This window comes from Panacibacter microcysteis (genome assembly GCF_015831355.1).
In the GTDB taxonomy this organism is placed as follows: Bacteria; Bacteroidota; Bacteroidia; order Chitinophagales; family Chitinophagaceae; genus Panacibacter; species Panacibacter microcysteis.
The window spans coordinates 115,343-173,013 of sequence record NZ_JADWYR010000003.1 but is presented as its reverse complement, the minus strand read 5'-3'; the positions used below and the strand labels follow the sequence as shown (position 1 = coordinate 173,013).

The window sequence follows — 57,671 nt, the reverse complement described above, 5'->3', positions numbered from 1 at the left end:
AAGTACCATTATACAACAGAAACTGGGCAATGAACAAAAAGATGTAAATGCACTGCTGGGGCAGATCAGCACTAATACAGATAACATGATGGAAGCAATGAGCGACATTGTCTGGGCCGTGAATACCGGCAACGACAATATGGAAAGTGTGGTTAACCGGATGAGGGCATTCGCCATTGAAACACTGGAACCAGCAGGTATTGATATTGATTTTAGTGTTGATCCTTCCATTTACAAACAAACCATTGATATGGTGCAGCGTAAAAATGTGTACCTGCTTTTCAAAGAAACGATCAACAATGCGGTTAAATATGCAGCCTGCAAAAAAGTATGGGTGTTGCTCGATAAAAAAGATGGTGAAATACGCTTGTGTATAAAGGATGACGGTAAAGGATTTGCCTTGCAAAAAAATAGCCTGCCCGGCAATGGTGTTTCACTCGGTGGAAACGGTTTGCCAGGTATGCACAGGCGTGCGGCTGAACTGAGGGGCAAACTTCATATACAAACAGCGCCCGGTGCTGGCACCTGCATCACTTTACTTTTTCCTGTATAAAAAATCATTGGATTCAATGATTGTTTTTCATGCACCAAATACCCAACTTGCAATATGCCGGATATTAAGGTAGCCATATTTGAAGACAATAAACCAAGAAGAGAACTGTTGCAGATGCTGTTGGAAACATCTGACGGCTTTGAATGCACCGGCGCATGGGAGCATTGCGGGCAGGTAATTAAAAACATTGTAACCAACATGCCTGATGTGATACTGATGGACATAGATATGCCGGGTGTAAATGGCATAGAAGGCATGCGGCTGGTAAAGAAACAGTTTCCGGGTATTAAAGTGCTGATGCAAACCATTTTTGAAGATGAAAGTAAAATATTTGATGCTGTGCTTGCAGGCGCTGACGGTTATATACTGAAGAAAACACCACCACTTAAACTGCTGGATGCAATAAGAGAGGTACTGGATGGCGGCGCACCGATGACGCCTACGGTGGCCAGGCAGGTTTTACAACTGTTCAACAATAAACACTATAAAAACACCACGGATAATTTTGACCTTACCGAACGTGAACATGAAATTCTGAAACTGCTGGTAAAAGGCCTGAGTTATAAAATGATTGCTGCAGAATGCAATATTTCATACGCTACCGTAAACAGCCACATTACGCACATCTATGAAAAACTACATGTAAGCAACGCGGCGGAAGCAGTGGCGAAAGCGTTAGGACAACATATTATTTAAATACTTTCCCGAAGGTGGCACATGCAGTATCGTTGCTGCAAAAAGTGATACAGTAAAAGAGTGCGACGCAACAGGCGATGCTACAACGCACCATTGCCGGGTTCAACCAAAAACACACCTGCTCAAACATGCCACATGTACATGTTTTACAAAAGCTGCCTGAGCTGGAATACATTTCCTTCGGGGTCTCTCCCATCACATACCTGGAAAGGATAGCCGGGATATTGCTGTATTGCACCCACATCTGTCCCTTTTGCAAGCAGTTGTTCGTGAAATGACGACAACGCCGCACCGGTTTCAAAAACCAGCTTTACATTAGTGTCTGTTACTGTAAACGCTCCTGGCGGCGTTGGCAGGTGCTCTGGCGGAATCTTATGAAATGCCAGCTCTACCTGGCCCGCATCTAAAACGGTCCAGTTTTCATCGAACGTACCAATAATTGAAAAGCCAAAACATTCGGTGTAAAAATGAACCAGCTTCTTAACATCAGCACAAAAAAGTATGACCTGTTTACAAGTTAGGTTCATGTGGATTTGTTATTGTTGATGAGGCATGTAATGTGTGTATACTAATTCCATATTTCGTTCATGGCTGTAAGAATAAGCGGCGCACCGTCAGTAACAACGATGGTGTGTTCATGCTGTGCCATAAATCCGCCTTTGTTGCCCACCATCGTCCAGCCGTCGTTTAGCGTTTCAGCAAATGTAGAAGTGGTGGTAATGAATGTTTCGATGGCCACCACGGAGTGTTTCTTAAACCTGCGCAGGTTAGCACGATCCCTGTAGTTGGCAATTTCGCCGGGCTCTTCGTGCAGGCTTCGGCCAACGCCGTGGCCGGTAAGGTTTTTAATTACTTTATAGCCGCGTTTCTTTGCTTCGGTTTCTATCAGGTAGCCAATGTCTGCAATGCGCACACCACCTTTTATGCTGTAGATCGCTTTGTGTAATATTTCTTTTGATGCATCTACCAGGCGCTGATGCTGGTGTACATCTTTGCCCAACACAAACGAGCAACCGTTATCAGCAAAAAAACCGCTGAGCGCTGCCGAAACATCTATGTTTATGAGATCACCCTCTGCCAGCACTTTTTCATGAGAGGGAATGCCGTGGCAAAATTCATTGTTTACACTTATACACGTACAACCGGGAAAACCATACGTAACATATGGCGCTGATGCAGCACCAAACCCCGCTAATATTGCTGCACCAAAGTCATCCAGTTGTTTTGTTGTCATACCAGGTTGCGCATGGTTACGCATTGCTTTTAGTGTGTATGCAACAGCTTCACTAATATTGCGCATGCCCGCCAGTTCTGCTTCTTTTGTAATCGACATAGCTGTATTTTATAACATTTACCAAAAGCTAAAATTAGACCTATACAGCCTTATAAACAATTTCCAACGGCAAATGAAGGGAATATAATATGTGTATGCCCTGGCACTGTTGTATAGGGTGCAAAGCCTTGTAAAAATAACACTGGTATTGTTGATGCAACCCCGGCATATAACACAAACAGCCTGGAGAACCAGGCTGTACAATGTGTGTTTAAATAAAACCCTCGGTAATAAGTTAATGTTCTTTCAACGGGCGCAACAGGACAAAGATGCTTCGAATAAACCAGCCCGGCAAGGTGATTTTTCACAACAGCCGGTGTGATTTTTCACACCGGCAGAACATACCGGTGATGCTTCAACATGCGTCTTGTTGTCTCGTACGTGGGTCCACACGCAAAGAGTTATGTTGCTAACAGCCTTTTTATGATACCAGCTATAGTATTTCATGGCATCGCCTGTTGCGTCGCAATCAGTTCATCTGTATCTTTTCATGGCATCAACGATGCGGCATAAAATTGTGCACAAGTATAAATGCGCGGTTCGCATTGGTGCATGCCTGGTGTTTACAGCACACTGTCATTAAAGCGTGCTATGCAATATTTACCAAACCTGTTGTAGCTATGCCTGTGTGTTTTTCCTGTATTGCGCCGGTGATACGCCGGTCTTTTCTTTGAACAAGGCAGAGAAGTAATAGGTTGATTCGAAGTTGAGGGCAAATGCAACTTCTTTTACAGATTTCAAAGGATCTGACAAAAGCATTTTTGCTTTTTCGATTTTCAATTGCAACAGGTATTGGTTGGGGGCAATACCTGTATACATTTTAAAAGCTTTCCTGAACCATGCATAGCTAACGTTCAGTGTTGCCGCAACGTTCTCCATGGCTATAACCTGGTCAATGTTTTCGCGCAGTATTGTTCTTGCCCTGTTAATGATCACTTCGCTGATATTTTCTGCAGCAACCTGGCTTCTTCTTGTAATGGCATTGATCTCTCCCAGCAAATGAAGCACCATACCAGATACCAGTTGCTGGTAGCCCGGCTGCTCGTCTTTTGTTTGCTCAATAATGGCGGCCAGCAATTGCACCACTCTTTCCTGTACACCGATCCATACCAGTGCCTGCGGAGGCTGCAGAAATCTCTGTGCGGCAAGATTATCCATAATAGCACCTTTGCAGCCAACCCAGTATTCATCCCACCCCGTATTTGCTGCAGGTTTAAAACGATGCCATTCACCGGGAAATAATAAGATGATCGTACCCGCTGCCACGGTCTGTTGCGGGCAGCTTGCAGACTCGAAGACACCCTCTCCTTTTGATATGTAGATAACCTGGTATTCATCCAGCACCCGGCCCTTGCTCCAGTTGAAATAATGATGGGAAGGATGTTCTTCAGACGGGTATGCCTCTTCTTTATTGATGCGGTTGTAGCCTGCGCCCAATACACAAAGCCCCCACTGCTCATCTTCTTTACTAACCGGCAGGTATTTGTAGTAATTATTCATGGCATATCAAAAACTATATTCAAAATATCAGTTTCCGTATTGACTGCACTACAGCAATAAAATAATTTTGGTGTAAACTACGAAAAATTGCTCCGCAGTGCTGATTAAAGAACCAGGCGTACAAGAGTGCGACGCAACAAAAGCTCAATAGTTATGCTGCACCATGGCTACCAATAAATTTACAAGTTATTCCACGTGTACCATTGGCTTATTTGGTATTGGGCTGGACACTTACTGGCCGCAATTTGAAGGATTGAAGGAAAGACTGGAAGGTTACCTGGCAACGGTGGAGCAGCAGTTATCGGGCATTCATGCATCAATCGTAAATGCCGGGCTTGTTGATAACATCGATAAAGCGTTTGAAACAGGGAAACTTTTTAAAACACGGGATGTACAGGTTATTTTTTTACTGGTAACAACGTACGCTTTGTCATCTACGGTTTTACCGGTGGTACAAAAAGCAAAAGTGCCGGTGATCATCCTAAACCTTTCGCCGGAAGCAGCGATAGATTATGATGCATTCAATGCACTGCAGGACAGAACAAAGATGACGGGCGAATGGCTGGCACACTGCAATGCCTGTACAGTGCCGGAGATAGCCAATGTTTTCAGCAGGGCAGGTATACCTTTTCACCAGGTTACAGGTATGCTGCATGAGACATCATGCTGGAATGAGATAGCAGAATGGGTGGCCGCTGCTAACGTGAAACACACAATGGAATACAACCGGCTTGGTTGTATGGGGCATTACTACGGCGGCATGCTGGATATTTATACAGACCTTACACAGCAATGCGCAACTTTTGGCGGACATATGGAAATGATTGAAGTGGAAGAGCTGGCCATGCTGCGCCGATCGGTTTCCAGGGAAGCTGCCATACAAAGAATGCAGTATTTCTATGAAGCCTTCGACGTGCAGGAGGATTGCCCCGGGGAAGCACTGGAAGAGGCGGCAATTACGTCTGTAGCGCTGGATGCGCTGGCAGACAAATACCAACTCGGCTCTCTTGCCTACTACTACAAAGGCGCAGGCAACAGGGCCAATGAGGATGCCATTGCATCGATCATTCCAGGTACGTCACTGCTTACCGCGAGAGGTATTCCTGTGGCCGGGGAATACGAAATAAAAAACGCGCAGGCCATGAAGATCATGGACAGTTTTGGCGCCGGTGGTTCTTTTACAGAATACTATGCCATGGATTACCACGCTGATGTGGTACTGATGGGCCACGATGGGCCCGGGCACATTAAAATTGCAGAAGGAAAAACCAAAATAAAACCATTGCAGGTTTACCACGGCAAGGTTGGCAAAGGCTTATCTGTGGAAATGGCCGTAAAACATGGGCCAGTGACTTTACTTTCAGTGCTTTCCACGCGCAAAGGAACTGTTGAATTACTGGTTGCGGAAGGAGCATCTGTTGCAGGGCCCATACTGGAGATTGGCAATACAAACAGCCGTTACACATTCAGTATTGGCGCAAGGAATTTTGTAAACAACTGGAACAGCTATGGCCCTGCACATCATTGCGCGGTAGGTGTTGGCCATATAGCTGCCAAAATAAAAAAACTCGGGGCATTGCTTGGTATAGAAGTGCGGCAGGTTTGTTAACAGTGCCGGTGCAATGCGGGTGCTATAAATCATTATAAATGCGATTGATCATTTTGTTGCTGTTGCTTGTTTGTTCACTGCATGTATACCCCCAGGCTTACACCACAACCATCACCAACTTTCATACAAGGTTTGATGTTGCGGGAGAAGCTATTGATGCACATGACGGCGAAATTGCATGCTTCGATGGCACTTATTATCTCTATGGCACCAGTTATGGTTGTGGCTTTGAATGGGGCAATAAAGGCGCGCCGTTCTGCGGCTTTAAAGTGTATACCTCCACCGACCTTGTACACTGGACAGATAAGGGCGCATTGTTTGATGCAGGCACTGCCATCTGGCAATCACGTTGCGACGGCTCTACCTATGGCTGCTTCCGGCCGCACGTGATCTACAACAGGAAAACGGGTATGTATGTGTTATGGATCAATGTGTATGATAACAGTGTAGGTTTTCGTGTATTTACCAGCCACTCACCGGCCGGTCCTTTTACCGAAACGCCTGTACCGCGGCTGGCCGTAAACTCAGATGCACCTGTGGCAGGATTGAATAATGGTGACCATGACACATTTGTAGACACTGACGGTACCGGTTATATTGCTTATACCGACTGGCGGGCGAAAGGGGCTATTGTAATTGAAAAACTGACACCGGATTATCTTTCCGGCACAGGCGAACATGTGAAAGAAGTGACACCGGGACAAACAGAAGCGCCTTCATTGTTTCACCGGAATGGAATCTATTACATTACCTATTCAGACCCGAACTGTGGTTATTGTGCCGGTACAGGTACATCTTACAAAACAGCACCTGCACCACTGGGGCCATGGAGTGCAGGTAAAAAAATAAGTGACAGTTCCTGCGGCGGGCAGCCCTCGTTTGTTTCCGTTATCAGGCTGAAAGACGATGTAATGTATTTGTATGGCAGCGACCTTTGGAATAACGCGGCGAAGAATGAGGCGCTGGGTAACTACTACTGGGCACCACTGAGTTTTGGGCCTGATGGCGCCATTCTTCCCATGAAATGTATGGAACAGGCGTCTTTTACACTTGCTGCCGGTGCTGCCGGTAAACAGCAGGACAATACGACCACAGACGACAGGTACATGTCTTTGTGCGACATAGGCGGAGCGGTACAGCGCAGGCAATCATTTACCGCCACAAAAAGCGGCACACTCGAAAAACTAACTTATACAACGTTTAAAACCGGCTACCCGGATGCGGGGCTGCAGTTATCTGTAACAGATGCTGGCGGAAAAATACTGAGTACGGAACTTATTGCTGCAGATTCAATCGGCTGGTCGCCCGGGAACATTACGATTTACCCTGGTATAAAAGTAAAAGCCGGAAGCACTTACCAGTTGCTGCTACAGTCAGCTTCTACCAAAGGGTGTTACGGGCTGGAATATAGCTATAACGGTAACGGGTCTGCTTACAGCAAAGACAATGGTGCCAGTTTTACAACGGCGCAAAAGGGAAAACTCAAATACCAGCTTTTTATTAACAAAAGTGGTCACTAACATGTAATGGGATTAATAGTCAGGTATACGACAAACGGCGCAGAGCTTCTTTCTGTGCCTTTGTCATTTTTACGCGGTTCTGTAAGCTTACGCAACTTTTCTTTACCGCCAGCCGGGAAAAAACAGATCGCTTCAGCCGCCATAAAAACGGAACCCTGAACCGAGCGTGGCAACAGGCGATGCCATGTGTACCGGTGATGATAACATCAAAAAAAAAATACATTTATTGACGGGTAAGCCTACCGGCGCGGAACACTGCAGGGCAACACTGCCTGCATATAGCTTTCGGGCAGCGATTATTATGGTGTATCGATTGTCGGCGGCGCTTAACCAACATACCCTGATTGTTTTTTTGACCGGCATTGCAGTAAAGCAATTGCCTGTAGCAGCGTTTACCTCTCCCCTGTTAAGACAGCTTGCATGTTCCCTTTTTCTTTTACTATTAACCAGGCTACGTAGGGCGCGAACACCATTATTCCTACGATCATGGCCGCAATAGCGATGAAAAACGACGATGCCGAAAATTTGTTGCGCCATACTATCCAGAGGGCTGACAGAGCCAGGTAGCAACTAAAGTCGAGATTGAATTGGCCATTCCATGTGAATGACCTGATGTTGGAAAGAAAAATGGCAAAGATGTTTGCGCCATCCGTTTGAAAGGTCATTATTGTATAGAGCAATACCGCGATTGCCTGCATTATCAAAAACGTTACAAGAAGCTGTTTATAATTCATCGTTTGTATTATTTAATTTAATATGAACGCTTGCCGCTTATGGCATTACATTATAGCTTCAGTCTTCTACAATTACAAACTCCATCGTTTTTTCAATATGCCTGCCTGTAATGATTGCCGATGTATAGGTTAGATTGGAAGCAGCATGATACTTTGCCAGGTAAGCGCTGTTTATTTTTGGCGTAAGCAAATCGTTGTCCGTTGGAACAGATGCCCTGATGGAAAAAACAGTATCACCACATTTTATTTGCCCTGCCGGATCTTTTAAAAAAGTGTTGTACCAGCTTCTTTCTGCAAAGCCCCATGAGCGGGCAAAAATCCGGTCATCAACTACAACCATCCAGATATCCAGAAAGTCATGCCTGTCTGAACCTGCTTTGATACCTGCCAGGCTATTGTTGTTGATGTACGCCAACGCAGCTTCCTTTTTCATATGCCTGCATATATTTTATGCAAACCTATGGCGAAGCAAAAAGCCGAAAAGTCATATTATTTACTTTGCATGGAAAATTATGTGGTTGACAGCGGCTTTGATGTACGTTGCTTAAAGCATTCGCTTGTTGACCGCATTAATAAGGCAGTCCCTGTAACTTTTAGCAACGTTAATTTTTAAATCTTTGATGACTATCTGATTATCTTCGAAGTACTCAATGTTGGTAAGGTTAACGATGTATGAATTATGGATCCGCATAAACTCATCGGGCAAGCTTTCAATAAGCACTTTCATAGGCTTATAATAAACAAATCTTTTATGGTATGTTGTATAGATCTCTACATAGTTGCCCAGCCCTTTGATCACGGTGATGTCGTCAAAATATAGTTTAATAAATTTCTTGTCAGACTTTATAAACGCAAACTTTCTGTTTTCCATTGCCAGGCGTTTGAACCGTGGATTGTTTCAATAAAGAATACCAACAATAAATATACGAAAGTCTGTTGATGACGTTTGAGGTGTCAGCAGCGTTGCTTTTTATGAAGTTTAAATGCAGCAGTACAGAAAAAGAAAGATGATACCAGCAGCAGTATTTCATAGCAGCACCTGTTGCGTCGCAATCCGTTCATCTGTGGTTTTTTATGGCAGCAACGATGCGGGAGTAACGTTTTCGGATTTTCAAAGAAGCCGTTTATAATACAGCGATACGATCAGATCAGCGAAGAGTCATTTTCAGAAAACTCGTAAATGCTATGTTATTTGATGTTTATAAACTCTTCAAACCTCCTAAGCGCGTTTATGTATGCACTATGACTTCTTCTCCCAAATTCAGCTTCCAAACCAAAGGCATCATATTTCTGTATAAAATGAGCAATATTATCTGCAAGCTGATTAATGCTAACATTTTCTCTGTCGCAAATTGTTTGGATTCTATTGGAATAATCAAAAACTGTTGATGGCTTTCCTAAAGGTGTTCGTAGACTATATCCCTGTTCGATCAAATAATTTTGAAAACGCTCAAACATATTTTTCAGTTTAAATTGAAATTAGAATTATAAAAAAAATATTTCTAGATTCCTCTTGCTGCATCGCAAACCGTTCATCGTTAACTTTTCATGGCAGCAACGATGCGGGTGTAACGTCTTCGGGTTTTCGAAGAAGTCGTTTATAATACAGCAATACGCTCAAACACACCCGCAGAGTCCCTTGCAGGAGACTCTGCGGAGACGAACTTTTTATGGCATCAACGATGCGGGTGTAACGTGTTCGGGTTTTCGAAAAAAACAGTTATGATACAGTATTGTTCTCAAATTACCCGTAGAATTGCTTGCAGGAGTTGAAAGCCAATATTTGCTGATTGTAATACAACTGCTGATTGTTATTGTGCCGCTAGCCTTGCGGCAAACTTTTTCTTAACCGTTCGCCTTTTTTTGTCGTTCCAAAATTTGAAAGTAATAGCTGAATGGTTTATTGTACTTAATTACTTGTCTGTCTTCTTGTTCCCTAGGCGTTAATTCTGGTTCTTCAACTTCTTTCAATAGCTTGTAATAGTGTTTGCTTCTATTACGGTCTAGTTGTTTAATTTGTCTGATAGAATGTACATTTATAGTTAATTCCTTAAAACCATTTTTCCAACATAAGTCTGTCGATACTTCGGTAAAATTGTCAAGACCAACGCGTCCAACTGACATTCCTATAAGTCGATTTATTGCAGATTCGGTTGCAGTTCCTTTTGGTTTACGCATGCCCACTTTTATAGCATTCTTTATTTCCTTTACTATGGTCTTTTGTTTGCTGAGTTCCTTTTTTAATGATTTCTTTCTTACTCGAATTTCGCTTGAATAATTAATTTCATACCCTACAAACCCTATCCAAGGAAAACATTTGTTTTTAATTTCTCCCCATTTATAAGGTCCTTTGGATTTACCCTCCCAAAAAGGCTTGTAATTTAAGCCCCCGTTTATTAATGAAGTTAGTTCCATTTCATTTTTAAATGGATGTGGGAATAATTTTAATTCATTTAGCGTTTTTTCGTACAAGTCCTTCGCCCTTATACATTCATCTATGTTGTCTGAAAGAATAATCATATCATCACAGAATCGTTGGTAAAGAACATTAGCACCAAGCATTTTTATGTCCGCCTGATTTAGATATATGTTTGCTATAAGACCCGAAAGTGCACCCCCTTGAGGAACACCAATTCGTTCTAACGAAATGTCAGGGTAATGTTGAAATACTATATCATTCACCCAAGTAAACTCTCCATTAGGAATTTTATATGAAGCCCAATATTCTGTGTCAGTTGGCTTAGGCATATCTATGTTAAAAGCGAAGCAACTTAAATAGCTTTCAAAAATTCGAATAGGAGCATCAAGAGTTAATTCAGGGTGTAACGAAACTGATAATGAGATAAGCTCATGAAATAAAGACCTAGCTATATTATGATTTACCGTGTCATAAAATTTTTTCATATCGCATTCCACCGCATAAAGACCGTTCGAATTAACTTTATTCCTGTATTTTAAAATATCCTTTATACAATCGTGGTGTGATAAAATCTGATTCTCTTCATTTCTCTTTGCTCTAAAAGCATAAGAACTATCTTGAAAATGTTCGTCAAACAATTGCGTCAAGAATTTATTTGTAGTACTTAAAATAATTCTATCCCTTAAATTGAACATACAAATAGGACGGCATTCATTAATGCCGATATTTTTTTTCTTTTCCTTAAGTTTTGGGAAGATGAGCGGCTTTGTAACTTGATATGTTTTAGTTACAGAAAGAGCTTTTATTTCATTAACGAAATTTTTTAAATTCACAAGCCACTGTTCTTGAGATTTTCTTTTTTTATAAACATTAATAGTTTTTAATAAGGAATAGAAATTCTTATCATTAGATGTTAAGGAGTAATTACGTTTATTGATTTTTTCGTTGTTTTCTTCACCCTTTTTTATTGCAGCAATTGCTTTAAAGTTTAATCGAGAAACTTCTCCAAGTTTTAACCATTTTTTTCTTGGTGGCAAAATTGTTGCAAGAAATCGAGTTAATTCTAATTGGCATTTTTCAAATTCGTTAGATGGAGGGATATTAGATTGAGTGTGATAATTATACTTTTCGTTAGAAGTTAATAGATGAAGCAAATGCCTTTTTGATTTACTTTTAGCTAGTTTGACCCTCACTTTACATATTTGTCTAATAATGGCATCTTCACTAAAATGTTGATCAAATGTTTTCATAAGTCAAAAAATAGGGGTTCCTGTAAAGCGTTTTCACACCTATTGACAAAGATACTGACATATAATGTCGCTGCCTTGTTTTAAGCTCTCTAGGACTTTGTTGAGGAGAGTGATACTTACGAAAATTAATCCGTCTTCGGAACCCCATTTTTTTGATATTTAGTTTTATATCCTTTTTGATTTGCTAGATAAATTATACTACTGAAATTTACGTTTCCCTTTCTTGTTTCGTAACAATTCATTAGAAAGTTTGTAGAAGTAACGTCATTAAATTTATCGCTGTCTAAAGAACTTAATTGTAAAAAATAGTTTAACCCAATCTCATAAGTAAAAGTATTTGCTATTCCCATTGCCACTTTACACCATTCTTCGTAAGTATATGTAATCGACTTCTTTTTATTTTTTAAGTGCCTAATAATGTCAGTCATTATCTTTCTGTCGAACTTACTATTCTTACCCATTGGGTTGTAAAGAGAGTCAAGACTGCTGGAAAAATTAAATTTTATTTCTTTTTTTTTCGGTGCGTTGGAAGAAAATACAATGTCATCTTCGGCGATTCCAAAACTAATACAGGTTGATTTAAGAACTAGATTACTGTCGTGGGATAGAAAACAAAGTCTACTTATATCACTTCCACTTTTGTCTAATTCGATTCCGTACTTATTGAAAAAATATCCTGCTAATTTTTTAAAGGCACTTTTATGAAGAAATTCAATATCGGCAGTAATATTTTCAAACCGGTAATCTAATGCGACTAAGCCTTTAAAACCATTGTTTGAAGGTGAACGCCAGAATGCAAAAACATAATCATCATTAAGCAAACAGTTATAGGTTGTTTCTAACTGTACGGAATCAAGTCTGTCAATATCAAGTACAATTAAGTGATTGTAACTTTTAAGTTTGTCCTTTGTCCGCTTGGTATTAAAGGTTGCACTAAAAGTAACAGCTGGCAATTGCTTTTTATAGTTATCATAATACTCTTTCTCACCGTTGTGAAGTTTGTTTCTTAAGTTTTCTATTTTGGTTTTATGAACATCTGAATTAATTTGGCGTAAAATATTTACGATTGTCACCTCCATAGAAATATCTGACCACGTATTTTCCTGATGAGAAATTTTTGAACTCAATATGTCTGTAATTGAACGCATAGTCTTTTAAGGTAACGACTAACAATAAATATACAAAAGTATAAAATCGCTTCTATTTGATTTTCAACGGCTTTATGTTTTGCTATCAAAAATAGCGCAGTTTGTGCTACTTAAAAGAATAAAATGATTGCGGAGTCATATTTAAATAATATTAGGGGTTAAGCTTGCTACACAACTTCATTGGCGTTACAAATAAACTGATTATTGAGAAGATTAACAATGTGATTTTTCACAAAACGTATGTGAAAAATCACATTGTTGGTTTGGAGAATTAGTTGTATGTGCGAATGCCAAATTTATTACGTATAAAAGCGACGGTTACATAAGATTGCTACAGACAGAAAAATAACTTTAGGTGTGAATTATAGTTATATGTGTTGGGCTAATTTCCTTTGAATGGAAATGACTACTAAGTTATCAGAACACTATACGAAAGTCTCGCTGCAACTTGCATAATTGATTCATATACACTAAAATATTCTGGCAATGTTAATTTGAATTTACGTATTGCAAGTAAAAGTATAGAAATGCGATTCCAAAACTTAAAGCACTTAAAATGTATAGTAGATAGCTAGAATAGGAGAAAAAACGATGTGCTACTCCTTTTCGCCTGTTAGATGGATTATTGTATTTTTCAAAATAGCCATCACGATATCCAAATGATTCAGTTGTAATTTGATTGATGACTTTAAGTGAATCTAAAATTGACAATCGACTTCCTTCAGCAAAACTTTGATATAAATCCCGTGCATGTTTATGAGCCAGGTGCCAATCAGTTTCCGGCATATTATTTCTATACTCTAAAAGTGAGGGGATCTCAATCTTAAAGTCTTCACGGAAATATTCATAAACATCCTCAGAAGTATCACTTTCATCGAGCATTCTTGGATCATGCTGAAGCTCATTCATCTTTAATCTAATTGAAAATTGCGCTGATAAGAAGTAACCTATATATACACCAACAGCAAAAAATACTCTGCCAAGAACACCTGAAATCACAGATGATACTAAAAAAAATAATATTGTATTTACGGATGTCTTGCTAAAAAAGGAAAGTTTCTCAAGAGAAGAAACAATCAAAACAATTGTTCCTGTAGATAATCCGACTAACCAAACAATAACCCTATCAAATATCTCAGAAATTTTGAAGCCTTGATCTATCAGCTCTTTATTGTAATTATCAAAGATTTCAACTAAAGCGTCTTTTTTAGTTTTAATCATAAAGCTAATTTGAAATTATTGCCAATGATAAACATAAAAGTATTAATCCATAATTTATTACTGTAGAGAGTTTTAATTTCCGCTGTAATGAAGAATAAAGCTTTTGCTATTTAAAAGCTAAATTCTTGCGAAGTTATGTTTTGAAAATTGTTAGGTTTCAATCCAGTTATATGATTTAATTGCAATCCAAATGAACCAATAGTTTCAACAAATACAAGATGACTTTTCACAAGAATTTATGTGAAAAACCCTGTTGCTTTTTCCTACATTTTATTGTATTGCAGGTTTACTGTTAAATTAGATAGCCATAAACAACACAACACACAAATCTCCATTGATGTCTTCGCTATGACGATGCATACGCAAATGGCAGGTAAGTGATCGGCTGGTGGCCTGGTGAACAGATCGCTACAGTCGCCATGAAAACGGAACGTACAAGTGAGTGACACAACCGGCGATGCCACGAAGTACTGCTGCCGGTTGTACAATTATCTTTAACGGGTGATAACTTATGGCTGGCACTTATACCGGCACACCTTACCTTTGAAACAGTTGCCCGGGCAGGGCCAAAAAGCACTGCCGGTTCCTGCATGAAAAAATTATCGATCAAGGATATTGCCCGTATGGCGGGGGTTGCACCTTCTACCGTATCGCTGGTGCTGAACGGCAAAGCGAAAGACCGGCGCATTAGTGACAGCCTTGCGGAGAAAATAAAAAAGATTGCGAAAGAAAGCGGCTACAACCCTAACCAGGTGGCAGTGAGCCTGCGCACGGGTACCTCCAAACTGTTTGGACTGATCATTGAAGATATCTCCAACCTGTTCTTTGCACGGCTGGCCAAAGCCATAGAAGATGAAGTGATACAATATGGCTACCGCGTTATTTTTGGCAGCACCGAAAACGATACCAACAAAGGCAATGAACTGCTGAACGTATTGTTTCAGCGTAAACTGGATGGCTATATTATTGCACCTACGGCGGGCATGGAAAAAAGCGTGGCAGACCTGGTGGGTTATAACTACCCAACCGTTTTGATCGACCGTTATTTTCCGCAACAGCAAATACCTTACGCCATGACGGATAACTTAGGCGGCGGTGCTGAAGTGCTGGAATACCTGCTGCAAAAGGGTTATACAAACATCGGGCTGGTTACCTCTGACTTCCCGGTAATGCACCCGCAACAACGTGAGGCTGCCTACCGCTCTACACTTGCACTGCACAATATTCCTTACCGGCCTGAATATATTTATAAAGTGCCTTACCAAAGCCTGCAGGATGAAGCGGAATTTTTAATTGCCGCTTTTATTGAAAACACACCCGCCCTCGATGCGATCTTCTTTACCACCAACTACCTGGGTATTGCTGGCCTGCAGGGCATCAAACGCCTTGGCCTGCGCATACCGGACGATATTGCCGTGATCTGCTTTGATGACCACGACATCTTTAAACTGCACACGCCTGCTATAACTGTTGTAGAGCAGGATATTGAAGCCATCGCTAAAAATGCGATCGACCTGCTGATGAAACAATTTGGCCAGGAAAAAGAAGCCGTTATGCAATCGCATGTATTACTGAAGGGCCGCCTGATTGAACGCGAATCTGCCTGATTAATTCGTGGTAACCGCCAATGTAACAAAACCTTTTTCGGGAATGGCCAGTTGCAACTGGTTACCGTTGTCGATAACAGGTTGCTGCGTTATGTTACCAGCGAGATCTACCAACGTTACCGCCTTTATGGGGAAGTTAAATGTAAGTGTGTGCGGCTTGTTGTCGCCCTCGGCATTGAATAAACGAATAAGGTATGTACCATTTTGTTGTGTGATGGATGACAGCAACCACTTAGCATTGCCGCAATTGAGCAGGCTTTTGATGGCATTGCCGGCTACACCTGTAGTAGTGTACAACGGCTCATTCCAGTTTTGCGCTTCGGTGCAGAGCATGGCTTTCTTCCAGTTGCCCGCATGCGGAATAAGTGCATAGTTTATTTCGGTGGTACCATTGGCTGCATAATCGCGCCCCCAAAGCCCCACACCTGCATATTGTACGGTTAATGCCAGCGGAAAATTAGTACCGTGGCTATAGCTGGTGGTATGATCGGTGAATAACGCAAGCCCGTACTTTCCTGCGCCGTCTGTAACATCTGCCCAGTTGAGGATCACGTTGTTTTTGATACTGTCCCACGTGTTAAAAAAAGTATTGTCCTGCTGAGCGGCAGTAACATCGAATGGTGCATCCACATATAATTTTTGCTGTGCAAGGTTGAGCGGAAAAGTAAGGATGAGTTTTGCTGTATCGTTGTAAAAGGCTTTGTGCAGGTCTTTGCCATCGTACCCGCCATGCTGGGCATAGTCTTCTCCAATACGCGGATTAACGCTCCAGGTGATCTTTAGCGACAGGTCTATGCGCTCCATTCCCTGCTGCATGGTAATGTATTGGGTATAACGGTGTGAAGCGATCTGGTTGTGTATGGCCACGCGTATGAGCCAGGGGCCTTTGTCGAGTATTTCAACAGTAGCCCTTCTATCAAGGGATGATTCATAACCGCCTTCATCATAAAAATTGCCCTGCAATGCATTGAAACCTTTTGCGGTGTTATTGCCTGCAAACTCGTGGTTGCCGATCTTTTTTGCAATAAGACTGGTAACAGCGCCTCCCCGGTTTTTGTCAATCACCAGTATATACAGGTCGGTTTGCATAATGACAGTGTTGCCGTTTTCAACAACCATGGCCGCAGTATTTACAACAGCGTTTGTACTGCTGATCTTATACACCTTACTGCTCATGGGGGCAATGGTAGCGGGGAATACAATGGTGGTTTTGTTATTGGTCTTTACCAATTGTGCGGCTATTGTAGTGGCACCATCAGATACAGTGAAGTTCGTTTGTTGCAGCAAGGCATCGGGCAATCCGGCGGTAACCATTTCTTTGCGCCGTGCGAGGCTGCTGTTGTACACGGTGATGGCTGATTTGTCATTGCCCGGCGTGTAAAGCAGGCTGCGTATAATACTATCTGCAATATTGTTGGAGGTGGTTGTCCAGCCAACTACTTTGTCGGCCCATGTGTCGCCTTTATGGCCGTTGTATGGAACGATCCAGCAGTCGTGGTGCTGGGAAAGCAGCAAGGTTCTCCATGCTTTATCAAACGCATCCTGTTGTAACGGTTTGCTGTTTGCGATAGCATACATACCAGCCATTTTTTCGGACTGTAAAATGTTGTTCTCTGCCACACGTACCTGTTGTGCAATGCGCTGCAGTACCTGCGCGCCCCATACAAGGCTCACTTTAATATCCTGCTGCGAAACCCGCCAGCGCTGCGCGTTGGCAGTATCTGCAATGTGCGCAAAATAATTACGCCAGGTGGTGTAAACAGAAGGATCATTTTTGGAGAGCCACAGACCGTTTTTCCAGCCGGCATCCTGCAGGCACATACCTACAGGGTTTTTGATACCTGCCGCCAATGCGCTGCTGATATATGCTTTACTGTTTACCCATGCAGTGGTTTGCCAGGTAGAATTGTCTTCGAGTTGCTCAGACGCATAACGCGGTACCATTTTGATCGTGGTACCATCGGGACCAACCCAGTCCATTATTTCTCCACCGTAATTTTTTACATAACCTCCCCAGCAGGTGTTGGGGTTTTTTAGAACGGCATATTTGAAACCAAATGACCGCAATACCTGTGGCAATGCACTGGTGAAACAGGGCTCTTCTGAAGAATAAGTCTGGAAAGTTGCCTGAGGGAAATGTGATTTTATTTTTTCAATGCCATAATACAACTGGCGGATCATGCTTTCTCCGCCTGCCATGTACATGTAGCTCTGGCCATAAGCAGGGTTTACAAATTCAATCCTGGCGGCGGTAGAACTGTCGCTGAACAAAGCTTTGAAATGAGCATAACCATCAGGGTCTCTTAGCTGCACGGTATCCCATGTTTCGGGTTCTATCTCGAGGTTGATCTGCCACTGTTTGTACTTTAACAGTGTGTCTGTCATAAACTGTGTTTGCCACAATGGGTAATGGCCATAGATGCCGCCATGATAACCGTCCACGAAATAGCGTTGCTGGGCACCGGCCGGTTGTATAAAGCATAAACAACTCAGGAACATTACATAAATAGCGGTTCTTTGCATAGTATAAAATTAAGGCAGTAAAAAGGAGCATAAAAATGCTCCCTGTTTTACGCTGCTTACTTATGAGAAAATTTTGAATCGTGAATGGTCAATGGTGAATGGGCAATGGTGAATGGTCAATGGAGAAGAGTGAATCGTGGTAACTGTCATACACTTCTTTCCTTCTACCTGGTTTCTTCCACTTCTTTCCGTCTACCTGGTTTCTTCCACTTCTCTACTTCCACATCTTCCCTTCTACCTGTTTCCTTCCACCTCTCTCCTTCTACTTTTCCCCCCTGACTTCCTCCTCCTACCTTTTTGCCTTGTTTGCCTCAGTGCCTTGTTGCTTGCTGCCTCCTTGCCTCCCTACTCCTCCACTACTTCAATCACATGATTTACGGGCTTGTTGAGCGTATAAATCTTATTGATGAGCAATGCCATTTCTTCTTTCCATGTTTTGCGCACTTCGGGGAACCTTGCTTTGAGGTAAGTATCCCTGTTGCCGCCCAGGAATATATTGGTCTTCATATTGGCGTCTAATGTATCGAGTGCTGCTTCATTATCTGCAAACAACAATCCTTTATCGCGGAAGAACGAGAACTGCAGCCAGTAATACATCCTGAAACGTCTTTCGATCTCCCAGCGTTCTTCGTTGAGATACATTAATGCCAATGCCTGCTTGTATTGGGGTGTGGTGGTAATGGCCGCCATGTTGATGCCTGATGCCAGTTGTTCACCACTGAATGTACCAACCGTTTTACCATCGATATTCAGCTTATACTGCTTAGCTGGTTGCAATGCTGCTACCTGTAACTGCTCTTTGTTAAACTCCTGCATGAAAGGAATGTAGGCCAGTGCATCAGACTGGCGTTTCGTTTCCATCCAGCCACGCGGAATGGTATCGAGCGGGTAAGGCAATGACTTAGCGAGGTAATTGAATGAAAGTTTTTTACCGGAACCAACCACATTCGTGATCGTGCAATTCTCCGCTTTGTTCACTTTATTGCCTGATGCATTGATACTGATGTCTGCAACAGGTTTATTGGCCAGGCCCTGTGATTTCAGGAACACATATGCCATTATCATGTGTCCATCATTACCCGGGTGAATACGGTCTCCGCCGCAGAGGGTAAATGTTGAGTCGCGCTGTTGCTGCTGCTCATTGATGGCCGTCATGGGCCGGTTGAAATCTATAAAACCCCACCTGTTTTTTTCTGCTGAGGCCTGCTGAAATGCCGCCACTGCAAGCATGGCTTTTGCTTTGCCCGGGAAATAGTTATTGGGCTTTTTCACCGTTTCATCATAAGGAGAAGATACGATGAGAATCTTTTTAATACCTGCGTGAGCCTTTAGCTTTTGCTCGATCTTTTGATAACTTTCGTATGATTGCCTGATACGCTCTTTAGCAATGGAATCTGCTTCCGGCTTAGGTTTCAGGAAGTCGTAGTAACCTACATCGTTCATGCCGAAAGTAAGCGTAATGATATTGGGGTTGTGTACAAAAATGTCATCATCCATTCTTTTGTAGATCTGCTCTGCCACATCGCCGCCAATACCCGAATTGAATACATCGATGCGCTCATTGGGAAACCGCGTCATATAGTACAGCCAGATGTACGAATGATAGTGGCCACCATCTGTAATGCTGTTGCCTGTAAATGCAATCCTGTCTCCTTTTTTAAATCTCTCTACCGGCTGCACCTGTGCATTTGCCGTGGTGCATACTGTAACAATGGCGGTAAGTGCTGCGAACTTCCTGATCATATTTTGTAGGCGGTTTTGTATAAGTAACATTACAGGCTTTTTACCTCTATCCTTTTACTAAAAAGTAACACTGCTTTAAAAGATCAGTTGCATGGGCACCCGGATGGCTTTGAGCCGGTAGTAATCCGGGTTTAGGCGGCCATTGATACAGGTTTCCACGCAGGTGCCATAACCATTGATAGAATAAGTGATGAGTAACTCTTCCTTGTCATTGATAAAACCAGGATGTGCCACTGTTGTATAAAAAAAAGGATAATGACCCTGTAAAGTGTCATCAATGGTGTAGATCGTTTTTCTTCCGGTAAACGGACCGGTAAGATGATCACTAAAAGAGGTATAAATATCTTTTCCTGCATCGCAGTTGATGCTGAGCGCAGAGCTTACCAGTAACAGCTTGTCTTTTACCTTACTGATGTGAAAAGTTCCTGATACCCCATCCTGCGATGCAATGGCCTTTGCCAGCCGCACATCTGCCTGCCACTTTGTGCCGTTCCAAAACTGCCATTCTTTTGTTGGCTTATTTGCTTTGAACCTTGCCACATACAAATTGTTGGTGAGGTAATGCAGTTTTTGTCCATATGCATACACATACCCATCGGCAGATAGTATGAAGCCAATACCAAAATTTATTTCCTGAAAGCCTGGCAATACCTCATAGCCCACCACTTTCATGGAAGGGTAGTGAATCTTTGCCATTACATCATTGCCCGCTGCTGCAAAACCAAACGCCCCACTACCTGCATTCTTCAGGCTGCCGCAATACACATACACAGTGTCTTTTAATTGTATGCCGGCGCCGGGCCACATAAAGAACGTATCGCTAGCATTATTCTTCAGATAACTTTTGATACCGCTGCTGTTGCCGGTGAGTGTTGTGGTGGCACGCCAGTCCCAGTTATTGGCGGGTTGTAATACAGCGGCATTGCGCACCTGGAACAAACAGGGAATGGTGCCGGTTGCTGCATCATAATCGTCAATGTGACTGTCACCCATCAACCACAGAGTAGAACCATCTGCAAGTGTTGCTGTTAGCCCGCCATCGCTGGCAATCCAGCCGGCAGTTCTGCGGAAGAAATTGATAACAGTTGAATCTTTATACACTTTTTGCGCGGTGAGCAACTGTATTGATAATATAAAAAGCAGTACAACAATCAACAAAGGTTTTTTCATACAATGGTTATTTAGCAGTATGGTTATAACAAGCGCAAACAGTCATTGTCACGCGAAAAAAGATTACCCGCTATTACAGGCCTTAAGAACTGTTGTTATGCCTGTGTGTACGGGCATGCATAAAAATATCGCGTAAAGAAAAGGTATCATTACGCGGCTGCCATTACTTTTGGTAATTATATACTGAAGCTGGTGCTGCACAATGATCAGCAGTACAAGTGAGTGACACAAGGGACGATGCCACATATTCATTTGCCGGTTCCCCAAAAAATACCATCATGAAAAAGATCCTGTTATTGTTTACTGTAACCTGTATAGCATGCCATGTTTTTGCAACGGTAAAACTGCACAACATTTTTCAAAGTAATATGGTGTTGCAGCGCGATATGCCCTGCACCATCTGGGGATGGGCAGACAAAAGTGAAAAGATCAGTGTTACCATTGATAATGTTACGTATAAAACAAAGGCCGGCAAAGACGGAAGCTGGAAGATTGTTGTGCCAAAACACGATGCCGGCGGGCCTTTCAGCGTAATAGTAAAAGGCAGCAACACCATACAACTCGACAATATTTTATACGGCGATATCTGGCTCTGCGGCGGGCAGAGCAACATGCAGTTTCGCGTAAATGAAATTGCGGTGAAAGAAACAGACGCGCAACGCAACAACAACAATAACATCAGGCTGTTCACAGCAGGTCTTTCCACCAATTATGTACCGCAGGACACACTCTCCGGTGGCCAATGGAAAATATGCGATATCAAAACCATACAGGATTTTTCCGCGGTTGGCTTTTTCTTTGGCCGGCACCTGCAGGAAAACCTGCACATACCTATTGGTCTGATTGCTGATAATCTTGGTGCAACCGCTGTTGAAACATGGATGAGTAATGATGCACTGATGACAATGCCACAGTTCAAAGATTATTACGACACCTACCTTGCCCCCGGCAAAAATTTTGCAACTGTAAGAACCGAATTCGAAAAAATAAAACCCGAATGGGAAAAGAACTTTTACCTCGCCAATGATCCCGGCCTTGTTGAAAAATGGTATGATACAAGCACCAATACCAGCGGCTGGAAAACATTGCAGGTGCCGGGCTACTGGAACAATGATGAACTCACCAATTTTGACGGTGCTGTATGGATGCGCAGAACATTTGACCTGCCTGCAGACTACAAAGGCAACACATTTAATGTAAGCCTTGGCCAGCTTGATGACTATGATATAACCTGGGTAAACGGTCATCAAGTTGGTGAAACACTGGGCAATTTTAACTGGCGCAATTACAGCGTGCCCGTTGAATACCTGCAACCGAAAAACAACGTGATCGTTGTGCGCATTTTTGATGCGGGCAATAAAGGCGGTATCTATAACATGTTCTGGGATCCACGCCTGGCGGGCACCTGGCAATACAGGACCGGTGCAAAGATCAATGCAGCAGATTTTACCAAACCACTTGTTGTAAATGATTATGTATTCAGCTCTCCTGCACTGCTGTACAACGGTTGTATAGCACCCATTACCAACCTTGCTATAAAAGGCGTAATATGGTACCAGGGCGAAGGCAATGCATCAAGAGCAGAAGAATATAAAACGTTGTTCCCTGCCATGATCAATAACTGGCGCAACAAGTTTAAGCAGGATAGTTTGCCGTTTCTTTTTGTACAACTGGCCAATTATATGCAGGAACCTGCAATGCCCGGTAACAGCGAGTGGGCGGAGCTAAGAGAGGCACAGGCCGCCGCATTGCAACTGCCCAATACCGGTATGGCCACCGCCATTGATATTGGTGAAGCAAATGACATACACCCCAAAAACAAGAAAGACGTGGGTATACGCTTAGGGCTTGCCGCACTTAAAAATATTTACGATGTTGATACGGCTTATACCAGTCCGTTATACGAAAGCATGACCGTTAGCGGAGACAGTATTATTGTTTCTTTCAGCGGTAACCCTGAGCTGAAGTCAACTGACAAATATGGCTATATCAACGGCTTTGCCATTGCAGGTAAAGACAACGTGTTTCACTGGGCGCAGGCATACATCAGCAACAATACCGTAGTGGTGTACAGCAGCGCGGTAAAATCGCCGGTAGCGGTTCGCTATGCATGGGCAGATAACCCGGGAACGTTAAACCTCTATAGCAGCAAAGGCTTGCCGGTGGCGCCTTTCAGAACAGACAGTCTTCCTGCCATTACTGCGGGCAGGCTGTTTGAATATATTCCGTAAGGATTTTTGTGTACGGGCAGCAGTACATGTGGCATCACCTGTTGTGTCACTCACTTGTACGGTGGAAGCATGATGGAGCAAACGAGGAGACAGCAGCGGAGAAAGCCCCCACAGGCACGTATAACAACACAGTAAAATCAACCAATGTATCCCAACCTGTATTATTTTTTTAATGAGGCGTTTGATGTTTCGATCCCGGTACTACGGCACATCAACACGGCAGGTTTTTTTATTGCGCTGTGCTTCTTTCCCGCAGCATGGATCTGGAAAAAGTGCATGATCGAAAAAGAAGGTAAAGGATTGCTTTTACCCGTAAAACGTGTGTTGTACAAAGGCTCTGCTCATCCCGTCACATATTATGCTTACCCGCATGAAACAACAGAACCTGTTATCATTATTGCCGCAGTTACCGGTATCATAGGGTCGAAGATCTCCGGTGCACTCGAAGAGCCGGCCTTGTTCCTGCAGGATGCTTTGGGGGAACTGCTGTCCACATCGGGCTTTAGTTTTTATGGTGGCCTTGTACTGGCTTCCGTAGTTATCTGGTTTTATTACCAGCGCAGAGGCATGCGGCCGCTGATTATTGCAGATTGCATGACACCCGCTTTTATGATTGCATATGGTGTAGGCAGGCTGGGTTGTCATTTCTCCGGCGATGGAGACTGGGGCGTAACAAACTTCAATGCCAAACCGGTAAGCTGGCTGCCAGGCTGGGCATGGGCTTACCGCTATCCTCACAATACATTAAGAGAAGGTGTATACATACCAGGCTGTACATGGGATGATTACTGCAACCAGCTTGGTGCGCCTGTGTACCCCACGTCTTTATACGAAGCTGTGGTTTGTATAACGCTTTGCTTTGTGCTGTACAGTATGCGGAACAGGTTTAAGTATGCCGGGCAGTTGTGGGCAGTTTATCTTGTACTCAACGGCATTGAAAGGTTTTTGATAGAACAGATCAGGATCAACAGTCATTACAACATACTGGGTATTGCTGTTACACAGGGAGAAATGTTTGCGCTTCTTTTTGTGGCCACCGGTCTTATACTATTCTACAGCATCCCTGCCTATAAAAAGCATATCGACTATGCGGCGCTAAGTGGATCCCGGTTGCAACATCCTGTTACGGACAGCCGCAACAACCAAACCGATAGCGCAGATATAAACGAATAAGAAAGGATAGGCAGCAGCCAGTGTAACGTTATCGTACTGGTTTACCGTAACCATTTTTACAAAGGCCTGGTCGTCTCTCACCTGCAAAGCCACTTCACCGGTTGCTTTTACCTGGCCGGTATAACCATTGTTGCTGCAAACGAGCACATCTCTCCTGCATTCTACCGCCCTTAATTTTACATTCCAGAAATGCAGGTCTGCAAGGTAAGTCTCCCTGAACCAGCCGTCGTTGCTGAGGTTGGCCAGCCAGGTAGCCCCTTTACGTACGGGCTCTGCAGCGGCCTGTGGCAAAGTAGATTCATTGCAGATCATTACGCCGATACTGCCATAAGCTGTTTGCAGCGGTGTTGTTGCCGCACCCGGCTGCACCATAAAACCACCGCTTGACAAAAACGGGAATGACAGCCCTGCAACATCCTGCTCAATAAAAGATAACAGCCTTTGTTTATCGTACCTGCCTGCCACCCTGCCGTCTTTGTTGATGGCATATACTGAGTTGAACACCACGTTATCGGCGAAGTCTGTATTGATACCGAGCAAATGCATGGGCCCTGCAGCAGATGATATCCGCAGCATCTCTTTTACGAGGTCATCATCAGGGCGGTATGTCCATGGCACGGCAGACTCCGACCACATCATTACGCCGGGCTTTTGAGCGGCAGCAATACTATCCAGTGCAAAAAGAGCCGCAACCAGTTTGTTGCCATTCTGATCATCCCAGCGAATTTCTGGTTCTATGTTTTGATTGAGCAATGCAACAGTTACGGGTGCTGCTACCGGCTGCTCTTTTGAAAAGCCTGCATACAACGCAGAACCCCATACAACATATACACATGCAGTAATTGCGGGATATACTATTATTGTCCATTTTCTTTTAGCGATGGTGTATGCCAGCAGGTAATTGACCATTACCACTACAAAACTGAGTATGTGCATACCGAATACAGACGCAGGCTGGATGGTATACAAATTGGCCAGCAGGCCATTGCCTGCATGGAAACCAAACCAGGGCATGCCTGTTGTAAGATTCATATACAGCGCCTCGGCAACCGCATAAACAGCGGCAACAATTACAGCATCGGCAATAAAACTGAAACGTGTTTGCCTGCGCTGCTTCAGCAGTGCAAACAACCAGTTGATGAAGCCAAAATATGCAGCAAGAAAAACAACGGATAATACATATACGGCTATACCATACAGGTTTGTACTGCTGCCGGTAAAACGTGCAGCACCCGGCACCATCCAGTAAAAAGATGGTAAACCCAGCGCCACGCCAAATGCAATGCCTGCACGTAACGCGTTTCCTGTACCGGCATTGACCAATGCAAAAAACAGCGGAACAAGATATAACCAGCTTAACCAGAAGTTTGGATGTGTGGCTGCGCCTGTGGCCAGCAAGCCTGAAACAATTGCGGGTAGAATATAGCTGGTAAAAGATGAACGCATGATTTGCAAGATAGGGAACTTTATAGTGTTGAATTTTGTGTTTGGCGTTATTATGTTTTTATACAGAATGGCCTGGCGCGTAAGCGGCCAGGCCATTTGTTATTTTGAGGACTTTGTACAACCTGCGTTGCTATACCCGGAAGGGCTGACAAATGTGATACAGTACAAGTGTGCGACGCAACGGAAGCCTCATGCATATACTGTTGCCCGGCCCATTATTGTATTTACTAAAAACCTACCTGTATACCAAGGTTCATTACACGCTGGTTAAGGTATGCATCGCCTGCTGTGTTGGATGATATTTCAGGGTCTTGCTGGTACAATGAAAAGTTTGACCATGTAAACAGGTTGTATGCACTGAAGTAGAGCCTTGCATTGCTAATGTTGAACGGCAACAGCTTTTCGGGCAACCTGTAACCGATCTCCACTGTCTTCATACGCACATAATGTGCATTGAGTAACCAGAATGTAGACGGATACACAGATGGGCTGCTGACACCCGCCTGGTTAGATGTAAGCCTGGGGAACTTTGCGTTGTCGGCATTATCGGGCGTCCACCGTAACTGGTGAATGGGTTGCATCTGGCTCCTGAACGGTTCTATACCGATGCCCTGTACCGCAAAACTGTAATTGAATGCGCCCTGGAAAAGTACGCTTACATCAAGCCCTTTGTAGTGTACACCAAGCGTAATACCAAGCGATGTGTTTGGAATGTTTGGTTTGCCTATCGGGCCCTGGTCGCGCTCATCAATTACACCATCGCCATTGAGGTCTGCATATTTTAAATCCCCGGGTTTGATGATCGACGGATCAACATTTGGTTTCGGACTTTTATCGATGTCTTCCTGGTTTTCGTAAAAACCTACCCATGTGTAACCAAATGGCTGACCGATCGGGTGGCCTGTTCTTGCAAGCCAGGGGTATGCGGGCAATGGTTCATCCTGGAAAACGATTTTGTTTTTGGCGTAGGAGAAAACGGCAGTAATGTCGTACGCTACTTTGCCAATGTTATCCTGGAAACGTACCTGCCCATCCCAGCCGCGGTTGCGCACACTGGCAAGGTTTTCCCTTGCAAAGCCCACACCAAGAATAGCAGAGATAGAACCGGGATAAAATAACTGGTCGTAACGGAAATCATCGAAAAAATCTACGGTAACCGAAAGCTTGTCTTTAAACATGTTTACATCCAGGCCAATATCTTTCTTGCGTGCTTTTTCCCAGCTTACCATGGCATTGCCAAGGCTACCTTCATAAATACCCGCTACGCTATTGCTGGACTGACCGAATGAGTAACCGCCACCTCGGTAATAAAACTGTTCATACAGGTAGCGGCCATCGGGCACCGCATCTGAGCCCACCCAGCCGAAAGAGCCGCGCAGTTTGAACAACTGTATAAACGGAAACCGGTCTTTGAAGAATTTTTCTTCTGCCAGGTTCCAGCCCACACCCACTGCAGGGAAGAAACCAAAACGGTTACCCGCACTAAACCTGTCTGAACCATTGTAGCCTGCATTGAAATCCAACAAATATTTTCTTTTGAAATCATACCCGAGTTTCAACGTAAAACCCTGGAATTTTTCGGGCACCTGCAACTGGTTGGTAAAAAAGTTTTTCGCTGTGTAGTTAGTCTGGTTGAGCAGTGCCATGCCAGAGAAATGATGCTCGCCAAACAGGCGGTCGTAGTTTAGGAAAGCCTGCAGGTTTACCCTTTTATCAAACAGGTTATTGCCCGCACGCAGTGCAAAATTGCTGAGTGTATAATTGTTGTGTTTACTGGTAGTGTACACCCCTGTTGTGGGGTCGTAGTGGAATGCAGGCGGCACCTCGCCGCGTTGCAATGTCCTGGTAATATCAGAGGTATTGCTGTATGCAAGCCGGCCTTCGAATGACAAACCCCTGGTGATAAAATCGAGCTTTTCTGTTACGCCAAACAACGTGTTAAAGTCTGTTCTGCTGGTACGGGTATAGCCCATGGTAGCCAGCCTTGCATTGATGGTAGGCTCATTGCTCAGGTTTGGACCGTACGCCCATGCATAGCTGCCATTGGGGTTTAGCACCGGCGCCGCATAAGGCGTAATAATAGAGAAGTCGTATATCTCCTGCATAATGCCGGAAACACCATTACTGAAATAGGGATAAAACAACGGCTGATTGATCTGACCGAACCTGCCCGTAACATCGAGCCTGATCTTTAACGATTTGGTGGCCTGTATATCGAGGTTGCTCCTGAAATTATACCTGCGGAAAAAGTAGTTGTTCTTTACACCCTGGTTACGTGGGTCAGTAAAATCATTGAGGTTCCCATTTTGTGTAAACGCACCGGCAGAGATAAAGTATTTTACATTGTCTGTACCGCCCGATATATCAACATTGGTATTTGCCTGCAGGGCGAAAGGTTTAAACACTACATCGTACCAGTTTACATCAGGGTGGCCGTAAGGGTCATCACCTGACTTGTACAGGTCGAGATCCTGTTGTGTAAAACGCGGCTGCAGGCCATCATTGCTCAATGCTTCATTTACGAGCGATGCGGTTTCGTATGCGTTTAAAAACCTGGGTACTTTGGTGGGCGATTGCATACCTGTCTCCACCCTTGCATTTACTTTTGGTACGCCCAGCGCACCGCGTCTTGTTTTTACGATCAACACACCATTGGCGCCTTTGATGCCATAGATGGCGGTGGTAGAGGCATCTTTCAAAATAGAAATGCTCTCGATCTCATTTACGTTTATCTGCGAGAGCTGTTCGTATGTATACTCAATATCATCAACGATGATCAGCGGCTTGTTACCATCACCATTCAAAGAACTGATACCCCGGATAAAAAAGTCTGACGCATCCCTGCCCGGCTGCCCGCCACGCTGTACAGAGAAGAAACCCGGAAGCTTACCCTGCAAGGAATTTTGAACATTGGCTGTTGGAATATTGCGTATGGCATCTGCAGAAATAGAACTTACTGCACCGGTGTTTGTTACCCTTTTCTTGGTACCATAGCCCACTACAATCACCTGGTCGAGACCCTGCTCAGAGGGCTGCATCGTTACTTCAATGTCGCGGTCGCCGGCTTCTACTTTCAGTTCCTGGTCTGCATAGCCAACGCGTTTAAATACCAACGTCATCGTCTTGCCTTTCAGGGCAATGCTAAACTTACCATTCTGGTCTGCAATGGTACCGTTGGTGGTTAGCCCTTTTTCCTGTACGGTTGTTTCTGCCAGCGGCCCGTTTGCATCTTTAATGGTACCACGTATTGTTATGCTTTGCGCACACACTGAACCTGTAATGATCAATGCAAAAAACAATAGTAATAGTTGCGCTCTTTTCATAAAGCTCTGCGTTAATATTTTTTATATGCGCCCGCTTTGCAGGCGTTGATTGTTATTCTCTGTGGCGTGCCCCTCCGGGTCGGGCTATCCGCTGCAATTTTTTTGTTCGTGCCTCACAAAAAAGATTTCCGCTGCTATCCCTCACGCATGGGTGCGGTCTCCGCGCTGCTGGTCTCACCGGTTATGGCTTCACACAACCTCATCAGACCCGGACGGTCAGATTAGGTTCCCTGCTGCATAGAGAACCATCTGTACAAGTGAGTGACACAACAGGCGATGCCACATGCACCACAGCCGGCAACCTCATCTCTTGTCTTTCCATATTACCCCGCATCACCAACCGCACATCGCAAAACCTTTTACCAGCCCGGGTTCTGCCGCATGTTGCTATTACTGATCATCTCGTTATAAGGAACCGGGTAATAGTAATCTTTTGCAGCCATAAACACCGGTTGTATAACAGGTTCTATATTGTAGGTAAAGCTGCCCGATGCATTTTTGATAATGCTCATACCATGCAGCGGATCTGCATATACCTGCTCTGCAATCTTCCAGCGGCGTATATCCCAGAAACGGTGTTCCTCAAAAGCAAATTCTTTCCGGCGCTCATTGCGGATGATATCTCTCATCTGCTCTTTGGACAAACCTGCATCAAGCGTAAAAGGATTGAGGCCTGCGCGGCTACGCACCGCTTCAACGGCTGTATATACCTCAGTACCGGGGCCGGAGAATTCGTTCAGGGCTTCTGCATAGCTTAACAGTATATCTGCATAACGGAAGTAAATCCAGTCGTGGTAGCTGTCCCCATACTGCGTTTGCGTGGAATAATCGGCCATAAACTTACAGGTATAGTATCCTGTTTTAGTTTGTGTACCGGCGGAAGCACCGGGGCCACTAAGACCACCTACAAAAGTTTCCAGCGTGGTATTGAGCCATGGTGCGCCATTGTATAAAATAGTTGCATAAAAACGCGGATCGCGGTTTGCGTAAGGATTGTTGGCATCATAACCAGAAGCGGGGTCTGTAATGGGTTTACCATTTGCCATGCCGTATGCATCTACCAGTTCCTGCGTAGGACTGGTATAGCCCAGTGCAGGTGCGGAGGAAAAGTTTGGCGGACCATTCTGGTTTTCCACGCTCCGGCCCCTGCCCTGCAGTTTTGCAAAAATAATTTCATTGTTACGCTGGCTGATAAACACAGACCTGAAGTCGGGATCGAGCTGGTAAACACCAATATCCATTACCTGCTTAGCAGCATTGGCTGCAAGCTGCCAGCGGTTTGCATCGTACGTTGGGTAGCCGTTGAGCGTATCTCCTATTTCATTGCCGTTGTACAAAGGGCTTGCGGCAAACAACAATACCTGTGCTTTTAATGCCATGGCACCTGCCTGGGACCAGCGCCCAAGATTGATGTCATCTACAGGGTCTGTACGCAGGCTGTCTATAGCCCGGTCGCATTCGGTTACGATATAATCTACACACCTTGCAAAAGAGCTGCGTGGAATTTCCACATTGTCTTCGAGCCCTTTTACGGAATCGCCCACAATAGCCACGCCACCCCAACGCCTTACCAGCTCCCAGTAAAAAAAGGCACGCATAACCCTTGCCTCACCAAAGCGGGAACGCTTTTCGTAGGCGCTCTTCAGTGGTACTATACCAAAATTGTTGAGAAAGTCTGTACAGCGGCGGATACCCGTGTATGCATTTGCCCATGCACCTGCATCAGGATTATCAAAAATGGTAATACCACCGGTAAGCATTTTTTGCACCTCTGTAACAGATGTACGCGATGGTATGGCATCATCAGATGCGGCATCCAGGTAATCGCTTCCGATACGGTTATAACCATTGGGCAATAATGCATAAATACCCGTCAGGTATTGGTTTGCATAGTTGCCGTTGGAATCGAGCGGATCCCAGATATACTCTCCTGTTACCTGCTCTACGGGCACGGGCTCGTATGTTTTTGAACAGGAAAATAATATGGTTATGCCTGCAAGTGCAACACATAAAAACAAAGAATATTTTTTCATACGTATTATTCCGTTGCGGTGATTTCGAATTAAAACTTAATGTTTAAACCAAAGTTGATTACACGCTGTATGGGATATACCTGGCCATTTACTTCAGGATCTAACCTGTTGTAAGCGGCCTGTGTAAATAGATTGAGGCCATTGGCAAATAACCTTACCGTTGAAACCTTCAGGTGCTTTGTTACTTTAAATGGCAGTGTATAGCCAAGCTCTACATTTTTCAGCCGGAAGTAATCACCATCATGCTGCCAGAAAGTGCTGTTCCTCGCAAGCAGGAAAGGGTCGTTATTGGCATTGATACCAGGCGTAAGACGCGGGTAACCGGCCGTTGTTGCCGTTTCGGGCGTCCAGCGGTTGATGATGTAATCAAAACCCTGCTGCGAGCCTGAACCAAATGCGTAATCATTTGAGAAATAGGTCCTGTTTTGTACACCCTGCAGCAATACGCTTACATCAAAACCTTTGTAACTGAAACCGGCGGTAACACCGTAATACATGAATGGCTTTGAAGAGCTGATAAGCGTCTCATCGTACTGGTTGATGACCCCATCGCTGTTTAGGTCGCGGTATTTGATATCACCGGGCTGTAATGTATAACCGGCTACAGATGCTGCAGATTCTGCCTCTTTCTGGTCCTGTATAAAACCATCGGCTATATAACCAAATGTTGCGCCTACAGGGTTTCCCGTGCGTACGTTCCATGCATAGCTGCGCACCTGCTCGTCCATATACAGGATCTTTGATTGCTCAAAGGAAATATTGCCCGTCAGAAAATAATTGAAGTCTTTGATATTGTTCCTGTAAGTGGCAGACACTTCAACACCGGTAAATTTGTTTACTCCCAGGTTTTCTACCGGGTATGCTATACCGATAATGGTACTTTGTTTACCGGGCTGTTGCATGAGGTCGTAATAGCGATTGTTATAATACTCTGCAGTAAAGCTGAATTTGTTTCCAAACAATGCAATGTCTATACCTGCATTGTATTTATCAGCTTTCTCCCACGTTACATTGGGGTTTGCCAGTATAGACTGCTGCGAGATAAACTGTGTAACCCTGCCCACACCATACGGATAACTGGAGAATACATAATCACTCTGGAACGCTTCTCTCCAGGTAAAGTAACCCACGTTAACGTTACCGGTTTTGCCATATGTGCCACGCAGCTTTATCTTGTTGATCCAGGCAAGGCTGCTGTTGTCTTTTATAAAGTTTTCTTTAGCCACATCCCAACCTATGCCGGCAGCATAGAATAACCCGAATTGTTTACCCGGCGGGTAGCGGTCATTACCACTATAATTCACGGCACCTTCCAAAAAATATTTTCCATTATAATCGTAGGTGGCATTGAAAGCAAAATTCCGGTTCGCTTCAGGCAGATCGTAGTTGAAGATGGAAGAGTTGTAATCGAAAAACAGTTTGCCTGCAAAATTGTTTTTACCAAAAGAGCGGTTGTAGCCTACTGCGGTCTGCAGGTAGAAATACTGTGCACTGTATGTAAGCGCAAATGTATTTGCCTGGTCTATGATATTACCATAACGAGCATACGTGGAATCTCCATCGGGAGAAATATTAAACTTGAACGAAGGCGCAACACTGCTCCTGTCTGTAAGGTTGGAAGCATACACGGATAAATTGCTCTGCGCCCTTGCCCATAAGCCTTTCACCCACCTGTCAAACTTATAGTTCAACACAATGTTTGCCATAATATCTCTTGTATAATCCTGCAGGTAACCGGAACGGTTAACCATACCATAGAGGTTGCGCTGGTAAATAGAAGAGCCGCCAAGCGAACCATCCGGGTTAAAAACAGGATAAGCACTATTTGGTGTGGTGTACAAACCGCTGATAACAGCATCAGTACCGGCACCGGGCTGGTTGCCATCCTGTATACGGCCAAATATCTGCAACTGTGCTTTGAAGTCTTTGGTTACATCAACATCAATATTTGTATTGATGGTATAGCGCTTTATAGAATTGTTTGTTTCATATGCAGGATTATCTGACTTAAATAAACCCTGCTGATTTAAATAGCCCAAACCCACCGTATATCTTGCAGAACGGCCACCGCCGGAAATATTTAAAGAGTAACGGTTAATCAGCGAGCTTTTATTTAAAATAGTATTGAACCAGTCAACATCAGGATGTGTATAAGGACTGCTGTGATCGCGGTACTTTGCAAAATCATCATATGCATATGCAAGAGGAAGGTTTTGGTTAGACAATGCTTCATTGTATAAATAAGCATACTGGTAAGCCGGCAACGTTGTTGGCAAACTCAGTGGTGACTGCCTGCCAAGCTGCGCGGTAAATGATACATGCGGTGTACCCTGCATAGGCTTTTTTGTGGTAACCAGTATTACACCCCGTGAACTTCTTTGCCCGAGTAAGATGGTAGACAAACCGTCTTTCAGCACAGAAACCGATTCTATGTTTTCCGGGTCTATAGTATAAATATCACGCTGTACGCCATCTATGATCGTTATGGGTGCCTGGCCGCGCAGGCGCAACGAAATTTCTGTATTATCGTTTGGTCCTTTCAGCCCCTTGGTGTTGTCTGTAGGAAATGTACCAAACACACCATCTGTAGAAGAAGTAGATGCTGTTACCGTAGCTGCCCAGCCACGGGTTTGCTGCGTATACAGCCCGGGCAACCTGCCGGCGAGTGCGTAAGCGTATAACGGTGCAGGCGTTGATGTTAACTGCCCTGAGTATACCGTAGATACCGAGCCAAGAATTTTATCTGCTTTTCTTGTATCGTACAAAACATCAATACTGTTGTTTTGCGGAAACAGGCTGCGTACAAGCTTTACAACAGTTTTACCAGTTGTAACTTTCCATGCGTACTGCTCAAATGACGGATGCGTAAACAACAGCACCGCATTGGCTGCAGCCTGTATTTCAAATGCACCCTCATCATCTGTGGTAACAAGATTGGATGTACCTGACACGGCAACCGTTACAGCCGGTAAAGGGTGGCCATAATCATCCAGTACCACGCCTGTTACACTTTGTACAGACTGTGCCTGCACCTTTAACACCTGCAGAAATATTACGAGCAATAACAATCGTCTCATAAAGCGTTATTTAAAACTTCTTTGTTGTTGGTTTAATGCTTACCGCATGTTTGCGCCTGCGGCCCGGCTGTTTATGTAAGCACTGTTACACCCGGAACTGTTGCGGCAGGCACTGCAGTACAAGTGTGCGACGCAACGATGCTTCATTGAAAAACTGCTGCCGGGCTACAAAAAATTCTTACTGTTATGCACGGGTTATCATTGTGTGAGCTGCATTGCTACTATCATCGCCTGTTGTGTCACTCACTTCAGCTTTTGCAAATACTTCGGCACAGTGCGGCCCCGCTTACATGTTCTTACTTTACTTGCATTTAAACGTGTACACAAAAGGATCTGCCGTATTTGCAAAACCGGTTTTAAGTGTACCTGTTTTATCAGTGAAATAATATTCCATACGCTGCAGTTCTTTACCTGCCGGTAAACTGAAATGTTTTGCAGGCCAGAAATCGATGCGCCATTTTTTGAAAGCAAAAGTTCTCAGCAGGTTGCTTTCATTCTTTTCGCAGTTTTCTATCACTTCGCCATCTGTTGTATAAACCTTTGCGCAGAGGTATATCTCCTGCTCATTTGCAAGCTGCGATATATCGAGGTTTGCATCGTACTTAAGTGTTATAATGTCGTTGGCAAGGGCATTGGAAGGCTCGCCAATACCAATTTGCGGGTTACAGAAATCCTGTATATCGCCTTCTCCGTTTACGACTGCCAGGCAATTACCAAATGCGCTGGTATAAAAGCCTGAAAAGAAATCAGACAGGCCATCATTGTCTTCGCACATGGCATAACCTGGTTTGAACTGGAGGTTGGCATTGGCTGTTTTGATGTTGATATACACTTTACCATTGAGCGTGGAACCATTGGGTACAACAAATTTGATGTCTGACCAGAACACTACCCACTCCATATCATCTATAAGGTTGGGACCAATACCAAACTTTTTCATGAATGCATCTTTCCATGGCAACTTGCTATCGGGCTCTACCGCGCTTGCTGGTATTACGCTCATCGTAGCATCGCCGGATGACCCTTCGAGGAACATTTTCGTGGTTGCTGCTGCGTTCCATGACTTTGGTACGCAGATACCGATCACCTGCCTGTCGTTATGATCATTGTTGGTTTCTTTCCATTGTATGCTTAGCACAATCTTCGCCGTATCGCCTGCATTTACTTCGTTGGGCTGGCTGATATTCGTGATGGTAGACACACACGCTGCTACGGCAAGACCAATCAGGCCCGCTACAGCAAGAAAATATATTCTTTGCCTTGTTCTTTTTCTTTTAAGAATGGTGGTTACTTTTTGCATATGGCACTATTGCATTTTTTCCAATGTATATACGTATGTGTTTTTATTGCAACCCGGGCTGAGGGTAATATTGAGACTCCTGTTTCCTTTGATAACCGGTGTGGTAATACTGCCCGAAACAGAATCCTGCGCATTGGCAGGCACAAACGACAAATGATACGGGTACTGCGGATCATCTGCCTGCCAGTTGCCTGCGGCGCCCACCAGGAATGGCAGTTTGTTTTCACCGAGCGTATAGCTGTTATCATCATTCAGCACCAGCCTGAAGCCGGATGAATCTACCCATTCGGTTATATCGGCTGCATTCCTGGTAACCCTGGAGATGCGCCATGTACCTGCAAGATCTTTTTGTGGTTCTATCAACACATCTTTCTGTGTTTTACATGCTGCACCGGCTATTATAAGCGCTGCTGCAAGAAATATTTTTATGCTGTTCATATTATTTCAGTTGAATTAATATCCCGGGTTTTGAAGCAGTTCGGCAGACTTTGCTGTTTCTGCATACGGCAATGGCCATAAGTACATTGGTGTACGAAAGCTGCGGTCTCTTACATTGATGACGTTGTAGGTAAAAGAGCCATCTGCATTCCTTGTTACCTTCATACCCTTCAATACCTGGTCTTCGGTTTGTTCGGCCAATTTCCAGCGGCGTACATCCCAGAAGCGGCTTTCTTCAAATGCAAGCTCTACCTGTCTTTCATGCCGTATTACACTTCTCATCTGTTCCTGGCTAAGGCCGGGCGTAAGTTCGTATGGCAGCAAGCCCGCTCTTTTACGTATGGCCTGCACCGCGTCATACACGTCCTGCGTAGGGCCCTCATATTCATTGAGCGCTTCAGCATACATCAATAAAACATCTGCATACCTTATCAGTGGCAAACAGCGCTGGGATGCAGAACCGATATAGTCGGGCACCACGAGGTCGTTGCACATTTTATTACCGTAATAACCGGTTGGTGTGCCCACACCTGTAGCATCGCCGTTAGGCTCTCCATCATAAGTATAGATCGGTAAAACGGACTGAAGTGATTTATAGATCATCGACCCATTGTGAGAGACCGTATAATCCAACCGCGGATCGCGGTTATCGTAAGGATGCTGAGCATCATACCCTGAAGACGGATCTGTTATGGGCAGGCCATTATTCATTTCAAAAGCATCAACCAGGTTCTGCGATGGAAACGCGCCTGACGTAGAGTTTCCACCCCTGGATGGCGGGCGCCACAAACCTTCAAGATCACGGTTATCGCCATTCATTCTTGCAAGAATGTATTCTGTGTTTACCCTAAGCTGGAACAACTGGTAAAAACCATAACCGGCTTTGGTATTGTTGTCTTCGTATAGCTGGTACTGGTTAAGATCAATCACTGCTTTGGCCGCATCAGCAGCAAGCTTCCACCTGTTGATATCGAAAGAAGGATAACCGGTAATTGATTTCAGTGGTTCTGCATCAGCAATGCCCTGGCCGTTATATAAAGGGCTTGCTGCATATAAGAGTACTTTGGCTTTAAGTGCCAGGCAGGCACCTTTTGTGATACGTCCATAATTGAGACCGCTGTAGCTTGTGCTGAGGTAAGACGCTGCTTCGTCGCACTGCTGAAGGATATAGTTTACACACTCTTCATAAGTATTGCGGGATGTTTTGATATTGTCGTTTACGTTGTACACAGTATCTCCTACCAATGGTACACCGCCATAATGTTTCAACATCAGCGCATAATACCACGCACGCAGGAACATTGCTTCACCTCTTGTTCTTTGCTTCAGGTCTTCATTGAAAGGAATAACACTTAAGTGCGCAAGAAACTGGTTTACTGCGCGTATATTCTGGTATCCCGCGGTCCACGCATCTGTGCTGATGGTAAACGCACTGATAGAACCGGAAGCGAACTGGCTGTACGTTGTAATACCGGTTGCCAGCGGGCCTTCTGCCTCATCAGAGCTCGCATCAAGACCGGCCAGCCCGCTAAAGCGGGAGGGTGTAAAGCTGTAACCAATACCTGTGTAGATCTGAGCAAGAAAATCCATTGAACGGGCACTGTCTGAAAACACACTGTTTTCATCAAGGTCTGTCGTGGTGGTCTGGTCAAGAAATCCCTGTTTGGAACAGGCCAGCAATCCTGTGGTTAAAACGGCTAGTACAATAAGCAGTTTTTTCATACTTCAAGCAGTTTGTGTAATTGGCAGGTTTTTGTTAAACCTGTATTTAGATTATTGTCACCTAAACTGCATACTACCGCCATCAGTTTTCAGAAATTTCCAGTAAAAAAAAGAACAGCCTTGCGCTGCTCTTTTTAGTGACAATGTATGGGGGTACTATTTATTTGATCAAAACGCTGGTAGTAGCTTTCAAACCGCTGCCGGTTACACTTACATAATACAATCCCGGAGTAACCTTACCCCTCACAGGTATACTTATTGCAGACCCGTTTGCGGCAATGTTGACGGTTTGTTTTATGGCAGTTCTTCCGTCTGATCCGCGTACGGTTACAACCACATTCCCTTCATAATTCTTCACCACAAGATTAATGTTGTCTACAACGGGATTTGGCGTAACGGTAAGTATCATCTTGCCTTTACCAAGTTCTACATATTTCACAGATGTGGCTGAAGATTTACCATCCCTGTCAAACTGCATAATCCTGTAGTAACTTTTGCCTGAAAGTGGTGCAGCATCGAAATAGCTGTAGGAACCGGTTTTGTTTGCTGTAACAGTGCTTACATTTTTCCAGGTATTGGCATCAGTGCTTCTTTGAACAACAAAATGATCATTGTTTATCTCAGTGCCTGTTGTCCATGAAACCTGGATGCCGTTGTTCTTTTCCAGCAATGAAAATCCTGTAAATGTCACAGGCAGTGTTGCAGCAGTTGTAAGTACGGGGTTTGTATAACCTGCATTATGGTTTGTTTCCTGTACCCTGAACTCATAAGTAGTGGAGGGTGCGATATTCGCGGTGGGTTTTATACAAAATTCATACTCTGTTTCTGAATAGGGAGACACCGGTAAAGACGGCAACGGAGATGTACTTACGATCACCTTTCCACTTTCAAAAGGAAAATTAGCCCCCGTTATCTGCTGCGTGGTTGGTTCCAGGTCTGTAACGTTGGGGCTGGTTGATGCCAATACAAAAGCGTTCGTGCCTGCATCAGTGGTAATGGTTTTCCAGTCACTTCCGCCACTGATGGTGTATTGCAGCACTTCATTATCCGGGTCGTTGCTGTTGACGTCATCATTGTACAGCTCAATCCTTAAACGAATATTTTGAGAAGCATCAGAAATGGTTGCCGGCTGATCCTGGTCTGCCATCCATGTGGCCGTTATTTCAGAGCCATCATCCTTACGCCAGCGCCAGTGCCCCTGGCTAACAGATGCAAACAGGCTGTTATACGCCACAACCATAAAAAGCAGGAGTAAAATTCTTTTCATAACGGTATTTTACACACCGTCACGTAGTTGCAATTTTACCCCTACTGATTTTTATAAAAAAACATTTTATTGTACAACAACTTTAAGCGTCTGTGTACCTTCTTTTGTGCTCAACTGTAACATATACATGCCGGCAGGTGGCATTGACTGCAGGTGCAGCCTGTATTGGGCATTTGCGGTGACCATTATTTTTTCTGTGTGCAACACATGACCTGTCATATCTGTGAGTGTTGCGGTTAGTTGACCGTCTTTGATCTGCTGTACAGCAAACTGAATGTACTGTGCTGCGGGATTTGGTACTACCAAGGCTTTATAACTATTGTTGGGTACTGTAACCGATGCACCTGCCTGCACGCTCCTTACAGCATTATTGCGATAGGGTGACAATGCTTTAAGATCTGATTTTACATAGTAAGGAATATAACTGCCCTTATCAGATTGCTGCTGCGGTATTAAACCTGCAAACGGGTAAACAGAATAAGACAATGTATAAAGACCATTGGCGCCACTGCCTGCATCTATATGACCCTGGTAGGCGAGCACACCTTCTTCCTGTGGAATATTGCATACAACATGTTTGTTTGTCCATGGCCCTTCCGGCGCCGGCGCAAACCATACCGCCACCTCGTTGGTAAGATTGGGAACACCAGACATTACATAGTTGCCCTCGCCCAGTTTTCTCACAGTACCCGCTTCTACCCCACTGATGATGCGCTTCACATTGGTATAACCAGTGCTCCATGTGCCGTCATTTTTATAAAACTCCCACTGTCTGCTGCCATTCAGTTTGCCGGCAGGTACTCTTGCTACCTGGGAATAGTTTTCAAACGTACCTGCACGCTCGCTGAGGTAAATGTAGTTGTAACCACCATCCTGGAAAATGGTATTGGGTGAGTTTGGTCCTGTATAAGGCGCCACTACCTGGCCCTGTACCTGCAAGCCTGGCAACGACAATGTACCAATATATGTGCGGTTCTGGTAGGTGCCGCCTCCACCAATCTCTATAAGCAAAACTTTTAGCTTATTGCCATCTACCACACCACCGGCATTCCAGAAAATATTGCCGTTGCCCGGGCTGAATAATGATGTTGCAGCGCCTGCATTGCCACCGTAAATGGAAGTAAACTGGCCGTTCTTTTCATGCACCACCAGGTTATTGATGATGCTTGTATTATCGATAATATTGGAATGCGCATCGGCAGTACCCATAAACGAATCGCTGAAAATCCATGCAATGCTGCTGTCTGGCAACAAAACGGAATTGTCATTATCGCCCGACAGCCAGCCATACCCGCTAAACCCGTATTGCCATTTGTATTGGGTATTTACATCGATCACATCATCTGTAGCTGGTATTATTTCCATATCGTCGATATAGTACGTGGTATTGGAGTTAAAGGCCATTTCAAACGTAACCGGGCTTTGTGTAACCCTGAACGTATAATGATACATTTGCCAGCCATTTCCGGCATTATCAAAACGGTCGTATATTTTATACGCACAAAGGTTATTGCCTGCCGCTGTACGAAAGTTAATATTTAATAATGCATCTCTTGTATCAGCCAGTGCCCAGAAACGCAGCTCATAAGTACCGGCAGTGTTTATGGCAAACGAATTATGCCTTATACCAATTTTATTATTACCACCCTTATCTGTCACCACTACTTTCAGCGCTTTACTGCCACCGTGTACATTGGTTGTAGCCGGTTCAAATGTGGCACTTCCTTTTGCAATCAGGCCCTTCCAGTCTGCGAGATTATCTTCAAACCCGCCATTTGACAACAATGCCGGCGTTACAGGAATATTGGCCGCGGTAGTTAAAAAAGGTATTGCAACAGCATCATCCAAACTCCCCGCTTTGAAATAATAAGTGGTATTGGGTATGACATTGCCGGTTGCTTTCAGTACCCACTCATACTCCGTTTTTGTTCCATCCTGTAATAATTGCGAGAAGGCAGGATCTGCTGAAATAATTTCGCCCGCTGTAAATGTGTTGGCTGAATAACCGGAGAGCTGCTTCGTGGTACTTTGCCCGTCTGCTACGAAAGATGATGTACTCAACCTGAAAGCACTGCTTACATTATTTACCTGCTCCCACGGTCCGTTGGGGTTCGTTGCGTATTGCAACGATTGTGTAAAATTTCTGGGCTCTCCTGCACTGTTTATAATTTCCATTCTTAAACGAAAGGAGGCTGTGTCTGCAAGAACGAATGTTACACCTTCTGCCGCTTTCCATGTGGCCGCAGTTTCTGAAGCGTTATCGTTTCGCCAGCGCCAGTTGCCCTGCGAAAGATTGGCAAAAACGCCGCTGGTAAACAACATACACAACACTGAAAGGAATACATTTTTCATGGGGTTAAAATTTTATGACGATCAAAAGTAAACAACGTGATTAAACAGTCACTCTTTTTAGCCGGCAGTTTTTGAAACCGCAGTATCGAAGATGCCACATATTATGCAGTACAAGAGTGCGACGCAAGGAACGATGCATCATCATCCTGCTGCCGGGTACATACATTTCTTTTGTGACCAGCTTCAATGCTGCTATTGAGCATCGTTGTGTCACTCACTTGTACTGCATAGCTTTATGCAACACTGCGGGTACGATCTCTCTACATATACACAACCAGTTGGGTGATGTATGATTTATTGCACAATTACTTTTGCTTTCCCGCTTAAGCCCGTACCTGTTACAACGAGTGTATATGCACCGGCAGCAGGCCTGGTATGCATGGGCAACCTGTACACACCACCCGGTTGCACATTTATGTTACTGCTATATAACGCTATACCATTTACGTTGAGCAGTTTTACATGCACAACACCGCCGCTGTAATGATTGATTTCAAAGGCAATATTGCCGCTTTTTACAGGATTGGGATAAACCTGTAACTGCGGCGTAGTGAAATTCATTTTTACCAAACGCGTTGTACTGTAACTAACGCTGTTATCCTGGCTAACCTGTTTTAGGCGGTAATAATTGTTCCCGTTAAGCGGCGTGGCATCGTAGGTATTATACTGCTGCCTGCTCAGCGAGTTGCCTTTACTGTTTACCATTGCAACAGGTGCCCAGTTATTGTTGCCATCGGCACTGCGCTCTATTTCAAAACGGCTGTTATTGGTCTCTGTTACAGACTCCCACTTTAGCAATACTTTGCTGCCTGCAGCATTCGCAGAAAAATCATCCAGCTTTACAGGCAATACGATATCGTTAAACGGCGAAAGGCTCTTCAGGTTTGCCCTGATGAATGTAGGAAAATACACGGTTTTGTCATCAAGCATCTGGCCTATATCTCCTATATTTGAATAAGACATCGTATACGTTCCATTGTTGGCGGTCTCTTCATGTATTACACCAAAGTAAGTGAAGATGTCTGCCTGGCCTTCGATCTGCCCTACAATGGTACGGCCTACCCACGGGCCCAGCGGAGACTGTGCAAAAATTGCTTCCATTTTATCGCTGCCTGGTGTCATAAACACAGATACATAATGATTTGCACCAAGTCTTGCAACAGTATACAATTCTACTTCTGCAATTTCTTTGCTGTTGTGGTAATCGCTGCTCCAGCCGGTGTCTGTTAAAAATTCCCAGGGTGTTGTTGCAGCCAGTTTACCTGTGGGGAAACGTGCAACAATCGCCCTTCCTTCAAAAGCGTTGATCTCGTGCTTGCTATAGGCATAGGTATAGCCATCATCGGCCTTTACCAATGTGCCGTACTGAACAGAATCTATAAATGGCAGCCAGTCTATACGGCGCAGTGTAAGATCAGGCAAAGAGAATACACCGATGGCCTCCCTGTTGCCGTAAGTAACGGGATCGTTTTCGTTGAGCTGGCGTGTATCGGGCAGCAGTATTTTCAATGAATCATTGTCAACGATCATGTCTCTCGGCCAAAAGAAATCATCATGACCGATAGGGTTTGGCGGTACCATTAAAGATTGTGGCGCAGCAGCAGTGCCGGCAATTTTTGTGTTCAATGTGCCATCCGGCTTAGGCGCACTTTGAACGATCAATGCGTTTCTCAGCAACCTGTTTGTACTCATAGAATTGGTAGTGGTATCGTTGTAGCCATACCAGCCGTCAGAGCAGGTCCATGCTGTTCTTCCATCGGGCAGGGGCTCTGAGTAAACACCATCTGCCGATAGCATTGAATATTGATCAACGGGTCTTTTATTTTGCCACATATAGTTCATGGCCACATCAATGGCTTTATTGTCTTCATCGAGCAACTCTACATGGTCGATGTTATAATCTGTTTTGGTTTGAAACAGGAAAGCAAGGCTTACAGATGATGCAGGCGCCTTGAATGCAAACTGGAACTCCTGCCAGCCCGTGTACATTTTGTAACTGTACAACAAGGTTTTTCTTCCACCTTTTACAGCCAGTTGCATTGGGGCAGAACGTTTTTTTGCTTTTGCCCAAAAACGTACCATGTAGGTTTTGCCTGCAACAACCGGAAGCGCCGTATGCACCAGCCTTATATCTGAAGAACCACCTGCAGTGGTTACGTTTACCGACATAGATCTGATACCATCTTTATGCACAGAATCTACCGGTACCCCTGTTGCAGCAGCACTGCCCAGTACGCTGAACGTCCAGTTTTGCATATCGTTTTCAAAACTTCCGTTGGCAACACTTTTCTTTTTTGATTTTATTGCAGCAGTAGTTTGCAGAGAAGGCAGCACTATCGGGTATTCCAGGCCAGGTATACGGAAATAGTACACTGTTGCCGGAGTAATGTTTTCGGTGGGCTTTATCGCATACTCGTGCTCGGTAGTGTTGTTATTTTCAAACAGCGTATTTAACGTAGTCGTCTTTACCATTACCCTGCCCGGTGCAAACGTATTTGACGAACCGGTGATCTGCTGCGTGGTAGGGGTAAGATCTGCCACAAAAGCACTGCTGCCTGCCAGCATAAATGCATTGTTGCCTGCAAACGCTGTAATGTAGTGCCATGGGCCATCCGGCGCGGATGCATACTGGATGTTTGCATTGATGCCTTTCTGTTCGCCGGTGGTGTTGTTTAGCTGCATGCGTAAGCGCAATACGCTGTCTATGGTACCCACGGTAATGGCATTGTTTTGAGCGGCGCGCCACGTGGCCGTCGTTTGCGAGCCGTTATCATTGCGCCAGCGCCAGTTGCCCTGGGTTACAAATGCGAACGAGACAGACAGTTTGCATAAGCAAACCAACATAAGTAGTAAAGATTTCTTCATAGCAGTATCCTGGTTTATAAGTATGGTTGTATAAACGTGCGCCCTGTGCACATGGCTGCATAACGATATGCAGTACAAGAGTGCGACGCAACAAAAGCTAAACCTGTGTTACCACAGCCGGGTACATAATTACCTCGACAGAGAAAAAGGTTTGTCAGCATCAGCTATACCACGCTGCATGGCGGGCTTACTGCCCATTTCCAGGTGCAGCACGCCACCATTGATAATATCTTCATGTGTAATAAAGTTTTTTGTAAGCACACTGCCATTTAATGTAGCCGACTGTATGTATACATTTTCTTTACTGTTGTTATTGGCTTCTATGGTAAACTGTTTGCCATTTTCTAACGTTATCGTCATGCTGTTGAACAGCGGGCTGCCAATTACATACTCGGTTGTGCCCGGGCATACGGGATATAAACCCAGTGCACTGAATACATACCAGGATGATGTTTGCCCCTGGTCTTCATCTCCCGGAAAACCTGTTGGTGAAGCATTGTAGATCTTATCCATCACTTCGCGTACATGCTTTTGCGCTTTCCAGGGTTGTTTACAGTAGTTGTACAGATAGATCATATGCTGTATGGGTTGGTTGCCATGTGCATACTGGCCCATATTGATCAGTTGCATTTCGGTCATTTCATGTATCATGCCGCCGTAAGTGCCGGGGTGAACGGTATTGGGTTGTGTAAAAACAGAATCTAGTTTAACCGCAAATTTTTCATCGCCTCCTATAAGATTGATCAAACCCTGTATATCATGAAACACAGACCAGTTCCAGTGCCAAGCATTACCCTCTGTATAGGGACCGCCCCATTCGAAGGCATCAAAAGGCGTAACCCATGATCCGTCATTTTTGCGGCCGCGCATAAAACCTGTAGATGAATCGTACACGTTCTTATAATTATACATCTGCTTTGCAAAAACATCTTTATAAAAATGGTCGCCGGTTAACCTGGCCAGTTCATAACCACAAAAATCATCATAGGCATATTCCAGCGTTTGTGCAGTGGAGCCCTGGGATTCAGGATACGGCACATAGCCAAGCTGGTAATACTCCTTCCAGCCGGCACGGCCATTGGCACCGCCCCACGGGCCTTTGTTCATGGCCTCATGCGCATAAGCTTTTAGTGCCTGTTGGGGATCGAATGTGCGGATGCCTTTTACCCAGGCATCTGTTAAGAGAGATATGGCATGATTGCCCAGCATACCGCCTGTTTCGCCGGGGAACGACCATGATGGCAGCCAGCCGCATTGCTGCTGCGCATCAAGCAATGCCTGCATGTACCGGCCCTGCATAGCTGGGTATAAAAGATTATGCAATGGAAGTTCAGATCGAAAAGTGTCCCAGAACCCATTGTCAGTATACATGTAACCGTAGTGTACTTTTCCATCATACGGGCTGTAGTAATAAGGTTTGTTATCTGCATCGAACTCGTAAAACATCCTGGAAAAAAGCGAAGCACGGTAGAGGCAGGAATAAAATGTTGCTTTATCCGCTTCCGCACCGCCATCTACTTTTACATTGCCCAATACCTTGTTCCAGATTGCAGCAGATGCAGCAATGGTTTCATCAACCGACTGATGATTGCCGAGTTCCCTGTTTAGGGTTGTGAGCGCCTGCGCCGGGCTTATGTAAGAGGAGGCTACTTTCGCCTGCACTACAGCCCCTTTGGCAAATTGTATGTAAGCACCAATACCTGCACCACTATCGGTTATATTGTTTGCGCGAATATTGTTCTTTACATTTTCCCAGGTACCGTAAGTTGTAAACGGTTGATCAAAAACGATCACGAAATAGTTGACAAAATTGGCCGGTGCAAAACGCTGGTTGTTTACAAAACCAACAATTTTCCGCTCTCCCGGTATTATGCGCACCATGCTGTTTTTATTATAGCCATCCAGCACAATGAATGCGTCTTGTTTTTTAGGAAACGAAAACCTGAAGTGTGCACCCCGTTCGGTGGTAGACATTTCGGTGGTTACACCGTTACCCATTTTTACTTTGTACAAATCTGGCCTTGCCACCTCATCTCCATGTTTAAAAGAAGCAGCGCGGCTATACTGGTCAACTGCAAGTTTACCAGTTACCGGCATCAGCGTAAAAACAGCGTAGTCGCTAACCCATGGGCTGCACTGGTGAGACTGCTGAAAACCACGGATGGAATCTTTGCTGTACTGGTATTTCCAGCCTTCACCATTGAGGCCAGTTTGCGGGCTCCACATATGTACCGCAAAAGGCAGGGCGGTTGCCGGAAAGGTGTTACCCCAGGAAAGTTCAAATTTTGAATCGGTACCCTGCAATGTGCTCACATATTGCACGGGGGCTTTTTGCCCGAAAAGGAAATTGGATAATAAAACGATGGCTAGTAATGAACATCTTTTCATGCAGTATATTTTTTGTGGGGCCGGCTGCACCGCTATGGGCACCGTCCCTTGTGTCACTCACTTGTACTGTATATCATTGGGCGGCACGCATAACACGGCTCTGTAAATTTATTACGGTCACGCTGCGTCCAGCACTTCTTTCCTAAGCACTTTCAAAGCTTTGGAAATATGTTTCTCCACGGTGCTTACAGAAATACCAAGGTTTTCTGAAATGTCCTTATACGAATAGTCTTCATTACGGCTCAGCTCAAAAACTTTCCGACATTTCTCCGGCAGGCTCTTTAATGAATGATGAATTTTCTTACGGCAATCGTTGAATTCGATATTAGTTGCAAAATCGTTTTTGCAACCCTGGCTAAAAAAAATCGTTTTCTTGTATTCTTCTCTCACAATCCTCGCCCTTACAACATTTTTCATCTTAAATTCTACTGCCCTGTACAGGTAAGCTTTCAGCGAAACAGTAATCTCCAGTTCTTTACTTTTCAGGAAGAGGCCCACAAAAAGATCCTGTACAATATCCTCCGCTGTTTCCCGCGACTGTAATTTTTTAGCAGCTATTTTAATGAGTAATGGTGAGCAGCGTTTGTAGATTTCGTCAAATGCACCGAGGTCGCCGTTTTTCACCAATGAAAGTAATTCTTCGTCAGAAAAGCAGTTATACTTAACATTTTCCATAAGCAAAATCGTTTGTGCAACCAAATTAGCTAAAAAAGTATCATTACAAACAAATGCGCGGATTTTTTTCAAAAAAAAATTTTCGCACTATGCAGACCCCCTTATAACCAGTTCGCCTTCTATCAACACCTGTTCATTTTCCGGCTGCCGGTCAGATTCGATCTGCCCGATAATCCTCTTTGCGGCAGCCGTAGCAATTTCATGAATGGGCTGCCTTATACAGGTGATACCCGGCGAATACAGTTTGAAAATGTCATTGTCATCAAAACATACCACGGCAATCCTATCCGGAATTTTCCAGCCAAGAGTCTTCAGGCTTTGCAGGCCATACATACCGAGGTAATTTGTTGCAAAAAATACTGCGTCCACACCTTCATTCTGCAAAAGAAAAGCAGTAATGATCTCCCTGCCCGCCGGGTAAAGATTGAAATAATCAATGTTGAGCACGATATGCTCATCCACTGCTGAGAGTGAATCTGCCAGTTCATCCTTATACGCTTTCTCCCGTTCCTGCATCTGCACCATCTGGCGGTTGGTTGTAACAAAAGCAATTCTCTTATAACCCTGCCGCAGCAAAAAACCAATGGCCTTCCTTGTAGAGCCATAGTTGTCAACCAGCACATTGGTGGTGCCCACCCCGGGAAAAAACCTGTCGACCAAAACCACCGGCTTATGCTGTTTCAGCAGGCTTTTTATGCTTTCTTCCATGCCCAGCGCGGGTGCAATAATGTAGCCATCTACCTGCCGGTGATACAGCATATTCAGTAATTCCGTGCCTTTTTGTTTATCATTTTCCGTGCTGCAGTATACCACGCGGTACCCATGCTTTTGTACTTCATCTTCCAGCACTTTGGCCAGTGTGGCAAAAAAAATGTTGGAAATATCTTCCACGATTAAGCCCAGTATACGCGAATAACCTGTGCGTAAGCTTACGGCAACCTGGTTGGGTATATACCCTACGCCTTCGGCTATTTCTTTTATTTTTTGTGCGAGATCATCACTTATCCTGCGTTCTTTGGCCTTGCCATTTAATACGCACGAAACGGTGGAAGGAACAACCCCGGCTATGCTTGCAATTTCTTTCAGTAATACTTTTTTCATAATCAGTAAAGAGGAACCGTGTGATCTATCTTTCAAGCCCCCACGTTAAAGACGGTTGCGGCCCCATTACCAATTCCAGTTTGCCGCCATTAAGAATGTCCTGGTAATCGATGCTACTCTTGTTGTAGACTTTACCATTCAGTGTGGCACTTTGTATATAAATGTTCCGGCTGCTGTTGTTTTTTGCGGCAACCGTAAAACTTCCAGCTTTTGCATAATGCCTGTCGAGGGCAATTACTATTTTTTCAAAAGCAGGACTTGTAATCTCGTAAGTGGTTGCGGCAGGATTTAAAGGATGCAGGCCTGCGGCAGACAATACATACCACGCAGACATTTGGCCAACGTCTTCATTGCCTACCAAACCATCCACATCATTTTTATACGCATTGCTGCATATCGTTCTTGTCCAGTATTGTGTTTTCCACGGCTGCCCAAGGGCGTTATACAGGTACGGCACATGATGTACCGGTTCGTTGGCATGATTGTAATATGCGTTCCATGAAAAATCATGTGGGGTGTGGGCAAAGAAAGAATCGAGATCTGAAAGCACGGCCTGTCTTCCACCCATCATATCTACCATACCATTGATGTCATGGGGTACAAACCAACCTTGCTGGTAAGGATTGGTTTCAAAAGTGCCGTACCAGTCTGTAAGCCTGCCCGTAGCAGGCCATTGCTCCCAACTGCCATCTTCTTTTTTGGGCCGGAACCAGTGGTGCGTACTGTCGTAAATATTTTTATATGCCTGCGATCTTTGCAGGTATTTTAAGGTATCCGCATAGTGACCGGTTTCTTTTGCAAGCTTGTATAAACACCAGTCTGCAAATGCATATTCGAGCGTGTTGGCAATTGAAACGGCTGAACTAAAGCCTTTGTCGCCATTGCCAAATTTTCCGCAGGTGTTTACAGCATACCGGTATGCTTTTTCTTTATCGTAACTGTTGATCCCTTTTCCATAAGCATCTGCCAGTACCACCACGGCCGGGTTGCCCAACATACAGCCGCTGTAGGCATTTAGAAGCTCCCACCGCTCAAGGTATTGGTTACCGCTCTCATCAGCCATTGTAACCAATGATGCGATCATATCATTTACTACGGCGGGGTTGATTAACGTCTGTAGCGGAAACTGGCTTCTGAAAACATCCCAGCCGCTGAAGATGGTACGCTTCTGAAATGTTGTTGCGCGGTGTTTTTGCTGATCTGCGCCGGTATAATAACCATCTGCATCTGTCACGTTACGCGGGTCGATCATGGTATGATACAATGCGGTATAAAAAACAGTACGTTCATCTTTTGTACCCCCTTTAATATTGATCTTTGACAAAGCCCGGTTCCAGCTATTAAAAGCATGCGCTTTAGCAGCATCAAAATCCCAGTGCTTCAATTCTGTTTGCAGGTTATTTCTAGCTCCTTCTACCGATACGAATGATATACCACATTTCAGCAATACCTGCTCACCTGCTTTGGTTTCGAAAGACGAGAAAAAACCAAGATGCTTACCCTGCACCTTTTCCGCCATTTTTTCAATTTTTGCATCAGCTATACGTTGCTGGTAATAATCACTTTCAATCGCCTCACGTTTACGGCTTGCTGTATCAGGGATTGAGGCACTCCAGGTACCGTAATCTTTGAGCGGTTTATTAAACTGCGCGTAGAAGTACACGGTATAGTTTGCCCTGCCATCTCCGTTACCCCATCCACCGCCGTCTGGTGTACATTTCATCCAACCTTCAATGGTATTTTCGTTTACTACGTGCACGTATTGTTCGGTAGATGTACCTCCTACCCTTCGGGCAAGATCTATGGAAATATGCGACTGCCTGTTTGCAGGAAATGTAAACCGCATCATACCGCTATGCGGTGCTGCCGTCATTTCTGCTTTTATATTGTAGTCTGTTAGTTGCACCGCATAATAACCAGCACCTGCCTGCTGGTTTGCATAGTGCGACCGGTAACCGGCCTTCGCATCACCAGGTTTGCCGCTCCAGGTTTTTATGTTTCCTGTTCCCGGCATTACCAGGAAATTTCCCAGGTCTCCAAACCAGCCTACGCCGCTCATTTGTGTAAATGCGAACCCTTCAATGGTACTGTCTTCATAACTGTAGCCAGAACCGTTGTCTCCACCAGTGATGGTGTTTGGACTAACCTGCACAGCGCCGAATGGTGTGGTTGCGCCCGGAAAGGTTTTGCCCAGGCCGTGGTATATACCAGCTTTCCCGGCGCCATTGATGGCACCAATGAACGGGTTTACGTATTGCGCGTTGTTTTGCGCATATATGATAAAGGGAAATAAAAAAAAGACAATACCTGTTGTTATACGCATTGCATACACGTATTAATGCATGATCCCATAAGCACGGGAAAAGTGTTTGGAACATGTAACGTGTAAGCGTCAGAACCGCTATAACCAACAAAATTTTCTGCCGTAAGGCTGTGTGAACGAAAACCTGGCAATTTTGAGAAAGGCAGGTTTGGCTAAGCCGATCATATATTTTATTTAGCTAAAACCCGGCGCTGATGCTCCGGGTTTTAATACTTACTGCATTATGCCTGTTTAAATGCCTTATTTAAATACACGCTGTTGCACCCGGAGCTGCTGCATATCGTTATGCAGTACAAGAGTGCGACGCAACAGGTGCTTCATGCTTATTCTGTAGCCCGGTTCATAATATTACTTGTCAAAACTTAACCAGTCTAAAGAAAACAGGTCGTGATTGGGTTCTGTATCTTTTTTAAATACAAAATACAGATCGTGCCTGCCTTGTGTTGCAGTAATGGCGGCACTTAACTGTTTGTATGCTGACCAACTTCCGGTGGAAGGATAATTGAGTGTACTGATTACCGCACCCCTGGGACCGTCGATATGTATTTCTACAGTTGCCGCAAGGCGTTCGGAAGAATAGTAGTAATTCACTTTGCTGATGCCGGTAAGATCGATACCGCGCAATACGAAATATGAGTTGTTGTGGATGCTGCCAAGTTCGTTTTTATTTCTGCGTATACGGCTGAGGGCATCTGCATCTTCTGCTTCTATTTTAGGAGTGCGCAAAACAAGCTGGCTTGTAGTGGTGAGCGGCACTACGCCATTGCCTGCGTCTGTATAAGAAGCTGATAAAATGAACGTGCCGTTTTGTCTTCCGGCGGCCTGCTTTAACTGAACACTGCCTGTTGCAGGAAGACTGTCCTGTGTTGCCTGATCTGCCAGTGATAAGATATACTTCACGATTGTTGCCGCACTTTCTTTGCTCAGCTGCGGGTGTGCGTTCATATAATGATTACCCCATACACCCGCACCACCGGTGATGATCTTACCGGCGAGCCGCGGTATTTCACCGGGTTTATTGTTGTAACGCTTTGCCACTTCCGTAAAGGCGGGCCCAATGACCGTTTTATCAAACTGGTGACAGGCGCCACAATCGCTTGTTTCAATTAATATGCGCCCGGGCATTACCAGTTCTCCGTTACCGTTTGTAACTTTCCATGTACCGGCATCTTTAGGTATATACCTGAGTTGTACGTGCATACGCAGCGGATCTATTGCCGCATCTTCTTTATCTGTGGCGGCTACAGTGTAATCCCTGAGTTCATTACCAAAATAAAAAGAACTGTTACCGGTAGTGCTGATGGCTACCTGCGGCAGTGTATTACCCGCTTTGATCTCCATTGTATCTGCTGAAGCTGCTCCCGAGGGGTCGCTTACTTTAAGTATTACTTTGTATACACCTTTATTATTAAAAGTATGCTCAGGGTTAGCTTCGGTTGAGCCAACTTTTCCATCTTCAAATATCCACTCATATTTCAACTGGTCGTCTTCATCGAAATCGTAACTACTGTTGCTGTTGAAACTTACTTTTAAAGGCGCAAGGCCAATGGTGTCTGCTGCGCTGATAACGGCCACCGGCGCCCTGTTGCCATCGTTGTAATCAACACGCACAAGTCTTGCGTCATCGTTGTCTGCACCGTAAACAGAGCCATACTCCAGCACATACATTACACCCTGCGGCGTAATATCCATATCTATCGGTCTCCGGAAGTCGCCGGTAAGCGGCATAAATGGTTCCATGCGTTTGTAGTTTTCATTTTCATCAAAACGAACGGCGAAAATCCAGTTACGCATCCAGTCCATTATAAAGAGGCAATTGTCGTAATAATCGGGGATACCATTCTTTTTAGCCTGCTGCTTATTGTAATGGTAGAACTGGCCGGCTATTGCCGTTCTGCCACCTTCACCCAGATCAGGAAATTCTGTTGAAAGGCCATAAGGATACCAGATCATAGCTTTGGTTGCCGCAGGTAATTTTTTTAGCCCTGTATTGTTGGGCGAGTTATTGGCTGCGCCGTTTACATCAAACAATTCACCAATTGCCTGTGTGGCAAAATCAGAATCGTGGTAAGGTTTGCTATCGCCAACAAAATAAGGCCAGCCATAATTGCCCGGCTTTTTGGCCTGGTTGATCTCATCATAACCACGAGGGTCTGTTTTGGAATCTTCGCCTGCATCAGGACCAACTTCGCCCCAGTAAACGGTGGAGGTTTCCTGGTTTACAGAAATGCGGTAAGGGTTACGGCAACCCATGGTATATATTTCCGGTCTTGTACCTGCAGTACCTTTTGCGAAAAGGTTGCCGTCGGGTACTGTATAACTGCCGTTTGCTTCCGGGTGAATACGCAGTACCTTACCACGAAGGTCATTGGTATTACCTGCAGAGCGTTGCGCATCGTAAATGATCCTTCCCTTTCTTTCATCGAGTGGTGCGTAACCGTTGGACTCAAACGGAACTGTATTATCGCCGGTTGAGATAAACAGATTTTTGTTTTTATCCCATGCAAGCGAACCGCCTGTATGTGCGCTTACTTCAAGATCTATGGGTACCTGTATTATTACTTTTTCGGAAGCAAGATCAATAGAATCTTCTTTGATCATGGTAAAGCGGGAAATATTCTGGTGCGCAGGCAGCGAATCGGGCGAATAAAAGATATACACAAACTTATTGGTATCGAAGTCCGGGTCAATCGTCATACCCAATACACCATTTCCAAATGCTTCTTTTGTGTCTGGCAATACTTTAAATGTATGAATAAGCTTCGTGGTATTGTCAGCAGGTTTGTATGCAAAAAAATTGCCTGAACGCTCCACGATATATACTACACCGCTTTTTAGTACAGCTATCTCCATGGGTTCATTCAGATCGTTGGTAAGCACCGTTTTGGTGAACCTGTTTTCTTCGGGTGCTTTTATGGCATATGCTTTTGCATAATCGAGTTTTGCAGTATCTGCACCCATGGCGTATTTAATACCACCTGCAATATGCTGCAGGAACAATGGCTCACTATAACTTTCTGTTGTATGGCCACCACCGGTGTAAAAAGCGCGGCCACCATCATATGCATGATACCATGCAATGGGGTGATTTCTGCCGTTCTCACCACCTTCATAACTGTCTTCATCAAGCGTGGCCAGTACCGTAAGGTCTGCGCTGATGTTTTTATAGTTGTACCATTCATCGGTACGTTCCCATTTTTCCGGCAGGCCCTTCGTGGCCGCCTGTGTGGTATCCTGTACCACAATGGTTGCTTTACGAACATTAGGGTCGCTGGGGTGGCTTTTAAAATATGCGCCCACCAGCTTGTTGTACCAGCCCCAGCTATATTCGGCATCTGCTGCGGCATGTATGCCCATAAACCCTCCGCCTGCTTCTATGTAACGCTGGAATGCTACCTGCTGATCTGCATTAAGCAGGTTTCCCGTGGTACTTAAGAAAACTATTGCACGGTATTTTTTAAGATCATCATCATTGAAAACGGTAGCGTCGGAAGTTGTATCAACACCAAAACCATTTTCTTTTCCCAGCTTTTGTATGGCTGCAACGCCGGCAGGTATAGACTCGTGGTGATAGCCTTTTGTTTTAGTGAACACCAATATTGCGGGGCCGCTCTCAGATGCACAGCCGTTAAACAGTATTGCAACAATAACAACACAACATGCGGCGATGATTCTTTTCATTTGGAAGTAATAAGAGTTAGACAATAGCTGAAAGATATTGTAAAATGTTTATTTCACACTTATATATTGATGCATATAAAATGTCAACAGTTACACCAAGCAATTTTTTATGATGATTTGCTAATATTTCAACAGTGTATTTTTTTGGGGCCGGGCATTTGTGCTGCTATGAAGCATCCGTTGCGTCGCACTCTTGTACTGCAATGCAGCCATGAGCTGTTGGTTGCGGCATTTGCCTGTTGCGCAATTTTTTACATGCAGCTTAATACCCGCGCCTTGCTCACACATGTACAGAACGTACAAGTGAGTGACACAACAGGCGATGCCAGATATTCTGCAGCTGGTAACACTAAAAATTAACCGCCAAAAAAATGCAGTTCCCTGGAAAAATTGAGGTAAGGGTGCTCCTGCTGTAATTGCATGGTTTTCTGTAGCTGGTTTTGCAGGAAGCTCTTGTGCTGCTGCGACTGTGGATTGAAAGGTTTGTGGTTGGCGGCTATAACGAGTTTTTTTATGTCTTCTGACAGCGTGCGTGTTGTTTCATCAAAACAATGCGCTGCAAATTTCTCGAGCACAAACTGTGTGGCTGCATAGTTAGGGTGTGCAAGATCGATATCGAAAAAACGGTAATCTCTTAATACATCGATTACGAGCTCGTATGCGGGGAAATAATATAGCCTGTCAAACTTATCTGCCAGGTGATGAACCGCTTCTATAAGTCTTGCCTTACTGCGGTTGTTTTCTACCACACCATCCCGCAGATGACGCACGGGGCTGATGGTAAAAATGATTTTGAGTTGCTTATTAAAATGAAATAACTGGTGAATGGTACCATCCAATGCTGTAACGGTTTCTTCTATGGTACAAAGGTGTTTTTTAAAAGTTTGCGCTGGCGCTTTATGACAGTTGGCAACAGGCATCAAACCATCTGCCAGCTTATAACTAAAAGATGAGCCTAGTGTAACGATAAGCCAGTCTGCCTGTTTTAAGAACGTATGCGCTTTTGCCTGTGATTCGTTGATCATTTGCAAACACACGTCTTTATCGGGGTGCGAAAACCTGCTGTGGTGCTGCCAGCTATGCCATGCTTCATTGAGGTAAAAGAGGTCATCTGCGGTGTACCGGCGGTTCTGTATGTACGAAATGAGACTGCTGCACACACTAAGTGGATCGAACAAAATACCATGAGGGTTTTGCAGTATGCTGAATTTTACATCGGCAAGATAATTTCCGATATGCTCGGTAAAGCAGGAACCGGTGAGTAATAATTTATCATGGTATGTAATAAAAGGTTGTAACGCTTTTATATTGATGTCGGTAAGTAGCTTCATTAAATAAATATTTCATTTGCCAGCTGTATACAATGTTGCAGAGCCTGGCGGTTGATGTGCAACTTTAAACCCTGCGCTTCAAAATAGCTGATCATTGTTTCCGTAGGCATGTTGCCAATAAGATCATCCTGCGCCATGGGGCAGCCACCTATACCTTTTAGTGCCCCATCAAAACGCCTGCAACCTGATGCGATTGCGGCTTGTAACTTCTGGTGCACATTGGCGGCAGATGAGTGTAAATGCACACCAAATTCTACGGTTTTATAACCGGGTACAAGTGCTGCCAAAGCATTGGATATTTGCTCAGGGGTTGCCAGCCCTACCGTATCTGCCAGCGAAATAATGGTAATATCAAGCGCAGCTATTTTATCTGCCCATTGCAACAGGATTTCTTCGCTGTAAACATCGCCATAGGGGTTTCCAAAACCCATGCTGAGGTAGATAACCAGTTGCTTTTTATTTTTTATGCATAATTCCTGTATGTCTGCAACCGTGCCCAGGCTTTCTTCCTGGGTGCTGTTTGTGTTGCGCTGCTGAAAAGTTGGTGATACGGAAAAAGGAAATCCGAGGTATGTTATTTCATCATAGCCAACAGCCTGTTCAGCACCACGCCTGTTGGCTATGATGGCCAGCAATTTTGTTTGAGTATCACGTAAATCAAGCGCTGTTAACACCTGCTTTGTATCTGCCATTTGCGGTATGGCTTTAGGGGATACAAAACTGCCGAAATCAAGTGTATGAAATCCTGCTTTAAGTAAGGCATTCAGATAACTGGTCTTAACAGGTGTTGGTATAAAACTGTGCCAGCCCTGCATGGCATCTCTCGGGCATTCCACCAGTTGTATTGTTTGTAATTCCGGCATATAAACCTTTATGCTTTGAGCATTCTCTGTTTCAACGCTTCATATAATATTATACCTGTTGCAACAGAAACATTTAACGAATCGAAACCTTCTTTCATTGGTATGGTGAAATGAGCATCGGCCGCTTTGCTCATGTATTGCTGCACGCCTTTTTCTTCGTTACCCATAATGATACAACATGGTTCCGTAAGACCAAGCTCATGCAGTTTAATGCCAGCTTTCATTTCGCTCGTAAATACTTTCACGCCATTCAGGTGCAATGTATCTACCGCTTTTAATAAACTATTTACCCTGCATATATTGATACGTTCCATTGCACCGGCACTGCTTTTTACAGCATCTTCATTTAATGCTCCCACTCCTTTGTCGGGAATAATAATCGCCTGTGCGCCGCAGCAAACCGCACTTCGCGCTATGGCGCCTATGTTCCTTACATCGGTTACACCATCCAGCATTACAAAAAGTATTGTTTCACCTTTATCATTTGTGTGATCAATTACCTGCTGCAGATCCTGGTAGACCACGCTTGTTTTATAAGCTACCACACCCTGGTGCTGTACATTCGTTAAACCGTTTAGTTTTTCGTTGGGTACATATTGTACAGGTATATTCAGATCTTTTGCAAGTTTTCTTATTTCCTGTATTACGTCTCCTGACGCGTTTTTGTACATCAGTATCTTATCGATTGTTTGCCCGCTTTTAAGTGCTTCTGTAACAGGGTTACGGCCTGCAATAATATTTTTCTTCGATTGAAACATAAGACTGCGAAAATATAAAGTCCCGCCGAATTGGCGGGACTTTAAAATATGTTAAGCATTATGTATAACCCGGCACTAATAAACTACGATCTTACCTGAGTAGGTAACTTTTCCGTTAGCATCGCTAACTTTTACAAGGTAAATACCACTGTTTACAGAGGCAGGAAGTGCAATTTGTGTAGTTGATTTGGCATTTACGTTGATCACTTTTGTAAGTACAGCGTTACCCGTTACAGTTGATAACTGAAGTGTTTGCGTGCCTGTAGCAACCTTATCAAATGAAACCTGGAAACTCCTG

39 protein-coding genes (2 of these 39 running past the window's edge) are annotated in these 57,671 nt (G+C 44.3%); 7 read left to right on the top strand and 32 right to left on the bottom strand.

Annotated elements, in window-relative coordinates; all coding sequences use genetic code 11:
* Positions 1-553 carry the 3' portion of a ligand-binding sensor domain-containing protein gene (locus I5907_RS20085; RefSeq protein ID WP_196992642.1) on the top strand. It extends 2,552 nt beyond the left edge of the window, so 553 of the gene's 3,105 nt are visible here — the last part of the coding sequence; the start codon falls outside the window, past its left edge; its stop codon occupies positions 551-553.
* 54 nt (positions 554-607) lie between these two features.
* On the top strand, positions 608-1,249 hold the full coding sequence (locus tag I5907_RS20080) for a response regulator (protein WP_196992641.1): 642 nt from the start codon (positions 608-610) through the stop codon (positions 1,247-1,249).
* Positions 1,250-1,395: 146 nt separating this feature from the next.
* Here I5907_RS20080 and I5907_RS20075 read toward each other — a convergent pair whose 3' ends face one another.
* The 3 genes from I5907_RS20075 to I5907_RS20065 form a co-directional block, all read right to left on the bottom strand.
* Complete coding sequence (locus tag I5907_RS20075; RefSeq protein ID WP_196992640.1) at positions 1,396-1,776, bottom strand: VOC family protein; 381 nt, start codon at positions 1,774-1,776, stop codon at positions 1,396-1,398.
* Between the two features lie 41 nt (positions 1,777-1,817).
* Positions 1,818-2,582, bottom strand: a complete 765-nt coding sequence (gene map, locus I5907_RS20070; protein WP_196992639.1) for a type I methionyl aminopeptidase — start codon at positions 2,580-2,582, stop codon at positions 1,818-1,820.
* A gap of 618 nt (positions 2,583-3,200) precedes the next feature.
* A complete protein-coding gene (locus I5907_RS20065; RefSeq protein WP_196992638.1) occupies positions 3,201-4,082 on the bottom strand; it encodes an AraC family transcriptional regulator in 882 nt (293 codons plus the stop codon).
* Positions 4,083-4,245: 163 nt separating this feature from the next.
* Here I5907_RS20065 and I5907_RS20060 point away from each other — a divergent pair, with 163 nt between their 5' ends.
* Positions 4,246-5,691: an arabinose isomerase gene (locus I5907_RS20060; protein WP_196992637.1), complete on the top strand. Its 1,446-nt coding sequence runs from the start codon at positions 4,246-4,248 to the stop codon at positions 5,689-5,691.
* A 38-nt stretch (positions 5,692-5,729) separates the two neighbouring features.
* A complete protein-coding gene (locus I5907_RS20055; RefSeq protein WP_196992636.1) occupies positions 5,730-7,211 on the top strand; it encodes a family 43 glycosylhydrolase in 1,482 nt (493 codons plus the stop codon).
* Between the two features lie 392 nt (positions 7,212-7,603).
* On the opposite strand, the gene I5907_RS20050 is transcribed toward I5907_RS20055, so the two are convergent.
* From I5907_RS20050 to I5907_RS20020, 7 genes are all read right to left on the bottom strand, one after another.
* The gene (locus I5907_RS20050) at positions 7,604-7,945 is read right to left on the bottom strand and encodes a hypothetical protein (RefSeq protein ID WP_196992635.1); all 342 of its coding nucleotides are present in this window, start codon (positions 7,943-7,945) and stop codon (positions 7,604-7,606) included.
* Positions 7,946-8,003: 58 nt separating this feature from the next.
* A complete protein-coding gene (locus tag I5907_RS20045; protein ID WP_196992634.1) occupies positions 8,004-8,378 on the bottom strand; it encodes a DUF2255 family protein in 375 nt (124 codons plus the stop codon).
* A 111-nt stretch (positions 8,379-8,489) separates the two neighbouring features.
* Complete coding sequence (locus tag I5907_RS20040; protein ID WP_196992633.1) at positions 8,490-8,816, bottom strand: LytR/AlgR family response regulator transcription factor; 327 nt, start codon at positions 8,814-8,816, stop codon at positions 8,490-8,492.
* A 317-nt stretch (positions 8,817-9,133) separates the two neighbouring features.
* Positions 9,134-9,403 (bottom strand): hypothetical protein, encoded by a 270-nt coding sequence (locus I5907_RS20035; RefSeq protein WP_196992632.1) that lies wholly within the window; start codon positions 9,401-9,403, stop codon positions 9,134-9,136.
* Positions 9,404-9,790: 387 nt separating this feature from the next.
* Positions 9,791-11,614 carry a reverse transcriptase domain-containing protein gene (locus I5907_RS20030; protein WP_196992631.1) on the bottom strand — a complete coding sequence of 608 codons (1,824 nt, stop codon included), beginning with the start codon at positions 11,612-11,614 and terminating at the stop codon, positions 9,791-9,793.
* 125 nt (positions 11,615-11,739) lie between these two features.
* The gene (locus tag I5907_RS20025) at positions 11,740-12,762 is read right to left on the bottom strand and encodes a BT4734/BF3469 family protein (RefSeq protein WP_196992630.1); all 1,023 of its coding nucleotides are present in this window, start codon (positions 12,760-12,762) and stop codon (positions 11,740-11,742) included.
* 489 nt (positions 12,763-13,251) lie between these two features.
* Positions 13,252-13,983 (bottom strand): hypothetical protein, encoded by a 732-nt coding sequence (locus I5907_RS20020; RefSeq protein ID WP_196992629.1) that lies wholly within the window; start codon positions 13,981-13,983, stop codon positions 13,252-13,254.
* A 590-nt stretch (positions 13,984-14,573) separates the two neighbouring features.
* Between I5907_RS20020 and I5907_RS20015 the strand changes: the two genes are divergently transcribed.
* The gene (locus tag I5907_RS20015) at positions 14,574-15,590 is read left to right on the top strand and encodes a LacI family DNA-binding transcriptional regulator (protein ID WP_196992628.1); all 1,017 of its coding nucleotides are present in this window, start codon (positions 14,574-14,576) and stop codon (positions 15,588-15,590) included.
* Here the strand turns inward: I5907_RS20015 and I5907_RS20010 are convergent, their stop codons facing one another.
* The 3 genes from I5907_RS20010 to I5907_RS20000 form a co-directional block, all read right to left on the bottom strand.
* A complete protein-coding gene (locus I5907_RS20010) occupies positions 15,591-18,113 on the bottom strand; it encodes a glycoside hydrolase family 38 C-terminal domain-containing protein (protein ID WP_231402203.1) in 2,523 nt (840 codons plus the stop codon). It abuts the gene before it with no gap.
* A 345-nt stretch (positions 18,114-18,458) separates the two neighbouring features.
* Complete coding sequence (locus I5907_RS20005; protein WP_196992627.1) at positions 18,459-19,856, bottom strand: SGNH/GDSL hydrolase family protein; 1,398 nt, start codon at positions 19,854-19,856, stop codon at positions 18,459-18,461.
* A 75-nt stretch (positions 19,857-19,931) separates the two neighbouring features.
* The gene (locus I5907_RS20000) at positions 19,932-21,026 is read right to left on the bottom strand and encodes a DUF5005 domain-containing protein (RefSeq protein ID WP_196992626.1); all 1,095 of its coding nucleotides are present in this window, start codon (positions 21,024-21,026) and stop codon (positions 19,932-19,934) included.
* A gap of 278 nt (positions 21,027-21,304) precedes the next feature.
* Here I5907_RS20000 and I5907_RS19995 point away from each other — a divergent pair, with 278 nt between their 5' ends.
* Together I5907_RS19995 and I5907_RS19990 are read left to right on the top strand one after the other, a co-directional pair.
* The gene (locus I5907_RS19995) at positions 21,305-23,257 is read left to right on the top strand and encodes a sialate O-acetylesterase (RefSeq protein ID WP_196992625.1); all 1,953 of its coding nucleotides are present in this window, start codon (positions 21,305-21,307) and stop codon (positions 23,255-23,257) included.
* A 144-nt stretch (positions 23,258-23,401) separates the two neighbouring features.
* Positions 23,402-24,430 (top strand): prolipoprotein diacylglyceryl transferase, encoded by a 1,029-nt coding sequence (locus tag I5907_RS19990; protein ID WP_196992624.1) that lies wholly within the window; start codon positions 23,402-23,404, stop codon positions 24,428-24,430.
* On the opposite strand, the gene lnt is transcribed toward I5907_RS19990, so the two are convergent.
* The 19 genes from lnt to I5907_RS19895 form a co-directional block, all read right to left on the bottom strand.
* Complete coding sequence (lnt, locus tag I5907_RS19985) at positions 24,353-25,876, bottom strand: apolipoprotein N-acyltransferase (protein WP_196992623.1); 1,524 nt, start codon at positions 25,874-25,876, stop codon at positions 24,353-24,355. The genes I5907_RS19990 and lnt overlap by 78 nt on opposite strands.
* A 227-nt stretch (positions 25,877-26,103) precedes the next feature.
* Positions 26,104-29,199, bottom strand: a complete 3,096-nt coding sequence (locus tag I5907_RS19980) for a SusC/RagA family TonB-linked outer membrane protein (protein WP_196992622.1) — start codon at positions 29,197-29,199, stop codon at positions 26,104-26,106.
* Positions 29,200-29,558: 359 nt separating this feature from the next.
* Entirely contained in the window at positions 29,559-31,232 is a 1,674-nt protein-coding gene (locus tag I5907_RS19975) for a RagB/SusD family nutrient uptake outer membrane protein (protein WP_196992621.1), read from the bottom strand.
* 29 nt (positions 31,233-31,261) lie between these two features.
* Positions 31,262-34,309 carry a SusC/RagA family TonB-linked outer membrane protein gene (locus I5907_RS19970; RefSeq protein WP_196992620.1) on the bottom strand — a complete coding sequence of 1,016 codons (3,048 nt, stop codon included), beginning with the start codon at positions 34,307-34,309 and terminating at the stop codon, positions 31,262-31,264.
* 301 nt (positions 34,310-34,610) lie between these two features.
* Positions 34,611-35,609: a DUF4961 domain-containing protein gene (locus I5907_RS19965; protein ID WP_196992619.1), complete on the bottom strand. Its 999-nt coding sequence runs from the start codon at positions 35,607-35,609 to the stop codon at positions 34,611-34,613.
* A gap of 6 nt (positions 35,610-35,615) precedes the next feature.
* Positions 35,616-36,047 (bottom strand): DUF5004 domain-containing protein, encoded by a 432-nt coding sequence (locus I5907_RS19960; protein ID WP_196992618.1) that lies wholly within the window; start codon positions 36,045-36,047, stop codon positions 35,616-35,618.
* A 15-nt stretch (positions 36,048-36,062) separates the two neighbouring features.
* Positions 36,063-37,769: a RagB/SusD family nutrient uptake outer membrane protein gene (locus tag I5907_RS19955; protein ID WP_196992617.1), complete on the bottom strand. Its 1,707-nt coding sequence runs from the start codon at positions 37,767-37,769 to the stop codon at positions 36,063-36,065.
* Between the two features lie 160 nt (positions 37,770-37,929).
* On the bottom strand, positions 37,930-39,036 hold the full coding sequence (locus tag I5907_RS19950; RefSeq protein ID WP_196992616.1) for a T9SS type A sorting domain-containing protein: 1,107 nt from the start codon (positions 39,034-39,036) through the stop codon (positions 37,930-37,932).
* Positions 39,037-39,102: 66 nt separating this feature from the next.
* Positions 39,103-41,388 (bottom strand): DUF5005 domain-containing protein, encoded by a 2,286-nt coding sequence (locus I5907_RS19945; protein ID WP_196992615.1) that lies wholly within the window; start codon positions 41,386-41,388, stop codon positions 39,103-39,105.
* A gap of 294 nt (positions 41,389-41,682) precedes the next feature.
* On the bottom strand, positions 41,683-44,253 hold the full coding sequence (locus tag I5907_RS19940; RefSeq protein ID WP_196992614.1) for a DUF5005 domain-containing protein: 2,571 nt from the start codon (positions 44,251-44,253) through the stop codon (positions 41,683-41,685).
* Between the two features lie 129 nt (positions 44,254-44,382).
* On the bottom strand, positions 44,383-46,641 hold the full coding sequence (locus I5907_RS19935) for a GH92 family glycosyl hydrolase (RefSeq protein ID WP_196992613.1): 2,259 nt from the start codon (positions 46,639-46,641) through the stop codon (positions 44,383-44,385).
* Between the two features lie 117 nt (positions 46,642-46,758).
* Complete coding sequence (locus I5907_RS19930; RefSeq protein WP_196992612.1) at positions 46,759-47,316, bottom strand: RNA polymerase sigma factor; 558 nt, start codon at positions 47,314-47,316, stop codon at positions 46,759-46,761.
* Between the two features lie 87 nt (positions 47,317-47,403).
* Positions 47,404-48,417, bottom strand: a complete 1,014-nt coding sequence (locus tag I5907_RS19925) for a LacI family DNA-binding transcriptional regulator (protein ID WP_196992611.1) — start codon at positions 48,415-48,417, stop codon at positions 47,404-47,406.
* 25 nt (positions 48,418-48,442) lie between these two features.
* Positions 48,443-50,740, bottom strand: coding sequence for a GH92 family glycosyl hydrolase (locus I5907_RS19920; protein WP_196992610.1), 2,298 nt, complete (start codon positions 50,738-50,740; stop codon positions 48,443-48,445).
* A 348-nt stretch (positions 50,741-51,088) separates the two neighbouring features.
* Positions 51,089-54,421: a ThuA domain-containing protein gene (locus I5907_RS19915; RefSeq protein ID WP_196992609.1), complete on the bottom strand. Its 3,333-nt coding sequence runs from the start codon at positions 54,419-54,421 to the stop codon at positions 51,089-51,091.
* A 356-nt stretch (positions 54,422-54,777) separates the two neighbouring features.
* Positions 54,778-55,752 carry a GSCFA domain-containing protein gene (locus I5907_RS19910; protein WP_196992608.1) on the bottom strand — a complete coding sequence of 325 codons (975 nt, stop codon included), beginning with the start codon at positions 55,750-55,752 and terminating at the stop codon, positions 54,778-54,780.
* A complete protein-coding gene (locus I5907_RS19905) occupies positions 55,752-56,615 on the bottom strand; it encodes a hydroxymethylglutaryl-CoA lyase (RefSeq protein ID WP_196992607.1) in 864 nt (287 codons plus the stop codon). Before I5907_RS19905 ends, I5907_RS19910 begins: the two co-directional genes overlap by 1 nt.
* A gap of 8 nt (positions 56,616-56,623) precedes the next feature.
* Positions 56,624-57,373: a 23S rRNA (guanosine(2251)-2'-O)-methyltransferase RlmB gene (gene rlmB, locus I5907_RS19900; protein WP_196992606.1), complete on the bottom strand. Its 750-nt coding sequence runs from the start codon at positions 57,371-57,373 to the stop codon at positions 56,624-56,626.
* Positions 57,374-57,448: 75 nt separating this feature from the next.
* Positions 57,449-57,671 carry the 3' end of a T9SS type A sorting domain-containing protein gene (locus I5907_RS19895; RefSeq protein ID WP_196992605.1) on the bottom strand. The gene runs 980 nt beyond the window's last position, so 223 of the gene's 1,203 nt are visible here — the last part of the coding sequence; its start codon lies off the right edge, out of view; the stop codon is at positions 57,449-57,451.

Excerpts from the sequence above, each read along its gene's own strand:
- I5907_RS20080 (WP_196992641.1), top strand. The coding sequence starts at position 608 with ATGCCGGATATTAAGGTAGCCATATTTGAAGACAATAAACCAAGAAGA.
- I5907_RS20075 (WP_196992640.1), bottom strand. The coding sequence starts at position 1,776 with ATGAACCTAACTTGTAAACAGGTCATACTTTTTTGTGCTGATGTTAAG.
- map (WP_196992639.1), bottom strand. The coding sequence starts at position 2,582 with ATGTCGATTACAAAAGAAGCAGAACTGGCGGGCATGCGCAATATTAGT.
- I5907_RS20065 (WP_196992638.1), bottom strand. The coding sequence starts at position 4,082 with ATGAATAATTACTACAAATACCTGCCGGTTAGTAAAGAAGATGAGCAG.
- I5907_RS20060 (WP_196992637.1), top strand. The coding sequence starts at position 4,246 with ATGGCTACCAATAAATTTACAAGTTATTCCACGTGTACCATTGGCTTA.
- I5907_RS20055 (WP_196992636.1), top strand. The coding sequence starts at position 5,730 with ATGCGATTGATCATTTTGTTGCTGTTGCTTGTTTGTTCACTGCATGTA.
- I5907_RS20050 (WP_196992635.1), bottom strand. The coding sequence starts at position 7,945 with ATGAATTATAAACAGCTTCTTGTAACGTTTTTGATAATGCAGGCAATC.
- I5907_RS20045 (WP_196992634.1), bottom strand. The coding sequence starts at position 8,378 with ATGAAAAAGGAAGCTGCGTTGGCGTACATCAACAACAATAGCCTGGCA.
- I5907_RS20040 (WP_196992633.1), bottom strand. The coding sequence starts at position 8,816 with ATGGAAAACAGAAAGTTTGCGTTTATAAAGTCTGACAAGAAATTTATT.
- I5907_RS20035 (WP_196992632.1), bottom strand. The coding sequence starts at position 9,403 with ATGTTTGAGCGTTTTCAAAATTATTTGATCGAACAGGGATATAGTCTA.
- I5907_RS20030 (WP_196992631.1), bottom strand. The coding sequence starts at position 11,614 with ATGAAAACATTTGATCAACATTTTAGTGAAGATGCCATTATTAGACAA.
- I5907_RS20025 (WP_196992630.1), bottom strand. The coding sequence starts at position 12,762 with ATGCGTTCAATTACAGACATATTGAGTTCAAAAATTTCTCATCAGGAA.
- I5907_RS20020 (WP_196992629.1), bottom strand. The coding sequence starts at position 13,983 with ATGATTAAAACTAAAAAAGACGCTTTAGTTGAAATCTTTGATAATTAC.
- I5907_RS20015 (WP_196992628.1), top strand. The coding sequence starts at position 14,574 with ATGAAAAAATTATCGATCAAGGATATTGCCCGTATGGCGGGGGTTGCA.
- I5907_RS20010 (WP_231402203.1), bottom strand. The coding sequence starts at position 18,113 with ATGCAAAGAACCGCTATTTATGTAATGTTCCTGAGTTGTTTATGCTTT.
- I5907_RS20005 (WP_196992627.1), bottom strand. The coding sequence starts at position 19,856 with ATGATCAGGAAGTTCGCAGCACTTACCGCCATTGTTACAGTATGCACC.
- I5907_RS20000 (WP_196992626.1), bottom strand. The coding sequence starts at position 21,026 with ATGAAAAAACCTTTGTTGATTGTTGTACTGCTTTTTATATTATCAATA.
- I5907_RS19995 (WP_196992625.1), top strand. The coding sequence starts at position 21,305 with ATGAAAAAGATCCTGTTATTGTTTACTGTAACCTGTATAGCATGCCAT.
- I5907_RS19990 (WP_196992624.1), top strand. The coding sequence starts at position 23,402 with ATGTATCCCAACCTGTATTATTTTTTTAATGAGGCGTTTGATGTTTCG.
- lnt (WP_196992623.1), bottom strand. The coding sequence starts at position 25,876 with ATGCGTTCATCTTTTACCAGCTATATTCTACCCGCAATTGTTTCAGGC.
- I5907_RS19980 (WP_196992622.1), bottom strand. The coding sequence starts at position 29,199 with ATGAAAAGAGCGCAACTATTACTATTGTTTTTTGCATTGATCATTACA.
- I5907_RS19975 (WP_196992621.1), bottom strand. The coding sequence starts at position 31,232 with ATGAAAAAATATTCTTTGTTTTTATGTGTTGCACTTGCAGGCATAACC.
- I5907_RS19970 (WP_196992620.1), bottom strand. The coding sequence starts at position 34,309 with ATGAGACGATTGTTATTGCTCGTAATATTTCTGCAGGTGTTAAAGGTG.
- I5907_RS19965 (WP_196992619.1), bottom strand. The coding sequence starts at position 35,609 with ATGCAAAAAGTAACCACCATTCTTAAAAGAAAAAGAACAAGGCAAAGA.
- I5907_RS19960 (WP_196992618.1), bottom strand. The coding sequence starts at position 36,047 with ATGAACAGCATAAAAATATTTCTTGCAGCAGCGCTTATAATAGCCGGT.
- I5907_RS19955 (WP_196992617.1), bottom strand. The coding sequence starts at position 37,769 with ATGAAAAAACTGCTTATTGTACTAGCCGTTTTAACCACAGGATTGCTG.
- I5907_RS19950 (WP_196992616.1), bottom strand. The coding sequence starts at position 39,036 with ATGAAAAGAATTTTACTCCTGCTTTTTATGGTTGTGGCGTATAACAGC.
- I5907_RS19945 (WP_196992615.1), bottom strand. The coding sequence starts at position 41,388 with ATGAAAAATGTATTCCTTTCAGTGTTGTGTATGTTGTTTACCAGCGGC.
- I5907_RS19940 (WP_196992614.1), bottom strand. The coding sequence starts at position 44,253 with ATGAAGAAATCTTTACTACTTATGTTGGTTTGCTTATGCAAACTGTCT.
- I5907_RS19935 (WP_196992613.1), bottom strand. The coding sequence starts at position 46,641 with ATGAAAAGATGTTCATTACTAGCCATCGTTTTATTATCCAATTTCCTT.
- I5907_RS19930 (WP_196992612.1), bottom strand. The coding sequence starts at position 47,316 with ATGGAAAATGTTAAGTATAACTGCTTTTCTGACGAAGAATTACTTTCA.
- I5907_RS19925 (WP_196992611.1), bottom strand. The coding sequence starts at position 48,417 with ATGAAAAAAGTATTACTGAAAGAAATTGCAAGCATAGCCGGGGTTGTT.
- I5907_RS19920 (WP_196992610.1), bottom strand. The coding sequence starts at position 50,740 with ATGCGTATAACAACAGGTATTGTCTTTTTTTTATTTCCCTTTATCATA.
- I5907_RS19915 (WP_196992609.1), bottom strand. The coding sequence starts at position 54,421 with ATGAAAAGAATCATCGCCGCATGTTGTGTTGTTATTGTTGCAATACTG.
- I5907_RS19910 (WP_196992608.1), bottom strand. The coding sequence starts at position 55,752 with ATGAAGCTACTTACCGACATCAATATAAAAGCGTTACAACCTTTTATT.
- I5907_RS19905 (WP_196992607.1), bottom strand. The coding sequence starts at position 56,615 with ATGCCGGAATTACAAACAATACAACTGGTGGAATGCCCGAGAGATGCC.
- rlmB (WP_196992606.1), bottom strand. The coding sequence starts at position 57,373 with ATGTTTCAATCGAAGAAAAATATTATTGCAGGCCGTAACCCTGTTACA.